Source organism: Streptomyces sp. NPDC087787 (assembly GCF_044743035.1).
In the GTDB taxonomy this organism is placed as follows: Bacteria; Actinomycetota; Actinomycetes; order Streptomycetales; family Streptomycetaceae; genus Streptomyces.
Genome location: NZ_JBIUVQ010000011.1, coordinates 1 through 56,101, shown reverse-complemented (window position 1 = coordinate 56,101; position 56,101 = coordinate 1). Strand labels below are relative to the sequence as shown.

The following is a 56,101-nucleotide window of genomic DNA, read 5'->3' as shown; positions in this document are numbered from 1 at the left end:
ATGGCCCGGGCGCCCGCGTCGTCGAGCCGCTCGTCCGGGTCCTTGTTGAGCAGGCCTTGGATGACGTCCCTGAGCGGGCCGGCGTTCCTCGGCTCCTCCAGCGGTTCGGTCATCACCGCGGTCAGGGTGGCGATCGCCGAGCCCTTGTCGTACGGCGGCGTGCCCTCCACTGACGCGTACAGCAGGCCGCCGAGCGACCACAGGTCGGCCGCCGGTCCGGGCTTGTGCCCGCGGGCCCGCTCCGGGGAGATGTAGGAGGGGGCGCCGACGAGCATGCCGGTGGAGGTGATGGAGGGGTCGCCCTCGACCTGTGCGATGCCGAAGTCGGTGAGGACGACCCGGCCGTCCTCGGCGATGAGCACGTTGGACGGCTTCACGTCCCGGTGCAGGATGCCCTGGCGGTGCGCGGAGCGCAGCACGTCGAGGACCGCGAGCCCGACCTCGGCCGCCCGCCTCGGCGTGAGCAGCCCGTCCTCGCGGATGGCTTCGGCGAGGGACTTGCCCTCGACGAGTTCCATGACGATCCACGGGCGGTCGTCCTCGTCGACCACGTCGAAGACGGTCACCGCGCTGGTGTCGCGGATGCGCGCGATCGCCTTGGCCTCGCGCAGCGTGCGCGTGATCAGGCGGCGCTTCTCGTCCTCGTCGATGTTCGACGGGAACCGCAGCTCCTTGACGGCGACGGTCCGGCCCAGGGTCTCGTCCTCGGCCCGCCACACCGTGCCCATGCCTCCGCGGCCGAGCACGTCCCCCAGGCGGTAGCGCCCGGCGAGAAGACGCTCGCTCCTGTCCTGCAGAGAGTCCTGACGAGTGTCCTGACGGGGTGTTCCCGCCCGCTCCGCGTCCGACATGCGTCCCCTCATGCAACCCGCCCTGACAGAGCCTCCATTGTCTCTCACCCGGCAAGCACGCGACGCCCAGGGGCCCCCTCGGAACACTCCGGGGGCGCGGCCGAACGGCCCGTCGTACGGCCGGGGATGACGGGCCGTGACAATGCGGAAGCCACGGGTGCCGACCCTTCGGACCATTCCGGCCATAATCTGCGCCGGACGTCCACGGCACGTGTCGTGCGTGTCCTGCGTCTCGTGCGGGACGGCGGTCCCGCCCGCAGTGGGTTCATAACGGCACGATCGGCGGATTCACGACGCCACCACCGGCAAGCTCGCCACCGCACGATCGGCGGGTGCGCGAGGGACGGTCGGCGCGATCACAACGGCACGATGTCCGGCGCTCCCAGCCGGGCCGCGTCGGCCGTCAGGTCGTCGGGCTGGCGCTGCGACTCCCGCTCGGCCTCCACCCGCTTCTCGTAGTGCTCGACCTCGCGTTCGATCTGGTCCTTGTCCCAGCCCAGCACCGGCGCCATCAGCTCGGCGGCCTCCCGGGCGCTGCGCGTGCCCCGGTCGAAGGTCTCGATGGATATGCGGGTACGCCTGGTCAGCACGTCGTCCAGGTGCCGGGCGCCCTCGTGGGAGGCGGCGTAGACGATCTCGGCGCGCAGATAGTCGTCGGCCGCCTTGAGGGGAGCGCCCAGCGTCGGGTCCTCGGCGACGAGGGCGAGCACCTCCCGCGTCGCCGACCCGAACCTCCCCAACAGATGCTCCACGCGCACCACATGGAGTCCGGCCTCGGCGGCGATGCGCGCCCGCGCGTTCCACAGGGCCGGGTAGCCCTCGGCGCCCAGCAGCGGGATCTCCTCGGTGACGCAGTCGGCGACACGCATGTCGAGCCCGCGCACCGCCTCGTCGACGGCGTCCTTGGCCATCACCCGGTAGGTCGTGTACTTGCCGCCCGCGACCACGACGAGGCCGGGCACCGGATGGGCCACGGTGTGCTCGCGCGACAGCTTGCTGGTGGCGTCGGACTCGCCGGCCAGCAGCGGCCGCAGGCCGGCGTACACCCCCTGCACGTCGTCGCGGCCGAGCGGCACCGCCAGCACCGAGTTGACGTGCTCCAGGAGGTAGTCGATGTCGGCGCTGGAGGCGGCCGGGTGGGCCTTGTCGAGGTCCCAGCCGGTGTCGGTGGTGCCGACGATCCAGTGCCGTCCCCAGGGGATCACGAAGAGCACGGACTTCTCGGTGCGCAGGATCAGCCCGGTGCTCGAGTTGATGCGGTCCTTGGGCACGACGAGGTGGATGCCCTTGGAGGCCCGGACGTGGAACTGACCGCGCTCCCCCACCATCGCCTGGGTGTCGTCGGTCCACACCCCGGTGGCGTTGACGATCTGCTTGGCGCGGATCTCGTACTCGCCGCCGCCCTCCACGTCCCGCACCCGCGCGCCGACGACCCGCTCGCCCTCGCGCAGGAATCCGGTGACCCGGGCACGGTTGGCGGCCTTCGCGCCGTACGACGCCGCCGTGCGCACCAGGGTGGCCACGAAGCGGGCGTCGTCCATCTGTGCGTCGTAGTACTGGAGGGCGCCGACCAGGGCGTCCTTGCGCAGGCAGGGAGCAACCCGCAGGGCGTGACGGCGGGTCAGGTGACGGTGCAGCGGCAGTCCCCGGCCGTGGCCGCGGGCCATCGACATGGCGTCGTACAGGGCGACGCCCGAGCCCGCGTACAGGCGCTCCCAGCCCTGGTGCTGGAGCGGGTACAGGAACGGCACCGGGCGGACCAGGTGAGGCGCGAGGCGTTCCAGCAGCAGGCCGCGCTCCTTCAGCGCCTCCCGGACCAGCGCGAAGTCGAGCATCTCCAGATAGCGCAGTCCGCCGTGTATCAGCTTGCTGGACCGGCTGGACGTGCCCGACGCCCAGTCACGCGCCTCCACGATGCCGGTGGACAGACCGCGGGTGACGGCGTCCAGGGCGGTGCCGGCGCCCACCACGCCTCCGCCCACGACCAGGATGTCCAGCTCCCGCTCGGCCATTCCCGCCAGTGCCTCGGCGCGCTGCGCCGGCCCCAGTGTCGCTGCCCTCACCGCTGCCTCCCGCTGTCGGTCGCGCCGGCCGCACCCGTCGGGCGAAGCCCGTTCCCCTCCCCCATGCCTCTAGCGTGTCCCCCCGCCTCCTCCCCATGCCCAAATTCTGACCGGGTTGCCCGACTTCAGCCACCAGTGGCCCCCGCCCTGTGGACAACTCCGGGGGCGAACCGAGAAACACGCTGGTCAATCCCGCATAACGGTCATATTTACTCCTAGTCTGACATTGCGCTCGCTCGTCCTGTCCACAGGGCTTGCGGACCTGCCACGCCTCGGTTATTGGGAAGGACGGCCCACGCCATGCCCGCAGATCTCGCCGTCATCGGACTCGGCCCGCTCGGCCTGCCCCTGGCCCAGGCCGCCGTGTCCGCCGGCATCCACACCGTCGGGTACCGCACCGGGAACGAGTCCGGCTCCCTCAGCCCCGCCGAACTGCGCCGGATGCTCTCGGAGGGCTTCCGGCCGGCCACCAACCCGGCCGAACTCGGCCGGGTGCGCACCGCGGTGATCTGCGCGCCGACCCCGCGGGGCGCGGACGGCGGGCTCGACCTGAGCCAGGTGGAGTCCGCCGCCCGCGCGCTCGCCGGGCACATGCGCCCGCACACCACCGTGATCCTGGAGTCGCCCGCGCATCCCGGCACGACGGAGGAGTTCCTGCTCCCGCTGCTGGAGAACGGCTCGGGGCTGCGGGCGGGCCGCGACTTCCACCTCGCCTACTCGCCCAGCCGCGTCGACCCCGGCAACCGCGAGATCACCCCGGCCAACATGCCCAAGGTGATCGGCGGACTCACCCCGGCCTGCACCGAGTCGGCCGCGGCCTTCTACGGGCGGCTGACCGACAAGGTGGTACGCGCGCGGGGACTGAGGGAGGCGGAGACGGTCCAGCTCCTGGAGACCAACTACCGGCACGTCAACATCGCCCTGGTCAACGAGATGGCCGTGCTCTGCCACGACCTGGGCGTCGATCTGTGGGACGTCGTGCGCTGCGCGGAGACCAAGCCGTACGGCTTCCAGGCCTTCCGCCCGGGCCCCGGCGTCGGCGGCCACGGCCTCCCGCAGGACCTGGCCGGCCACGCGGGCTGCGGGCTGCGCATGGTGGAACTCGCCGAGCAGGTCAACGGCCGCATGCCGCGCTACGTCGTCCAGCGCGCCGCCGCCCTGCTGAACGAGCACGGCAAGTCGGCCCGCGGCGCCCGGGTCCTGCTGCTCGGCGTCACCTACAAGGCGGACCTCGCCGACCTCCAGGGCACGCCCGCCGAGGAGATCGCCGTCCGCCTGACGGGCCTCGGCGCCTCGGTCAGCTACCACGACCCGTACGTGCCCGCGTGGAGCGTGCGCGACCGGCCCGTGCCCCGCGCGGACTGCCTGTACGAGGCGGTGGCCGACGCCGACCTGACGGTCCTGCTCCAGCAGCACCGCACCTACGACCTCCAGGGCCTCTCGGTGAAGGCCCAGCTGCTCCTGGACACCCGCGGGGCCGCGCCCACGGGGGCGGCGCACCGGCTGTGAGAGGCGAAGGGAAGGGGCCCGCCCGTCCGCCTGGGCGGACGGCCGGGCCCCTTCGTGGGCCGTGGGCGCGTGTGTCAGCGCTTGTGCTGGGAGTCCCCCACCGTCACCTCGACGCGCTGGAACTCCTTGAGCTCGCTGTAGCCGGTCGTGGCCATGGCGCGGCGCAGGGCGCCGAAGAAGTTCATGGAGCCGTCGGGGATGTGCGAGGGACCGGTGAGGACCTCCTCGATGGTGCCGACCGTGCCGAGGTCGACCTTCCGGCCGCGCGGCAGCTCCTCGTTGACGGCCTCCATGCCCCAGTGGTGGCCCTTGCCGGGCGCGTCGGTGGCACGGGCCAGCGGGGAGCCCATCATCACGGAGTCGGCGCCGCAGGCGATCGCCTTGGGCAGGTCGCCGGACCAGCCGACGCCGCCGTCCGCGATCACGTGCACGTACCGGCCGCCGGACTCGTCCATGTAGTCGCGGCGGGCGGCGGCCACGTCGGCGACCGCGGTGGCCATCGGGACCTGGATGCCGAGCACGTTGCGCGTGGTGTGCGCGGCGCCGCCGCCGAAGCCGACCAGGACACCGGCCGCGCCGGTGCGCATCAGGTGCAGGGCCGCGGTGTAGGTGGCACAGCCGCCGACGATCACCGGCACGTCGAGCTCGTAGATGAACTGCTTGAGGTTGAGCGGCTCGTGCGAGGACGACACGTGCTCCGCCGAGACCGTGGTGCCGCGGATGACGAAGATGTCCACGCCCGCGTCCACGACGGCCTTGGAGAACTGGGCGGTGCGCTGCGGGGAGAGCGCGGCGGCGGTGACCACGCCCGCGTCGCGCACCTGCTTGATCCGCGCGCCGATCAGCTCCTCCTTGATGGGAGCGGCGTAGATCTCCTGGAGGCGGCTGGTCGCGACCCCGGCGGGCAGCTCGGCGATCTCGTCGAGCAGCGGCTGCGGGTCCTCGTACCGCGTCCACAGGCCCTCGAGGTTGAGCACGCCCAGGCCGCCCAGCTCGCCGATACGGATGGCCGTGGCCGGGGAGACGACCGAGTCCATGGGGGCGGCCAGGAAGGGCAGCTCGAAGCGGTAGGCGTCGATCTGCCAGGCGATCGAGACCTCCTTCGGGTCCCGCGTACGGCGGCTGGGGACGACGGCGATGTCGTCGAAGGCGTACGCCCGGCGGCCGCGCTTGCCGCGCCCGATCTCGATCTCAGTCACGTCTGTGGCCTTTCCCTGATGCGTTGCAGCGTCTTCCAGTATCCCCGACACCCATGGCAAAGGCGGCCCCGGAGACTTCCGGGGCCGCCCTGCACGGCGTGCCGCCTACTTGCTGCTGTAGTTCGGCGCCTCGACCGTCATCTGGATGTCGTGCGGGTGGGACTCCTTCAGGCCCGCCGAGGTGATCCGGACGAAGCGGCCCTTGGACTCCATCTCCTCGATGGTGGCCGCGCCCACGTAGCCCATGGTCTGGCGCAGACCGCCGACGAGCTGGTGCAGGACGTTGGCCAGCGGGCCGCGGTAGGGCACCTGGCCCTCGATGCCCTCGGGCACGAGCTTGTCGTCGGAGGCGACCTCGGCCTGGAAGTAGCGGTCCTTCGAGTACGACTTCGCCTGGCCGCGGGACTGCATGGCGCCGAGCGAGCCCATGCCCCGGTACGACTTGAACTGCTTGCCGTTGATGAAGAGCAGCTCGCCGGGCGACTCCTCGCAGCCCGCGAGCAGGCTGCCCAGCATGACCGTGTCGGCGCCGGCGGCGAGCGCCTTGCCGATGTCGCCGGAGTACTGCAGGCCGCCGTCGCCGATCAGCGGGATGCCCGCAGGACGGGCGGCGAGGGACGCCTCGTAGATGGCGGTGACCTGGGGGACGCCGATACCGGCGACCACACGCGTGGTGCAGATCGAGCCGGGGCCCACACCCACCTTGATGCCGTCGACACCGGCGTCGATCAGGGCCTGCGCGCCGTCGCGCGTGGCGACGTTGCCGCCGATCACGTCGACGGACACACTCGACTTGATCTTCGACATCCAGCTCAGCGCGTTGCTGTTGTGGCCGTGCGAGGTGTCGACGACCAGGAAGTCCACCCCGGCCGCGGCGAGCGCCTGGGCGCGCTCCAGGGCCTCGGGGCTCGCGCCCACCGCGGCGCCGACGAGCAGCCTGCCCTCGGAGTCCTTGGCCGCGTTCGGGTACTGCTCGGCCTTGACGAAGTCCTTGACGGTGATCAGGCCCTTGAGGACGCCCGCGTCATCGACCAGCGGCAGCTTCTCGATCTTGTGCTTGCGCAGCAGCTCCATGGCGTCGACGCCGGAGATGCCGACCTTGCCGGTGACCAGCGGCATCGGCGTCATGACATCGCGCACCTGGCGGCTGCGGTCGGACTCGAAGGCCATGTCACGGTTGGTGACGATGCCCAGCAGCTTGCCCGCCGGGTCGGTGACGGGCACACCGCTGATGCGGAACTTGGCGCACAGCGCGTCCGCCTCGGCGAGCGTCGCCTCCGGGTGCACCGTGATGGGGTCGGTGACCATGCCGGACTCGGACCGCTTGACCAGGTCGACCTGGTTGACCTGGTCCTCGACCGAGAGGTTGCGGTGCAGCACGCCCACGCCGCCCAGCCGCGCCATCGAGATCGCCATGCGCGACTCGGTGACCTTGTCCATCGCCGCCGAGAGCAGCGGGATGTTGACCCGGACATTGCGGGAGATACGGGACGATGTGTCGACCGCGTTGGGGAGCACCTCGGATGCGCCCGGCAGGAGGAGCACGTCGTCGTAGGTCAGCCCGAGTGTCGCGAATTTCTCGGGCACTCCGTCGACGTTGGCAGTCATGACACCTTCCCCAAATGGCCTTGATCGGTGCGGATGTCCATGCTAACGGGAAGCGCGCCTCTCTCATTCCACGGTTCTGAGCGGCCCCCGGGTTCGTACATTCGTACGGAAATGACCTGGCGCACGTTCAACCGCGGCGGTGAGTGAGGGGCAAAACGGCCGCCTACTGTTCGGCCAGGGCGCGCAGCCGGCTGAGCGCGCGGTGCTGGGCCACCCGGACCGCGCCGGGTGACATTCCCAACATCTGTCCCGTTTCCTCCGCGGTCAACCCCACCGCGATGCGCAGCAGCAGCAGCTCGCGCTGGTTCTCCGGGAGGCTGGCCAGCAGCTTCTTGGCCCACTCGGCGTCGCTGCTGAGCAGCGCGCGCTCCTCCGGGCCGAGCGAGTCGTCCGGGCGCTCGGGCATCTCGTCCGAGGGCACGGCCGTCGAGCCCGGGTGCCGCATGGCGGCGCGCTGCAGGTCGGCGACCTTGTGGGCGGCGATGGCGAAGACGAAGGCCTCGAAGGGACGGCCGGTGTCCTTGTAGCGCGGCAGGGCCAGCAGGACCGCGACGCAGACCTCCTGGGCGAGGTCCTCGACGAAGTGCCGGGCGTCGCCCGGGAGCCGGGACAGCCGGGTGCGGCAGTAGCGCAGCGCCAGCGGGTGGACACGGGCGAGCAGATCGTGCGTGGCCTGCTCGTCGCCGTCGACGGCGCGGCGGACGAGCGCACCGATCGCCCCTTGGGCAAGTGCCGCCTGGTCGTCACGCATCGGTCCATGGTGCCTTGACGTCGTCCGGTCCGTGGCACCGCCTTCGTGGTTGTGCACCGAAGCGTTATGAGCAGGTGCGCCGAAGCTCATCCCCTGCGCCCTCCCCTTCCGCTCGACCAACTCGTCCGCGAGGAACTCCACACCCTCAAGGATGCGTCATTCGCGGCGAAACAAGCAGCGGGCCTCCGGCGGGGCGCTTTGCCACCGGCGTCCGCGGTGCGGTATTGCACCTCGCGCGTGTTCCGGCCCCACGTTCCCACGGGGCCGCGACGGCCGCCTGCCGTCTCCCGACCGCCCGGGACCGGGGAGCGGCACCCGTGCGGGTGACGTGCGAGCGGCACGGCCGCGCGCCCGTCCGGACGGACACCCCCCACGCTCGTCGCCGCGCGTGGGGGTGGCGTCACGTTCCGGTATGCCGGTCCGGGGCGGCCCGACCGGGATCCGCACGGGTCCTAGCGGACCAGGCCCCAGCGGAAGCCGAGGGCCACCGCGTGTGCGCGGTCCGACGCGCCGAGCTTCTTGAACAGCCGGCGGGCGTGGGTCTTCACGGTGTCCTCGGAGAGGAACAGCTCGCGGCCGATCTCCGCGTTGGAGCGGCCGTGACTCATGCCCTCCAGGACCTGGATCTCCCGCGCGGTGAGCGTGGGCGCGGCGCCCATCTCGGCCGAGCGCAGCCGGCGCGGGGCGAGCCGCCAGGTGGGGTCGGCGAGGGCCTGTGTCACGGTGGCCCGCAGCTCCGCGCGGGAGGCGTCCTTGTGCAGGTAGCCGCGGGCGCCGGCGGCCACGGCGAGCGCCACGCCGTCGAGGTCCTCGGCGACGGTGAGCATGATGATGCGCGCGCCGGGGTCCGCGGACAGCAGGCGCCGGACGGTCTCGACGCCGCCCAGACCGGGCATGCGCACGTCCATGAGAATGAGGTCGGAGCGGTCGGCGCCCCAGCGGCGGAGGACTTCCTCGCCGTTGGCCGCCGTCGTCACACGCTCGACGCCGGGCACGGTCGCGACCGCGCGGCGCAGCGCCTCTCGGGCAAGCGGGGAGTCGTCGCAGACGAGGACGGATGTCATGGCCGTCCTCCGCAGCTGATGCGCGTCACCTTGAGCCTCCAGGCTGGTACGGAATCGTCACCTGTGCGGTCGACCGTCTCGGACGCCCGCCCGAGCGCTTGTGTTCTCAACCGCCTCCGCACTCTCAACGACGGTCACTCGAAAGAGTTACGGGGCTGTACGCCGCCTTCGGCACTCTACGTGAGGGAACGGACACAGAGCAGGCATGAACGTCAGACCCTCAACTTTTCATCACAAGCTATGCCCCATTTAGCCCCTTTTGTTCCCGTTTCTAGGTGTCTAGGGCTAGATTCGCAATGAGTCATATTTTCATCTCCTTAGATCGGAGATGTACGGTCGGTGGCACCGTATCCGCCACGAACGGCTACAAGGGGTCACGTAATGGCAGATTTCTCCCGCCTTCCCGGACCGAACGCGGACCTGTGGGACTGGCAGTTGCTGGCTGCCTGCCGCGGGGTCGACAGCTCGCTCTTCTTCCATCCCGAGGGCGAGCGCGGGGCGGCTCGGAGCGCTCGAGAGAACTCGGCCAAGGAGGTCTGCATGAGGTGCCCGGTCCGTGCGGAGTGCGCGGCACACGCCCTGGCGGTGCGCGAGCCGTACGGAGTGTGGGGCGGCCTGACCGAGGACGAGCGCGAGGAGCTCATGGGGCGGGCACGGAACCGGCTGGTTTCGGCATCGTCGACCAGCGGGGACACCGCCTCCGATAGCTGAAGGAACGTTTTTTCTCATCCGTTCGCAGAGAGCCGCAACAGGGCACGCGTCACGCGTGCCCTCGCGATACCCCGATCCGGCGACCGCCCGCTCGCCGATCCCCTGATCCGCCGATCCCCCGCCGACCGCCCGCTCGCCGATCCCGATCACTGACCGCGGACCCCGGTCCCCCTTGTGCCGGCCCGTTTCAGTCAGCGGGCCCCGGCCCGCACCAGCTCCTCCAGCGTCGCCGCCACCGCCGGCACCTGTGCCAGGTCCGGCAGGGTGAGGGCGACGATCTCCCGCCGCACCGCCGGCTCCAGCTCCACGGTGCGCGCGCCCCGCGGCCGCACCGACTCGACCGCGAGCTGGGGCAGGACGGCGACCCCCAGTCCCGCGCCCACCAGGCCGACCACCGCCGGGTAGTCGTCGGTCGCGAAGTCGATGCGCGGCGTGAAGCCGGCGCCCTCGCACACCTGGACCAGCTGGCCGCGGCAGCGCGGGCAGCCCGCGATCCACGGATCGCCCGCCAGGTCGCCGATGGCCACGGACCCCGAGCGGGCCAGCCGGTGCCGCTCGGGCACCAGGGCCACGAGCCGGTCGGTCAGCAGCGGCCGTACGACCAGGTCCTCCCACTCCGCGGCGTCCGCGGCCCCCTCGTAGCGGAAGGCGAGGGCCACGTCACAGTCGCCCTGGCGCAGGAGTTCGACGGACCTGGGCGGCTCGGCCTCCTCCAGGGAGACCCGGGTGCCGGGGTGCGCGGCGCGCAGCGCGGCGAGCGCGGTGGGCACGAGCGTGGAACTTCCGCTGGGGAAGGAGACGAGCCGTACCCGCCCGGCCCGCAGCCCGGCGATGGCGGCGATCTCCTCCTCGGCGGCGGTGAGCCCGGCGAGGATGCCGGTGGCGTGCCGGACGAGCGCGTCGCCGGCCTGGGTCAGGCGCATCTCGCGGCCGGCCCGGACCAGCAGCGGGGTGCCGACGGCCGCCTCCAAGGCCTTCATCTGCTGGCTGACGGCGGGCTGGGTGCAGCCCAGCTCGCGCCCGGCCGCGGAGAAGGAGCCGGTGGTGGCCACGGCACGCAGCACACGGAGATGACGAGCCTCGATCACACCAACGAGCATAAGTGAGACTTGGGCGTGCGGCGGATTATCGCGTCGACACTTTGACCGGCGCTCGCCTACCGTGCCCGCATGAAGCTTCTGTCTGTGAACCTGGGCCGCGCCGAGGCCGTTCCGTACACCGACCAGCCGGACGGTGTGACCGGCATCGGCAAGCGGCCGGCGGACGGGCCGGTCAAGGTGTCGGCGCCCGGGCCGAAGGGGGTCGGCGCGAGCGGGCTGGCCGGGGACGCGGTGTGCGACACGCGGCACCACGGCGGCGACGACCAGGCGGTGTACGCGGTGGCGCGCGAGGACCTCGACGAATGGGAGCGCGAACTGGGCCGGACGCTGGCCAACGGCGTCTTCGGCGAGAACCTCACCACGCTCGGCCTCGACATCACCGGCGCGCGGATCGGCGAGCGCTGGCGCATCGGCTCGCCGCTCGGCCCCTCGGTGCTCCTGGAGGTCACCAGCGGACGGATCCCCTGCCGGACCTTCCAGGGCCATCTGGGTGAGAAGGGATGGGTGAAGCGGTTCACGCACCGGGCGGCGCCGGGCGCGTATCTGCGGGTGCTGGAGGCCGGTGAGATCCGGGCGGGCGACCCCGTAGAGATCGTGCACCGCCCGGACCACGACGTGACCGTGGGCCTGCAGTTCCGGGCCATGACGACCGAGCGCCCGCTGCTGCCCCGGCTGCTCGCGGCGGGTACGGCGCTGCACCCGGAGTCGCTGGCGGCGGCCCGGAAGTACGCGCGCGAATACGCGGGCTGACCGGCTGTCATCGTCCCGGCCGACACGTCGGCACCACCGATCGGGAGGGCCTGAGCAGAGATCGGGACAAGGCGCCGGGGGCCACTAACCTTTCGGCATGACAACGGCTCTGATTACGGGATCGACCGCGGGCATCGGCGCCGCCTTCGCGCGGCGGCTGGCGGCCGACGGGCACAACCTGGTGCTGGTGGCGCGCGACACCGCCCGCCTGACGGAGCAGGCCACCGAGCTGCACGACCGGCACGGCATCGAGGCGGAGGTGCTGACGGCCGACCTGGCGACGGACGCGGGCATCGAGACGGTCGCCGCCCGGCTGGGCGACCGCAAGGACCCCGTGGACCTGCTGGTCAACAACGCCGGCTTCGGCAACAAGGGCCGTTTCCTGGACGTGTCGATGGCCGACGAGCTCAGGATGATCAAGGTGCACGTCGAGGCGGTGCTGCGGCTGACGTCGGCGGCGACCTCGGCCATGCGCGAGCGCGGCCGGGGCGGGGTCGTGAACGTGGCCTCGGTGGCCGCCTTCGTGCCGCGCGGCACGTACGGCGCGTCGAAGGCGTGGGTCGTGCAGTTCACCCAGGGCGCGGCGCGCGACCTGGCCGGCAGCGGTGTACGGCTGATGGCGCTGTGCCCCGGCTTCGTGCGCACCGAGTTCCACGAGCGGGCCGGCATGGGCACGGACAACATCCCGAACTGGATGTGGCTGGACGCGGACAAGCTGGTCGCGGCGGCGCTGACGGACCTGGCCCACGGCAAGACCCTGTCCGTCCCGGATCCGCGGTACAAGGCGCTGATGGGCCTGGTGAAGGTGACGCCGCGCGGCCTGCTGGGCGGGATCACCTCGAAGACGGGCCGCAAGTACGGACCGCGGTGACGGTACGGAGGTGACCCAGGCGCCCCGGTGGGAGAATGGCACCGACGGAAAACCGGACCGGGCCAGGGGACCGGAGGCGCGTCATGACCTTCGTACAGCTCATCGACTGCAGGACGAGCCGGTTCGAGGAGATGAACCGGCTGCTGGACAGCTGGGTGGAGAAGACCGGGGGCAGGCGGACCGCGACGCACGCGGTCGTCGGCAAGGACCGCTCGGACGAGGCCCATGTCGTCGAACTGGTGGAGTTCCCGTCGTACGAGGAGGCGATGCGGACCTCGAACCTGCCGGAGACCGACGAGGTCTTCCGGGGCCTGGTCGCCCTCTGCGACGAACTGCCCACCTTCACCGACCTGGACGTCGTGCGGGACGAGCCGCTCCGCGCGACCCTCGTACGCCGCTTCTACGGCACCCTGACGACCGCCGGTGAACTGCCACCGCTCAACGACCTGATCGACGAGGACTGCCACAGCCACGACCCCGTCAACCCCCAGGTCACCATCGGCCTGGACGCCATCCGCCGCGACTTCCGCATGTGGCGCGACGCCTTCGACGCCTCCTTCACGGTCGAGGACCTGATGGCGCAGGGCGAAAGGGTCTGCGCCCGCTGGACCTGGACCGCCACGCACCGGGGCGAGTTCCTCGGCATCGCCCCCACCGGCAAGCGGGTCACCATGACCGGCATGACCGTCTTCCGCTTCGGCGACAACGGCAAGGTCACCGAACTGTGGTGGCAGCACGACCAGCTGGGACTGCTGCAACAGCTCGGCGCGCTGGACGAGTTGGAGCGGTAGTAAGGACAGGACTCACCGAGTGGCACGAAAGCGGACGGCGGCACCCGACAGGATTCTCGACCCCGCTGGTCCTTGAGCAGCGGGGTGTGGAAGCGACCCTGCTGCTTGGCCGGCGTCGTATCGGCGGTGTGCGCAGTGGTGTCGATCGCGGTGGCAATGGAGACGAGGGGCGTGTCCCTGGAGACGTAAAAAGGACGGCGGCTTTTTGCCACCCCTCGTTTGCGCGATCACAGTCTCTTCCACTGCCGCCCCCGTTCTTACGGCCCGTATATCGGAGGTGGTCGGTGCCCGCTGCTCCCAAGCCGGCAGCCCCCGCTCCGCGTGAGCGATGGTTCCAGCCGCGGCGGTCCCGGTTCCGATGGGAGCAGGAGGGGCTGGACCACCTGCGGAATCTGATGCCGAGGACCGAGCCGTACCGGGCGTGGGCGACGTTCCGGTTCACCGGCGCCTCCGGCCGGATCAACGAGTGCGACCTCCTGATCGCGGTCCCCGGCGGCCTCTATCTCCTGGAGCTGAAAGGGCATCCCGGCCAGGTGGTGAACCACGGTGACACCTGGCAGTTCCACGGTGACGACCGGGTCCGTACCCTGCGCAACCCGCTGCACCTGACGGACCTCAAGGCGAAGGAACTGAAGGGGCAGCTGGAGCGGGCCGCCCGCACCCTCGGGATGGACCCGCGACAGGTCCCCTTCATCAAGCCCGCGGTCTTCCTCCACGACCCGGGTCTGGTAAGCGGGCTGGACGACCTCCAGCGCACCGCCGTCTACGGGCGCAACGAGGGCACGAGCGGCCTGCCGAAGATCTGGGACGACCTGCTCGGCCGGCGACCGGAGCGGGAGAGCTGGCGCATCACCCCGGTCGTCGGCCAGCGCCTCGAATTGCTGATGCAGAAGATCGGCATCAGTCACTCCACCGCTCACCTGCGCTTCGGCGACGACTGGAAGCTCGAGCCGCGCGCCCTCGACGCCGGTCCTGGCTGGGAGGACCGGCTGGCCGTGCGGAACGACGGCCTCGTGCAGGAGGGCGGACGCGTCCGCATATACCTGGCCGGGCAGGCCGCCTCCGACGAGCAGCGGGCGAAGGTGGACCGCGCGGCCCGCCGTGAGTACCAGGTGCTCCAGGGGATCAACCACCGCGGCATCGTGCAGGCGGCGCAGATCCGCGAGCACCAGGGCGGCCCGGCGATCCTCTTCCGACACCGCGAATCCGACCTACGGCTCGACGCCTACCTCGACGCGTACGGAGGGCAGCTCACCCCGCTGCTGCGGCTGGACTTGGTGCGGCAGCTCGCCGAGGCGGTCCGCTACGCGCACAACCGCTCCCTCTACCACCGTGCGCCGGCCGCCCGTTCCGTCTACGTGTCGGCCCGCGAGGACGGCAGCGAGCCGGTGCTGCGCATCGCCGAAAGGCTTCCGCGAGAGCTCGGGACAGGGGGAGCGCGAGCTGCTATACATCCCCTACGGTCCGTAATCAGCAGGGGGTGGAGATCGGGTGGATCCGATTTCGGCAGCGCTTCTCGTGGCGCTCGTGAGCGGCGCCGGAGGTGCCGCGGGCACGGAGGCGTGGGCGGCGCTCGGCAGGCTGGTGCGTCAGCCGTTCCGACGTGGCGATCAGACGCGGCCAGAGGAACCGGCTCCGGGAATCAGGGAGTTGGAGGGCCTTGAGGGGCGCCCTCAGGACACGGGCCGGGCGCAGGCGCTTGCCGACGCGTTGCAGCGGAGGGCAGCTCACGACCCCGACTTCGCCAGCTCCCTCGCGACATGGCTGGACAAGGCGAGTCCGGCGCTCACAGGGACCGGAAACGTGCGCAACACCGTCAGCGGCGGCTCCCAGGGAAACCTCCTGCAGGCCCGGGATCTGCATGGTCCCGTCACGTTCGGTACTCCACCCGCGCCGGACACCACGGCCGGAGAGCGGACCGATTGAGCGGCCTTCGGCCCGGACAGCACACACCCGTTCAACTTAACCCTTGCGCAAACCGAGATTGTCATCCAGAAGGCGGCGAGGATGAAACTCACCAAACCGCACAAGGACCAGGACTCGGGCGGAAACGGCTGCCCCACGGTCTACCTGGGCGAGAACGGCGATCTGGTCGTGCAGGGGCACGTCGTGGACAGCGCGACCTTCGCGGAACTGGAGAACGTCCTCCCGTGGGAGGACGTAGGGAGGCAGAGTTCGCGGCCCTGGAGGAGCAGGCCGAGAGCGCGGAGCGTGCGCGTGCGCTCGCCCGCGTGCCGGCGCTGCGGACCATGTACGACGGCGCCTTCCGCGCGGACCTCACGGCCTGGCGAGGCGCCGCGGAGGACGCTGCGACGCGAACCGGTGCGGGAGACGTCCACAACCGGATCACGGGCGGCACGCAGAGCACCGTCGTCATGGGTCGGGACTTCCACAGCCCCGTCACCTTCAACCAGCCATGACACAAGGCGACGCCGGCCCGGCTGGGCTACGGCATCCTGAGAGGGAACCAGCAGCCCGCCTCCCTGTGCCGTCCTGCCCGGGCGGGTCTGCCAAGGCCGGGTGTTGGGGCAGGACCTGAACGCAACGCGAATGTGATGGGGGTGTACGGGGTGGAGCCTTCCTCAAGGCCGCAGAGAAAGACCGGCTGAGCGGCCATGTCGGAGCAGTCACGGGGCGACGTGCACAACGTGTTCTCCGGCGGCAGTGCGACGTATGTGATCCAGGGCCGGGATTTCGGTGCCGTACACCTGCATCTGCCGCCGCCGCAGACGGCGCAGGACCGCGCCGCCGCCGAGTTGGCACGCGTGGTGCTCGCCCAGTGGCGGGACGAGGCGGGGGCCCTGGGCCTGGCCGGAAGCGCCAGGCTCGCGGTGGGCTGGCTGGCCGACTGGACGGTCTCCGACCATCGCGAGCACATCGGCGCCGACGTCACCGGCAGCACTGCGGGCCTCACCGAACTCGCCGCCGCCTTCCAGGCTCTGCCCGCCCGGCGCCTGGTGATCATCGGTGCTCCCGGCGCGGGCAAGACGTCCCTGGCGATCCTGCTCACGCTGCAGTTGCTGAGCCTGCAGGACGCGACGCGGCCCGTCCCCGTACCGCTGCTGGTGTCGTCCTGGGACGCCGGCAAGGAACACTTCGACGTCTGGCTCGCGCGCCGCATCCACGAGGAATACGTGGGCCTGTCCAGGGACCTCGACCGGACCCGGATCCGCGAGCTGGTACGCGACCGGCGGGTACTGCCGGTCCTCGACGGCCTGGACGAACTGCCTCGCCCGCTCCGGTCCGCGGCGCTTGCCGGGCTCAACAGGGCGGGCGCCGACGGCGCACCGCTGATCCTCACCTCCCGCACGGCGGAGTACACCGAACTCGTCGAAGAGGAGGCCGTGTTGCAGGCTGCGGCCGTGATCAGGGCACAGCCCGTGGACGGGGCCGCGGCGGCGGAGTACCTGCGCGGCTCCTCGCATCCGCAGCGCACCCGGCAGTGGCAGGTGCTCCTCGGCCACCTCACGCACCACCCCGATGCCACGGCGGCCAGAGCCCTCTCGTCCCCGCTCATGCTGTGGCTGGCCCGCACGGTGTACGCCCACCCGGACGCCGACCCCGGCGAGCTCGCGGACGAGTCCCGCTTCCCCGACGCGGCGGCCGTCGAGCGGCACCTGCTCGACTCCATTGTTCCCGCGGCGTTCCCCTCCGGACCGGCCTCGCCCCACCAGCCCCACCCGGTACGCGAGTGGAGGCACGCGCAGGCGCAGCGTGCCCTCGGCTTCCTCGCGGCCCATCTCACCGCGATGAAGACAAGGGACTTCGCCTGGTGGGAGCTGCACCGCGCGAAGCCGCCGACGGTCCTCAAGGCGCCGGCACTGCTGGCCGGCTACGTCCTGCTGATGACAGGCTCCTCGTGGTTCCAGGACTGGCTCACGGGAGGCGATCCGTTTCTGGGCTTGCAGGTAGCCGCGGGAGCCACGGTCGCCACGTTATTGGGGATCATGAGCGGCATACTCCTGCTGCTCTCGCAGCTGTGGAAGGGGCCTCTGCCCCGCCGGCTCGCCGCGTTCGGCAGGCACCGCTCCCGTATCCCGGGCCTGTTCTGGCTCGTCGTGTTCCTGGCGCCCGTCGCCCTTCTCCTGACCAGGGACGAACCGCTTCTGGCGCTGGGCTTCATCGTTCCGGCGCTGCTCATGATGGTCGTCGGCGCGCCTGCCGACACCGCGCAGGCCGTCGGACCGCGGGCATTGCTGAGCGGCGAGCGGGCCAGCACGGTGCTGATGCTGCTGGCTGTCGCGCCGGTGATCGGGGCCATCGGCACCCTGTACATCGTCCGGGTCCCCGACCGCACCGTGCTGCTCGGCAGCTGGCTCTCCGGAACCGCGGGTGCGGCTGCGGTGATGGTGGCCCTCAGCCCCTGGACGCAGTGGCTGCTCGCGAAGGTGACGCTCGCCAGCCTGGGGAGGCTGCCGTGGTCGACCATGGCGTTCCTCGAGGATGCGCGCCGGGTGGGCCTGCTGCGGCAGGTCGGCGGCGTCTACCAGTTCCGCCACGCCCAACTCCAGGCACGCCTCGCGGCCGGCCGGCGCGGCAGCGGCACCCCGGCGCCCCGTCGGCGACGCGCCACCACCCGCGCGCCCTGGCCGGTCCGCCCGCTTCCTGCGGCGAGCAGCACCCCGCAGTCCGCACGCATCCCCGGCTACGTCGGGCTCCGGCACCCCAGGGGGTGGCCGGCCATGTACGTGGCGATGTGGACGCTGGCCCTGCTGTGGACCGGCGCCGCCGCCGTCCAGGACGCCTGGCACGACCCCAACGCCTGGCTGACCGTGGGTTTCTTCGTGGCACTTCCACCCGTCCTGGACCTGCTGATCCCGCCGCTCACCTGGCGCAGGGCCGAGTTGCGCCTGGACCATGGCGGCATCGAGTACGCGATGGGCAAGCGAACGATACGTTTCGAGTGGTGGGACGTCACGGAGGTCTCGGCACGGCTGTACGAACCGCCGCTCGGCAAGGACGACGGTACCGTCATGCTCCACCTGCGGCTGAGACCCGAGATCACTCCGGGGCCGCGGATCCGTGTCAACAGCACGGGCTTGATCGCCCTGTGGCCGCTCGACAGCCCCACCGGAGATCCGGACGAGGCGACGACCCCGCCCGAACTGCACGACGCGCTCGTACGCTTCGCAGGCGAACGATGGCGGCCCCCGGCGGGGAGATGACGGATGGCTTGCTGAGGCGCGGGCCGGCCACGCACCGGCGCATCCTGGCGGCTCCGCGTCCGTCGGCCGTCGACGACCGGACCCGATGGCGATGGCCCACTCGCCCTCCCTTGGGGTGTCCTCACCGAAGACGCCAAGCCGGGTCGGGGGTCGGGGGGACCTGGCAGGATGGGACGGCGGGCCCTGGGGGGTCGCTGGGGAATCGGCGCGTCCGCGGCGTTCGCGGGGCCGGCGGGCAGGATGAGAGGTGCGGCTGATCGAGCCCGAGCACGTTCCGTACCTCGCCGCCCTCCGCTACAAGGACTCCGGTCTGCGCAAGCGGGCCCAGTGGGAGCAGGTCTGGGAGCAGCAGCGCGAGGAGGACCGGACCGGGCAACGGCTCGACATCAAGGTGCCGCCGAAGTACACCAGCGCCGACTTCCTCAAGCACTCCTACTGGTCCCACCGCGGCAAGCTCGACGTGCCCAAGGAGCGCTTCATCTCCTACCCCGGTGCCTCCCCCGAAGCCGACGGCTCCCTGCTGCTCGGCTGGGCCGGCTGGAACCACCGCGACCAGGCCGACGCCCTCGTCGGAATGATCCGCGACCGCGTCGAGAACGGTGGCTGGGCCAAGGAGGACCCCCGCTTCGTGCCTCTCCTCGCCGGACTGCGCGAGGTGCTGCCCTGGGTCCACCAGTGGTACGGCGAGTACGACGAGGAGTGGGAGGGCAACCCCGCCGAGGAGTTCCAGGCCGCCCTCGAAACAGGCCGTACGGAACGCCAGCTCTCCGAGTCCGACCTCGTCAACTGGCGTCCCGAGAAGAAGACTCGCGGTCGCCCGAAGAAGAGCGAGTGACCGGCCCACGGACATGAGTGAGGGGTGGTAGGGAGCACCACGGCTCCCTACCACCCCTCGGTCACATCAACCGCGTACGGCCATCCGCACAAACGCCGGCCGTAAGGGGCGCGGGGAACTGCGCGAGCAACCACCGTCGGGCCGCACCCGGCATCGGAACCCCGGGGGGCAGGAGCCCAAACGCCGGTGCCCGGCGCCCCCGAAGGGGCGCCGGGCACCGGCGGTTCGGCTCAGTTCAGCGGAGCGCTCAGTGGGCGTGGCCGTGGCCGTGGCCCGCCGCGGCCGGCTCTTCCTCTTCCTTCTTCTCGACGACCAGGGTCTCGGTCGTGAGCAGGAGGGAGGCGATGGAGGCGGCGTTCTCCAGGGCGGAGCGGGTGACCTTGACCGGGTCGATGACGCCGGCCTTGACCAGGTCGCCGTACTCGCCGGTGGCGGCGTTGTAGCCGCTGCCCTTCTCCAGCTCCGCCACCTTGGAGACGATGACGTAGCCCTCGAGGCCGGCGTTCTCGGCGATCCAGCGCAGCGGCTCGACGGCGGCCTTGCGGACGACCGCGACACCCGTGGCCTCGTCGCCGGTCTTGTCGAGGTTGCCCTCCAGGACCTTCACGGCGTGGACGAGCGCGGAGCCACCACCGGAGACAATGCCCTCCTCGACCGCGGCGCGGGTCGCGGAGATGGCGTCCTCCAGACGGTGCTTCTTCTCCTTCAGCTCCACCTCGGTGGCGGCGCCGACCTTGATCACGCACACGCCGCCGGCCAGCTTCGCGAGGCGCTCCTGGAGCTTCTCGCGGTCCCAGTCGGAGTCGGTGTTCTCGATCTCGGCCTTGATCTGGGAGACGCGGCCCACCACGTCGTCCTTGTTGCCGGCGCCGTCGACGATCGTGGTGTCGTCCTTGGTGACGGTGACGCGGCGGGCGGAGCCGAGGACGTCAAGACCGGCCTGGTCGACCTTGAGACCGACCTCCTCGGAGATGACCGTGGCACCGGTGAGGACCGCCATGTCCTGGAGCATCGCCTTGCGGCGGTCGCCGAAGCCGGGGGCCTTGACGGCCACGGCGTTGAACGTGCCGCGGATCTTGTTGACGACCAGGGTCGACAGGGCCTCGCCCTCGACGTCCTCGGCGATGATCAGCAGCGGCTTCGAGGCGTTCGCCTGGATGATCTTCTCGAGGAGCGGGAGCAGGTCCGCGATGGCGGAGATCTTGCCCTGGTGGATCAGGATGTACGGGTCGTCGAGGACGGCCTCCATGCGCTCCTGGTCCGTGACGAAGTACGGCGACAGGTAGCCCTTGTCGAAGGCCATGCCCTCGGTGAAGTCCAGCTCCAGACCGAAGGTGTTGGACTCCTCGACGGTGATGACGCCGTCCTTGCCGACCTTGTCCATCGCCTCGGCGATGAGCTCGCCGACCTGCTGGTCCTGGGCGGACAGCGCGGCGACCGCGGCGATGTCGGACTTCTCGTCGATCGGGCGGGCCGAGGCGTGCAGCTCGTCGGAGACGGCCTTGACCGCGGCGTCGATGCCCTTCTTCAGAGCGGCCGGGGAGGCACCCGCGGCAACGTTCTTCAGGCCCTCGCGCACGAGCGCCTGGGCGAGCACGGTGGCGGTGGTGGTGCCGTCACCCGCGATGTCGTTGGTCTTGGTCGCCACCTCCTTCACCAGCTGGGCGCCGAGGTTCTCGTACGGGTCGTCGATCTCGACCTCGCGGGCGATGGTGACGCCGTCGTTGGTGATGGTGGGCGCGCCGAACTTCTTGTCGATGACGACGTTGCGGCCCTTGGGGCCGATCGTCACCTTGACCGTGTCGGCAAGCTTGTTGACGCCGCGCTCGAGGGCGCGACGGGCGTCCTCGTCGAACTTCAGGATCTTCGCCATGGCAGCGGGAGCCCTCTCGAAATCTGGTGGAAAGACACTGCGCCCCGGGCGCCCGGCTTCTTATCGGTCGCGGGGGGCCAGGGGCGCAGCTCAAGCAGAATTGCTTCGGCTTCGTGAAGAAGCGGGTGAACTACTTCTCGATGATCGCGAGAACGTCGCGAGCCGAGAGGACGAGGTACTCCTCGTTGTTGTACTTCACCTCGGTGCCGCCGTACTTGCTGTAGAGCACGACGTCACCGACCTTCACGTCGAGCGGAAGACGGTTGCCGTCCTCGAAGCGGCCCGGGCCCACGGCCAGGACGACGCCCTCCTGGGGCTTCTCCTTGGCGGTGTCCGGGATGACCAGGCCAGAGGCCGTGGTCTGCTCGGCGTCGAGCGGCTGGACCACGATGCGGTCCTCGAGCGGCTTGATGGCAACCTTGGTGCTGGCGGTCGTCACGATCCGACCTCCCCCTTCGGAGATCTCACGGGGTTAACTGTCTGAGGTGGCGACCAGGTCGATCCGTCGTCGCGGGTGCCGGACCTGCCCGTCGCTGTGTTGGCACTCTCCAGGGGGGAGTGCCAGACCTGAGACTATGACCGCGATTAGCACTCGGTCAAGCGGAGTGCCAATTGCCTCGTGGCGCGTCGGCGGGTGGGGTGCGTTCGGGGAACGTGTGTTCCCGGTGCTGTGGGTGTGTGCGGGCGTCCCTGGGGCTTCGCCCCCGGACCCCCGGATCGGCCTGAACGGCCCTCGTCCTCAAGCGCCGGACGGGCTATTGATGCCGGACTCGGCCTGGAAGCTCAGCCCGCCTGAGACCGGACCTCAGAGGTAGTCCTGCAGGCGGCCCACCGTCAGGCCCTTTTCCTGGATGGTGCGGAGCAGGCGGGTCGTGCGGTCGCGGAGGGGCGGGCCGTCGAGGTCGTCGTCGTCCGAGGCGACGAGGAGGATGTCGCCGGGGCGCAGTTCGCGGGGGCCGTGACTGAAGCGCAGGCCGGTGTCGGTCGTGGCGGCGCGCCACAGGACGACGGCCGAGACCCCGCAGCCGGCGGCGGCGCGCAGGGTCGTCGTGTCGTATCTGCCGTAGGGCGGACGGAAGAGGCGGGGGGTGACGCCGAAGCGGGAGCGGATCTTGTCCCGCTGGCCGCAGATCTCGGCGCGCTGGCCCGCGTAGGGCAGCCCGCGCAGCGAGGGGTGGTCCAGGGTGTGGTTCTGGAGGTCCGCGCCGACCGACATCAGGTGCGCGAAGTGCCCGTACCCCGGTCCGACGACACTGTCCGTGAGGAACATGCTGACCGGCAGCCGCAGTTCACGGACCATGTCGACGAACCGCGGATCCTTCTCCGCGCCGTCGTCGTAGGTCAGGAAGACGACCGGGTCGGAGGTGGCGATCCGGTCCACGACCTCGGGCAGGCCGGCGGACGGGCCGGCGCCGGCGCGGCGCGCCGGGCGGGCCGGCGGCTTCGGCGGTGCGGGCAGCGGCGCCCTGAGGCCCCAGCGCCGGTAGGCCTGGTCGGCCGCCGCCGGGCTCGGCGACCGTACGCCCTGCGCCGCCTTGCGGCCGAGCCGTTCGAGGGGGTCGACGGACGTGGCGCAGCCGGTCAGCAGGGAGGCGGCGAGCAGGGCCACCGCCACGTGCCGGGACCTGAGGGGCCGCAGCCTCACAGGTAGTCCTCCAGCCGGGCCACCGCGTACCCGTCGGCCGTGACCTTCTTCAGGAACCGGCGCATGTCGTCGGCCATGGTGCCGTTCCACTCGCCCCGGCCGCGGAAGTGGGTGAGCACGATGTCGCCGGGACGCAGCCGCTGGTCGTCCTCGCGGAACTCCCAGTGGTCGACGTAGACCTCCTCGTTCCAGATCGGCGCGTACTCGATGCCGCAGGACTTGGCGGCGCGCAGGGTGTCCTGGTTGTAGTTGCCGTAGGGCGGGCGCATCATCCTCGGGCGCTTGCCGAACTGCTTCTCCATGATGTCCTGCGTGTCGCAGATCTCCCGGCGCTGCTCCTCGTAGGACAGGCCCGGCAGGTAGGGGTGGTGCAGCGTGTGGTTGTTGAGGGTGACCCCCGAGGCCTGCATCTTCCGGAAGTAGTCGTAGTCGTCCTTGATCAGGTAGTCGCTGAGGAAGGCGGTGTACGGGATCTTCAGGTCCCGCATCATCCGCAGGAACTCCGGGTCCTTCTCCGCGCCGTCGTCGATGGTGAGGAAGACGACCTTGTCCTTGGTGGGGACCGTGGTGAAGACCGGGGGCAGGTTCCAGTCCTCCTGGTGGTTCACCTCGAAACCGGCGCGGGCGGTGGCCCTGAGCTTCTTCGTGGGCGGCTTCGGGGGGATCAGCGGGACCTGCTCCAGGCCCCAGCGCCTGGCGGTGGCCGCCCGCTGCGCGTAGGAGGTGTGCAGGCGGTCGGCGTAGGAGCCGAGGGCGGGGGCGGCGGGCGCATGGTGGCGCGGCTGGCCGGGGGCCGGGCGCACCTGTGCCGCCGGCTCCGAGCAGCCGGAGGCGAGCGTGGCGACGGCGAGCACCGCGAGTCCGCCGCGGATCCGGTTCCGGCACGTCGGGGACCTTTCAGGACTCTTTTTATCGTTTTGTCCTACAAGCCTCATGGCGCCGGATCCTCGCAGGCCCACCGCACGGAAGCAGGGGCGACACCGCGGCCGGAGGCACACCATCCACCGACTGGCCCACAATGAGCCGGTGAACGACCACCTCCACGCCTTCGCCTCGCTGCTCACCCCCGAGGGCCGCGCCCTCCTCGACGAGGTGCGCGGCACCGAACCCGCCGACGAACTCGCCGTCGCCACCCGGCTGCGCCGTGAGCACCCCGCCGAACTGGTGTCGGCGGCGCTCGGCCAGGCCCGGCTGCGGCAACGGGCGGCCGCGAAGTTCGGGGCCGAGGACGCGGGGCGGATGTTCTTCACGCCGAACGGGGTGGAGCAGTCGACGCGGTCGAGCGTGGCGGCCTACCGGGCGGCCCGGCTGCGGGAGTCGGGGGTGACCTCGGTCGCGGACCTGTGCTGCGGGATCGGCGGCGACGCGATCGCCCTCGCCCGCGCCGGGATCCGGGTCCTCGCCGTGGACCGGGACCCGCTGACCGCCGCCGCGGCCCGCGCGAACGCCGAGGCGCTCGGGGTGGCGGACCTGATCGAGGTGCGGGAGGCGGACGTCACGGAGGTCGACACGGCGTCGTACGACGCGGTGTTCGTGGATCCGGCCCGCAGAGCGGGAGGAGGAAGGGGCGCTCGCGTCTTCGACCCGGAGGCGTACTCGCCGCCGCTGTCCTGGGCCGTCGGCGCCGCGCTCCGGGCGCCCCGCGCGGCCCTGAAGATCGCCCCCGGCATCCCGCACGAGCTGGTCCCGCCGCAGGCCGAGGCCGAGTGGATCTCCGACGGCGGGGACGTGAAGGAGGCGGTGCTGTGGTTCGGCACCGAGCCGGGCCTGATCAGGGCCACCCTGCTGCCCGGCCCGCGCACCCTGCGCGGCCGCGGCCTGCCCGACCCCGCGGTCCGCACCCCGGGCCGCTACCTGTACGAGCCCGACGGCGCCGTCATCCGCGCCCACCTGGTCGCCGAGGCCGCCCAGGAGCTCGACGGCGGCCTGATCGACGCGACCATCGCGTACGTGACCGCCGACCGGCTCCGCCCCACCCCCTACGCCACCGCCTATGAGATCACCGACCGGCTGCCCTTCAACGTCAAGAAGCTCAAGGCTCTGCTGCGGGAGCGCGAGGTGGGCGCGCTGACCGTGAAGAAGCGGGGCTCGGCGGTGGAGCCCGAGGAACTGCGCAGGAAGGTCCTTCCGAAGCCGCACGGCAGGAACGCGGCGACGGTGTTCCTCACCCGGGTCGCCGGGGCGCCGACCATGCTGATCGGCCACCCGGCGGGCTGACGCCCGCGAAAGGCGGCGACCACCCCGCCGGGGCGCCCTCAGCCGTTCTCGGCGGCCCGCCTCAGCAGCAGTTCCCGCTCCCGCTCGTTGCGGGCCAGGGACGCCGCCCGTTCGAACTCGGCGCGCGCCTCCGCCGTGCGTCCGAGACGGGCCAGCAGGTCCGCGCGGACGCTGGGCAGCAGGTGGTAGGCGCGCAGGGCGGGTTCGGCAGCCAGGGCGTCGACGATCTCCAGGGCCGGGGCCGGTCCCTCCGCCATCGAGACGGCGACCGCGCGGTTCAGCTCCACGACGGGGGAAGGGGACCGGGCGGCCAGGAGGGCGTACAGGGTGACGATGGCGGGCCAGTCGGTCTCCTCGTAGGTGTACGCGCGCGCGTGGCAGGCGGCGATGGCGGCCTGCAGGGCGTACGGACCGGGGGCCCCGGTGGTGTCGGCGCGGGCCAGCGCGGCGACACCACGGGCGATGAGCATGCGGTTCCAGCGGCGGCGGTCCTGGTCCTTGAGCAGCACCGGTTCGCCGTGCGGACCGGTGCGGGCGGCGGCGCGGGAGGCCTGGAACTCCAGGAGGGCCACCAGGGCGTGCGCCTCGGGTTCCTTCGGCATCAGGCCGGCCAGCAGCCGGGCCAGGCGCAGCGCGTCCTCGCACAGCCCGGGGCGCAGCCAGTCGTCGCCGGCCGTCGCGGCGTACCCCTCGTTGAAGATCAGGTAGATGACGCCGAGGACCGAGCCGAGCCGGGCTTCGCGCTCGGGGCCGTACGGCACCTCGAAGGCGACGTTCCGCTGGGCCAGAAGGCGTTTGGCGCGCACGATCCGCTGGGCGACCGTCGACTCGGGCACGAGGAAGGCGCGGGCGATCTCGGCCGTCGTCAGGCCGCCGAGCAGTCGCAGGGTGAGGGCAGTGCGCGCCTCGGCGGACAGCACGGGGTGGCAGGTGGTGAAGACCAGGCGTAGCAGGTCGTCGTCGATGTCGTCCGGGGCCGCGGGCTCTTCGGGCGGCGGGACCTCCTCCAGGTTCCGGCCGATCTCCTGGAGCTTGCGCGTGTACCGCTCCCGGCGGCGCACCAGGTCGACGGCCCGGCGCCGGGCGGTGGTCATCAGCCAGGCTCCGGGGTTTCCCGGCAACCCGTCCCGGGGCCACTGTTCCAGCGCGGCGACCAGGGCGTCCTGCGTCAGCTCCTCGGCGATGCCGACGTCCCGCACGATCCGGGCGACGGCCGCGACGACCCGCGGCGACTCCAGCCGGAAGACGGTCTCGAGGTCTTCCTCCAGAGCGCCGGGGGGTTCGGTGGGCCGGGCGTGCTGCTGTTCCACAACCCACCATCGAACACCCCCGGCGGCCCTGGGCCAAGGAGCACTCAGCCCTCGGCGATCTCGCGCACCTCGCACGTCACCGTCCAGAACTCCTCGTGCACCTTGAGGAACCGCTTGGCCCACTCGACGGCCTCCGCCATGTCCTTGCACTGCATGAACGCGTAGCCGCCGACGACCTCCTTCGACTCCGTGAAGGGCCCGTCGGTGACGGAGATCCGCCCGCCCTCCCAGTGCACCCTGGTGCCCTGCGCGGACGGCATGAGCCCGGCGGTGTCCAGCATCACTCCCGCCTTGGTGACCTCCTCGATCAGTTCCCCCATCCGCTGCATCAGCTCGGGGCTGGGCCCCTCGGCGGGCACGGTGCTCTCGTCGATCTTCACAAGCGACAGGTAACGCGGCATCGGTGACTCCTCGGCCGGCCGGCGGGGCCTCTCCCCGCCTCTCACCCCGTACGTCGAACAGGGGACGGCGGAATCGACACACTCCCCGGAATTTCTTCGGAGATTTTTCCCGCAGGACGTTTCAGCAGGTCAGAGGGGTCCGTGGACAAAGGTCACCGCAGCAACGTCCACAGGGCCTCCGCGTCCGGTTCCTGCGCCACCACCCGGTTGGGGTTCCACGGGGCCGTCACCACCGGCATGGTCACCGTCTTCACGTTCTGCGCCGACAGGCCCCGCAGGCTCTCGCCGAGGGTCGTCAGCTCGCCCAGCGAGTCGAGGCCGGTGTCGGTGGTCAGGCTGCCGGTCACCGCGTCGGCGACCCGGTAGAGCCCGGCGGGGTCGTTCAGCAGACCGGAGTCGGACATCTGCTCCAGCAGCGCCTTGACCAGTGTCTGCTGGAGACCTATGCGGCCCAGGTCGCTGCCGTCGCCCACGCCGTACCGGGTGCGGGCCAGGGCGAGGGCGTCGGTGCCGTCCAGATGGTGGGTGCCGGCCTTCAGGCGCAGATGGCTCTTGTCGTCGTCGATGTCCAGCTCGGTGGTGACGGTGACCCCGCCCATCGCGTCCACCAGCTTCGCGAAGCCGGAGAAGTCGATCTCGACGTAGTGGTCCATGCGGATGCCGGTGAGCGTCTCGGCCGTCTTGACCGCGCACACCGGACCGCCCACCGAGTACGCGCTGTTGAACATGGCGTAGTGGGCCACCGCCGTGGAACCGCCGGACTCCACCGGGCAGGACGGGCGGGTCACCAGCGTGTCGCGCGGGATGCTCACCACGGTGGCCGAGGTCCGGCCCGCGTCGATGTGCACGATCATCGCGGTGTCGGAGCGGGCGCCTTCGCTGTCGCCGCCGCCGAGTTCCTTGTTCTGCGCGCCGCTGCGCGAGTCCGAGCCGAGGACCAGGATGTTGAGGGCCCCGCTGGGCAGATCGGCCGTGTCCGCCGACGGCGCGCTGAGCGGTCTGGGCGGGCGGTCGTCCCCGAGCGCGCTGTTGATGTCGACGCCCTTGATGTTCTGGTTCAGGTGCCAGTACGCGACGCCGACCGCCGCGACGCCCAGCACCAGGACGCCCGTCAGACCGAGCCCCACGGCCTTCAGGGCCCGTGACCGCCGGCCGGCTCCTCCGCCCGCGTCCCCGCTGTCGCTGCCGCCGTCGCCCGGGCCGCTGTCATGTCCCCTGTTGTGTCCCCTCACGGGGAGGAACATACGTCCGACTCACGCGGAACCCGACAGAGGGAGGCGCCCATGACCGATTTCTTCGGAAAATCTCATCTTCCCCGAACCTATGGGCACTTGGGCTTCACATCGCGGGCGCCGCCGTGCTGCTGCGCACCACCAGACTCGTGGCCAGCTCCACCCGGGTCGCCGCCGGCGCGTCCTCCTCGCGCCCGAGGTCGAGGACCAGCTTCGCCGCCGCCTCGGCCATCTCCGTCAGCGGCTGGCGCACGGTCGTCAGTGGCGGCCCGACCCAGCGCGCCACCGGCAGGTCGTCGAAGCCGACCACGCTCAGGTCCTCCGGGACGCGCAGGCCCAGTTCGCGCGCCGCCTCGTACACGCCGAGCGCCTGGAGGTCGTTGCCCGCGAAGACGGCGGTCGGCCGGTCCTCGCGGCGCAGCAGCTTCAGACCGAGCCGGTAGCCGGCCTCGTGGTGGAAGTCGCCGGTCACGATCAGCGACGGGTCCACCGGCAGTCCGGCCGTCTCCAGCGCGGCCCGGTAGCCGTCGACGCGGGCGCGGCTGCACATCATCCGGGAGGGCCCGCTGATGGCGCCGATGCGAGTGTGTCCGAGCTCCACCAGGTGCCGGGTGGCGGCCAGGCCGCCCTGCCAGTTGGTGGCGCCGATCGAGGGCACGTCGGCGCCCGGGTCGCCGGCCGGGTCCATCACCACGAACGGGATGGAGCGGCTGGTCAGCAGCGCCCGCTGGGACTCGTCGAGCCCGGACAGCACCAGGACCACGCCGTGCGGCCGGCGGGCGGCGACCTGGTCGGCCCAGGTCCGCCCGGGAGTGAGCCGGCCCGCGCTCTCGGAGAGCACGACGCTCAGCCCCGCGTCCCGCGCCACGTTCTCCACGCCCCGGATGACCTCCATCGCCCAGGCGCTCTCCAGCTCGTGGAAGACCACGTCGATCAGCGGCGAGCGGGTCGCCTCCGCCCGCCTGCGCCGGTAGCCGTGTGCCCGCAGCAGCTCCTCGACCCGGGAACGGGTGGCCGGGGCGACATCGGCACGACCGTTGAGAACCTTCGAAACAGTCGGAGCCGACACACCGGCCTCGCGGGCAATCTCGGCGAGCGTCGCGGTCTGCGTTCCTGCGGTCTTCGTCGGCTTCATGCTCGCGATCGTATCTCTGCGCGACCCCTTGACGAACCCCCTCGACCGCTTTAGGTTCCCGGAACATTCGAAGTGCCATACGAAACATTCGGCAACTCGAAGAGTTCGGCCAGACGAACATTCGGAACACGACATTCGTGAGAGGTGCCGTCACATGGAGTCCTACAGCAGGCGCTGGTTTCTCGGCGCCGGCGCCACCACCCTCATCACCGCGGGCCTTACCGCCTGCGGCACCGGCAGCGGCTCCGGCAGCTCGGGCGACACGCTCACGGCGATGGTGTACGGCGACGACGCGGTGAAGGTGCAGTCCGCGGCCGTCAAGCGGTTCAACGCCTCCGCCGCGGCCAAGAAGGCGAACGGCAGGATCCAGCTGGAGAAGGTGCCGGGCTCGGACTACCCGGCCAAGCTGCGCACCGCGATGGGCTCGCCGCACGCCCCGGACGTGTTCTTCAACTGGGGCGGCGGCTCCATCAAGGCGTACAAGGACGCGGGCCAGCTGATCGACCTCACCGACACCATCGGGTCCGACCCGGTCCTCAAGAGCGGCTTCCTGCCCTCCGTGCTCGCGGCCGGGGCGCTCGGCGGCCGCAACTACGGCGTCCCGATGCGCGGCATGCAGCCGGTGATGCTCTTCTACAACAAGGCCATGTTCGCCGAGCACAAGCTCCAGCCGCCCACCACCTGGGACCAGCTGCTCGACAACAACGCCAAGCTGAAGAAGGCGGGCATCGCCCCGTTCGCGCTCGGCGGCGCCGACGTCTGGCCGGAACTGATGTGGCTGGAGTACCTGGTGGACCGCATCGGCGGGCCCCAGGTCTTCGAGAAGATCAAGAACGGCGACGCCTCCGGCTGGGGGGACCCGGCCGTCCTCAAGGCCGCCCAGACGGTCAAGCAGCTCATCGACGACGGCGCCTTCGGCCAGGGCTTCAGCTCGGTGGCGTACACCAACAAGGGCGCGCCGGCGGTCTTCGCCAAGGGCAAGGCGGCCATGCACCTGATGGGCTCGTGGGAGTACTCCACGCAGCTCGGCGAGTTCCCGGACTTCGCCAAGAAGAACCTGGGCTGGTGCCCGTTCCCGAAGTTCGACGGCGGCGCCGGCGACATCCGCAACGTCGTCGGCAACCCGACCAACTACTGGTCGGTGAACAACCGTACGCCCAACAAGGACGCGGCGATCGCGTTCCTGAAGGAGTGCGCCTCCGAGCAGTACGCCAAGGACCTGATCGCCAACGGCGACATCCCGACCACGTCCAACGCGGCCAAGCTGCTGGACGCCGCTCCCAACCCCGAGTTCGCCAGGTTCCAGTACGAGATGGTGCAGCAGGCCCCCGCCTTCACCCTGAGCTGGGACCAGGCGGTCGACCCGAACATCTCCACGCCGATGCTCACCGAGATCAACAAGCTGTTCGTGGGCAAGTCGAGCCCGAGCCAGTTCGTATCCGCGCTCCAGGGGCTGAAGTGAGTTCGACGGTCTCCACCGGGACGAAGGGCAGGCCTGGGCAGGGCGTGCGGGCCGGTCGCCCGCACGCCGCCTGGGCCCTGCCCGGCGTTCTGTTCTTCGCCTTCTTCGCCATCGCACCGATGGCCCTGGCCTTCTACCTGTCCTTCACCTCGTGGAACGGCCTGGGCGACCCCGAACCGGCGGGACTGGCCAACTGGCGGAAGCTGTTCAACGACCCGCGCCTGACCCAGTCGATCACGGTGACCGTGCTGCTCACCGTGGTCAGCTGGACCTTCCAGACGGTGATCTCGCTGCTGCTGGGCGTCTGGGCGGCCGGCCGCCAGCGCAACCGGGCGGTGCTCTCCGCGATCTTCTTCACGCCGTTCCTGCTGTCCTCGACGGCGATCGCGCTGCTCTTCTACTCCCTGCTCGACCCGAACTTCGGCATCATCCGCGGGGACACGTTCGGCTCGACGTCCGGCGCCTTCCTGGCGATCGTCTTCGTCGGCGGCTGGCAGTTCATCCCCTTCCACACCCTGATCTACCAGGGCGGGGCGCGGCAGATCCCGGAGGTCCTGTACCAGGCGGCGGCCATCGACGGTGCCGGCCGCTACCGCCAGTTCTTCTCGATCACCCTGCCCCAGCTGCGCAACACGGCGACCACGTCCAGCGTGCTGATGATCGTCGGCTCACTCACCTACTTCGAGACCGTCCTGATCCTGACCCAGGGCGGCCCCGGGACGGACACCGCGATCCTGCCGTACCTGATGTACGAGGCGGGCTTCAAGAGCTACGACTTCGGTTACGCGAGCGCCATCGCGTCCTTCCTCGTCGTGGCCGCCACCGCGCTGTCGCTGCTGCTGGTCCGGCTGACCGGCTTCGGTGCCATGCGCAGCACCAGGGAAGGAATGTGACGAGGTGTCACACGATACGCTGCCGCGCCGTCCGCTGGGCGCCCCCGAGGCGGGGGTGACCGCGGCCACCGCGCACCGCCGCCGCCACTGGACCAGGCGCCGGAACCCGCTGGCCGGCCTCGGCTCGGTGATCTGGCTGGTCGTCGTGATCATCCCGATCTACGCGATGATCTCGACCTCGCTGACCCGGCAGGACGAGTCGCTGGGCAACGCCCTGGACCCGCCGAAGCACCCGACCCTGGAGAACTACAACACCGTCCTGCACAGCGGGTTCGGCCATCTCCTCGCCAACACGATCACCGTGGCGGCGGCGGTGGTGGCCATCGTCCTCGTACTGTGCGTCCCGCTCGCCTACGTCGCCGTCCGCACCCGCAGCTTCTGGTCGGGGGCGGCCTTCCGCATGTTCCTGCTCGGAGTCGCGATCCCGGCCCAGGCGGTCGTCGTCCCGCTCTACCTGATGATCGCCAAGCTGAACCTCTACGACAGCCTGCTCGCGGTCATCCTGCCGACGGCGGCGTTCGCGATGCCGGTCTCGACACTCATCCTCACCGGCACCCTGCGGGACATCTCCGAGGAGCTCTACGAGGCGATGGCACTGGACGGCGCCTCCCCCACCAGGATGCTGTTCCAGCTCGTCATCCCGATGTCCAAGGGCGGCATCAGCACGGTCGTCGTCTACTCGGCCCTCCAGGCCTGGAACGGCTTCCTCTTCCCGCTGATCTTCACCCAGTCCGACGGCCCGCGCGTGCTGACCCTCGGACTGTTCAACTACGTCAGCGAGTTCGGAGTGAACATCCCCGCGCTGCTCGCCTCCGTCGTCCTCTCCGGCATCCCGATCTTCGCCGTCTACCTGGTGGCCCGGCGGGCCCTCGTGGGCGGCCTGATGGGCGTGGGCGGCAAGTGACCCGGCCCGTCCGGCGGCAGCCGAATCCCCCCTCAGCGACAGACCCGACAGGAGTTTCATGACCACCGCCCCCTGGCGCGACCCCGCCCTGTCCGCCGCCGCCCGTGTCGACGACCTGCTGTCCCGGATGACTCTCCCGGAGAAGGTCGCCCAGCTCTACGGCGTGTGGGTGGGCGCCGCGACGGACGGCGACGGCGTCGCCCCGCACCAGGAGCAGATGAACACGGACTACGACTGGGACGAGCTGATCACCCTCGGGCTCGGCCAGCTCACCCGCTCCTTCGGCACCGCCCCCGTGAACCCGGCGCTGGGCGCGCAGGCACTGGCCCGCGCCCAGCGCCGGATCGCCGAGGCCGGCCGCTTCGGCATCCCGGCGGTCGCGCACGAGGAGTGCCTGGCCGGCTTCACCGCCTGGGGCGCGACCGCCTATCCGGTCCCGCTGGCGTGGGGCGCCACGTTCGACCCGGAGCTCGTGGAGGAGATGGCCGGCCGCATCGGGCGGGACATGCGCTCGGTGGGCGTGCACCAGGGGCTCGCGCCCGTCCTGGACGTGGTCCGCGACTTGCGCTGGGGCCGGGTCGAGGAGACCGCCGGCGAGGACCCGTACCTGGTCGGCACGATCGGCAGCGCGTACGTGCGGGGCCTGGAGTCGGCGGGGATCGTGTCCACGCTGAAGCACTTCGCCGGGTACGCCTCCTCGGCGGGCGCCCGCAACCTGGCCCCCGTGCGGGCCGGCACCCGGGAGTTCGCCGACGTCACGCTCCCGCCGTTCGAGATGGCGCTGCGCGAGGGCGGCGCGCGCTCGGTGATGGCCGCGTACACGGAGACGGACGGCGTCCCGGCCTCCGCGGACCCGCAGCTGCTCACCGAACTCCTGCGCGACCAGTGGGGTTTCACCGGCACGGTGGTCGCCGACTACTTCGCCATCGACTTCCTGCGGACCCTGCACCGGGTCGCCGGCACCCCGGCCGAGTCGGCGCACCTGGCCCTGGCCGCCGGGATCGACGTCGAACTGCCGACGCTGAAGTGCTACGGCAAGGAACTGGTCGCGGCGGTCCAGGACGGCACCGTCGCGGAGTCCCTGGTGGAGCGCGCGGCCCGCCGTGTCCTGCTCCAGAAGTGCGAACTGGGCCTGCTGGACGAGGACTGGGCCGCGGACACCCCCACCGAGTCGATCGACCTGGACTCCGCGGAGAACCGGGCCGTGGCCCGCCGGGTGGCCGAGGAGTCGGTGGTGCTGCTGGCCAACCCGGACGGGGTGCTGCCCCTCTCCCCCGACACCCGGATCGCGGTCGTCGGCCCCCGGGCGGCGGACGCCCTGGCCATGCTGGGCTGCTACTCCTTCCCCTCGCACGTGGGCACCCAGCACCCCGAGGTGCCCATGGGCATCGAGATCCCCACCCTGCTGGACGCCCTGCGCGGCGAACTGCCCGACGCGAAGGTGACGTTCACGGAGGGCTGCGACGTCTCCGAGCCCGACGTCTCGGGCTTCGAGGAGGCGGTCGCCCGGGCGCGGGAGGCCGACGTGTGCGTGGCCGTCCTCGGCGACCGCTCGGGCCTGTTCGGCCGGGGCACGTCGGGCGAGGGCTGCGACGTGGCGGACCTGGCGCTGCCCGGCGTGCAGGGCGCGCTGCTGGACGCGCTGGTGGAGACGGGCGTCCCCGTGGTCCTCGTCCTGCTCACCGGCCGCCCCTACGCGCTCGGCCGCTGGGACGGCCGGCTCGGCGCGGCCGTCCAGGCGTTCTTCCCGGGCGAGGAGGGCGGCCCGGCGGTCGCGGGCGTCCTGTCGGGCCGTGTGAACCCCTCGGGCCGGCTGCCGGTGAGCGTGCCGCGCGGGCCCGGCGGCCAGCCGTGGACGTACCTCCAGCCGCCGCTGGGCCTCGCGGGCGAGGTGAGCAACCTGGACCCGACCCCGCTGTACCCGTTCGGGCACGGAGTGTCCTACACGGCGTTCGAGTGGTCGGACTTCCAGGGCAACGATGTCATCGGGAACGGCACGGAGATCGGCACGGACGGCTCGTACGACGTCTCCGTGGCCGTGCGCAACGCCGGTGACCGGGCCGGCGCGGAGGTCGTGCAGCTGTACCTGCACGACCCGGTGGCGTCGGTGACCCGCCCGGACGTCCGCCTGATCGGCTACCGGCGGCTGGAGCTGGAGCCCGGCGAGTCCCGCCGGGTGACCTTCCGCTTCCACGCGGACCTGTCCGCGTTCACCGACCGCACGGGCCGGCGCGTGGTCGAACCGGGCGCCCTGGAACTCCGCCTGGCCGCATCGGCGTCGGACGTCCGCCACACGGCCCACCTGACCCTGACGGGCCCGGTACGGGAGGTCGGCGCGGAGCGCCGTCTGCGCTGCGAGACGGAAACCGCACCGACGGCTTGACCTGCCCCCAGGGGGCTGCCGCCCCCAGACCCCCGCTTTCGGCCTGAACGGCCTCGTCCTCAATCGCCGGAGGGGCTGAAAAAACAGCCCACCCGGCGATTGGGACGGCACGGGGGTCCGGGGCGCGGCCGAAAGCGGGGATGCAGGGGAAAAGCTCCCGCCGGGGTTCGGTGCGGAGCCCCGCGGACGGGATCCCTCAACTCACCGAGACGGGCGGGAGGGTGGGCGGAAGCCGTAAAAAACCCCGCCCCCGGTTGCACCGGGGGCGGGGTTCCATCGAGCGCCGGGCAGGCCTTGCACCTGCATTTCCCCGCAGGAAGCGGGGCGTCTTTCCTTGGACCACCAACGCACTGCTTGCGAACCTCAGTTGGCCGCTTGCGTGTGATGATCATAGACCACTGGAGGGGCCGGAGGCCAATCAGCCGTCCTGGTCGTCCCCCACCGGCTCGAACCGCCACCGATGCACGGCCCGCGTGACCAAGTCCCCCGAAGGCTCGGGGAGTTCCGGAAGCTCGGCGGTGAACTCCGCGTCCCACCAGGTGATGACGAGCACCCGGTCCTGCGGGGCGCGGAAGGTCTCCCGCCGCAGGGGCCGCCGGCCGAGTTCCTGCCGCCGCGCCCAGGCGAGCAGTTCCTCCCCCCGGCCCGCGACCGCCCGCGCCTCCCACATCAGCGCCACCGTCACGGGTACAGGTTCTCCTTGCTGACCTCGTGCACATGGTCGTGGGTGTGCCCGGTGCCCGGCACATGCGGGTCCGTCACCGGCAGGGACGAGTCCGCCGACAGATCCCAGCCGGAGGCCGCGCGGCCCCGCGAGACCATCTCGGCGCCGAGTGCCGCGACCATCGCGCCGTTGTCCGTGCACAGCTTGGGCCGGGGCACGCGCAGCCGGATCCCGGCCGCCTCGCACCGCTCCTGCGCCAGGGCCCGCAGCCGCGAGTTCGCGGCCACGCCGCCGCCGATCATCAGATGGTCGACGCCCTGGTCCTTGCAGGCCCGTACGGCCTTGCGGGTCAGCACGTCCACCACCGCCTCCTGGAAGGACGCGGCCACGTCACGCACCGGCACGTCCTCCCCGGCCGCCCGCTTGGCCTCGATCCAGCGGGCCACCGCCGTCTTCAGACCGGAGAAGGAGAAGTCGTAGGCGGGGTCGCGCGGACCCGTCAGCCCGCGCGGGAAGGCGATCGCCGCCGGGTCGCCCTCCCTGGCGTACCGGTCGATGACCGGCCCGCCCGGGAAGCCCAGGTTCAGCACGCGCGCGATCTTGTCGAAGGCCTCGCCCGCCGCGTCGTCGATCGTCGCGCCCATGGGCCGTACGTCCGAGGTGATGTCCGTGGACAGCAGCAGAGAGGAGTGCCCGCCGGACACCAGCAGCGCCATCGTGGGCTCCGGCAGCGGGCCGTGCTCCAGCTGGTCCACGCAGATGTGCGAGGCGAGGTGGTTGACGCCGTACAGCGGCTTGCCCAGGGCGTAGGCGTACGCCTTGGCCGCCGAGACGCCGACGAGCAGGGCGCCGGCCAGACCGGGCCCTGCGGTGACCGCGATGCCGTCCAGGTCCCGGGCGCCCACCCCCGCCTCCTTCAGCGCGCGCTCGATGGTCGGCACCATCGCCTCCAGGTGGGCCCGGGAGGCCACCTCCGGGACGACCCCGCCGAACCGGGCGTGCTCGTCGACGCTGGAGGCGACCGCGTCGGCCAGCAGGGTGGTGCCGCGGACGATGCCGACGCCGGTCTCGTCGCAGGAGGTCTCGATGCCGAGGACGAGCGGCTCGTCCCTCAAGTCAGTCATGGATCTCGGTTCCTTGTACACCGTTGACGGAGGTTGCCGGGTCGGACAGGCGCATCACCACGGCGTCCACGTTCCCCGGCTGGTAGTAGCCGCGCCGGAAGCCGATGGGCTCGAAGCCGAAGCGCTCGTAGAGCTTCTGCGCGCGGACGTTGTCCACGCGGCACTCGAGCATCACCTCCGTGCAGTCGAAGGCGGACGCGGCCCGCAGCAGCTCGGTCAGCAGCCGGGAGCCGAGTCCGGTGCCCCAGTGGTCGCGGGCGACGGCGATGGTCTGCACGTCGCCCTGCCCGCCGGCGGCGACCAGCCCGGCGTACCCCACGAGCCGGCCGTCCTCCTCGGCCACCAGGTAGCGCCGGGTCGCCTCCGGGCCCCTGGAGTGCGCCAGCTCGGACCAGAACATGCCCCGGGACCAGGCGTCCTCGGGGAACAGGTCCTTCTCCAGTTCCAGCACCGGGTCGATGTCCCACCAGCGCATCTCGCGCAGCACGCACCGGGCGGACCCGGTCGTCGTCTGTCCCGTCACTTCGGGGTGACCACCTTGTAGTTCTTGGGCACCTGCGCGTCCGGCCGGCGCAGGTACAGCGGCCGGGGCGCGGGCAGTTCCTCCCCGGCGGCCAGCCGCTCGGCGGCCAGCGAGGCGAGGGCGGCGGCCGAGACGTGTTCGGGCTCGTGCGCCTGCGGGAAGGTCTCGGGGTAGAGCAGCGCGCCGGCGCCGACCGCGGGCAGGCCCCTGACCTGGTCGGCGATGTCGGCGGGCCGGTCCACGGCCGGGTCGGTGACCCGGGTGCGCGAGTCGGCGTAGCGGGCCCAGTAGACCTCCTTGCGGCGGGCGTCGGTCGCCACGACGAAGGGGCCGGGGACGTCGGCCGCGTAGGCGAGGCCGTCGAGCGTGCACAGGCCGTGCACGGGCACGCCGAGGGCGAGTCCGAGGGTGTCGGCGGTCATCAGGCCGACGCGCAGGCCGGTGTACGGGCCGGGTCCGATGCCGGCGACGACGCCCGTGACGGCGTCCAGCTTGAGCCCGGCCTCGGCGAGCACCCGGTCGACGGCCGGCAGCAGGAGCTCTCCGTGCCGGCGCGCGTCCACCTGGCTGGAGGAGGCGATGACGGCCGTACCGTCGTGCAGGGCGACGGTGACGGCGGGGGTGGCGGTATCCAGAGCGAGCAAGAGCACGCAAACAGCCTACGGCTCCCGCGCCTCCGGCACGGCCGCCCGGGTCGGACGGATCACGGCTGCTACGGTCGCCGCGGGACGGCTGGTACGACCGATGCGGAGGTGGACGACCGTGGCACGGAGCAGTGCGGGGTTCGTGGCCGGGCTCACCGCCGCGGCCGTTCTCACGGTCGGCTTCCTCGCCTACCAGGCGCAGGCGACCGTGCCGCGGAATCCGACCGGCCGGCCCGGCCCGAAGGCGACGCACGCGGCGAGCGCCTCCAAGGCGCCCCGCGACAATCGGCGCCCTGCCGCCCTGCCCCGCGGCTCCGGAACCGGCGAGCGGGTCGTGTACTCACTGGACGACGACCGGGTGTGGCTGGTCGGCGCGGACGGGACGGTCCAGAACACCTTCAGGGTCAGCCCCGGCAACGTCGACCCGGCGCCGGGGACCTACGCGGTGGTGTCCCGTTCGAAGGCGATCACCGGGACCGACGGCGTCCCCGTCGAGCACGTGGTGCGGTTCACCAGCACGGACGGGGCGGTCATCGGTTTCAGCGCGGCGGTGGACGGCTCCTGGCCCACGCCCGACCCGGCGATCAAAACCGGCGGCATCCGCGAGTCCCGCGCGGACGGCGAGACGATGTGGATGTTCGCGACCATCGGGCAGAAGGTCGTCGTCATCCGCTAGTGCCGGTCGCGGCACCAGGCGGCCGGCCACCGGAGCAGACCTTCCGTGAGAGCCCGCCGGCCGCCGGCCGCCGGGCACGCCGCCACCGAAGTCAGTCGTCCGCGAGTCAGCCGATCGGGTTACGCCGCTTCGCGGGGCTCCTCCACCGTGCGGGGGTCCGCGGGCTCCGGGACGCGCGGCGGCCGGGAGACGGCGTCGGCGGCGGCGCAGGAGGCCAGCAGGTCACGCATGGACACACCGCCCACCGCGTACGGCCGGGGCCTCGACTGGTACCGCTGCTGGTGTTCGCTGCTCTCCATGGCCGACATGGACGCCTCCTGAGGGCCGGGGGCGGGCGTGGTTAGGCGCGCCTAACCACGGGCTGAACACCATGTGACCACGCCCGGAGCACCCTGCGCAAGAACTTGCCGACGTCCTGTCGGAAACTCCGGGCGGCGCTCAGGCGGTCAGAACGCCCAGGTCGACGGCGGACCACCGGTCCCCGACACCGGTCACCGTCACGTGCCGCACCTCGTCCGTGGTGTCACCGACGGCCCGGTGGATCAGGACCTGGAGCCGGTCGTCGGTCAGCTCCTCGACCTTGCCCTCGCCCCATTCCACGACGACCACCGAGTCCGGCAGCGACACGTCGAGGTCGAGGTCCTCCATCTCGTCGAGCCCGCCGGACAGGCGGTAGGCGTCGGCGTGCACGAGGGGCGGGCCGTCGCCCAGGGAGGGGTGCACCCGGGCGATCACGAAGGTCGGGGAGGTGACGGCGCCGCGCACGTCGAGCCCCTCGCCGAGGCCGCGGGTCAGCGTGGTCTTGCCCGCGCCGAGCTCCCCGCTGAGCATCACGAGGTCGCCCGCGCGCAGCAGCTTGGCCAGCCGGCGGCCCAGCTCGCGCATCTGCTCGGGGGCGGTGACGGTGATCTCGACGGACCCGGGGTCAGGGGTGTGCCGTGCTGCTGGTGCTTCCATAACCGTCAACGGTAGTGCCTGCCGGGACCGCGCCCGCGCGGGCGAGCAGGTCGGCGAGGCGGTCCGTGACGACCTCCGGGTGCTCCAGGATCACCAGGTGACCGGCGTCCGGGACCAGCACCAGCTCCGCTTCGGGGAGCAGGCCGGCGATGGCCTCGCTGTGCTCGCTGGGCGTGACCAGGTCCTGCACCCCGGCCAGGACCAGCACCGGTATGTCCGCGAAGAGGGCGAGCGCCTCGGTCTTGTCGTGGTCGGTGAAGGCCGGGTAGAACTCGGCGACCACGTCGATCGGTGTGCTCTCGATCATCCGCTCGGCGAACCGGGCGACCGCCGGGTCGATGTCCCGGCCGGCGAACGAGTACCGCTTGATGACGCCGGCGAACAGGTCCGCGGTGGCCCGCCGTCCCCTCTCCACCAGCTCGGCGCGCTGCCCGAGCGCCTTGAGCACCCCGGGGAGCACCCGGCGCACCGCGTTGACGCCGGCCACCGGCAGTCCGAAGTTGACCTCGCCGAGCCGTCCGGAGGAGGTGCCGACGAAGGCGGTGGCGACGACCCGCTCCCGGATCAGCTCGGGGTACTGGGAGGCCAGCGCCATCATCGTCATGCCGCCCATGGAGTGCCCGACGAGCACGAGGGGCCCCTCGGGCGCGGCGGCGTCGATGACGGCCTTCAGATCGCGGCCGAGCTGGTCGATGGTCAGTTCCACGCCGTCACGGCTCTGGGCGAGGCCCCGGGCGGACCGGCCGTGGCTGCGCTGGTCCCAGTGGACGGTGCGGACGACTCCGCGCAGGGCGGCGCGCTGGAAGTGCCAGGAGTCCTGGCTGAGGCAGTAGCCGTGGCTGAAGACGACGGTGACGGGGGCGGGAGCCTTGCGTCCGAAGAGCCGCCGGCGGCGCGGGGCGAGGTTCGCGGTGGCGTCGGGGTCGATGTCGTCGACCTCGTAGTGGAGCTCGGTGCCGTCGTCGGCCAGGGCCTTGCCCGGCGTGCCGCGCAGGGCGCCGTAGGGGCCCACGGAGTCCAGGGCGAGCCGGGCCTTGCGGCGTATACCGCGGCCGACGGTCATCCGTTCGATGGCGACCCCGGCGGCGGCGCCCGCCGCCACCACGCCTATCGCCGCGCCGGCGATGCCGGTCGCCCGCCGCCAGCCGCCCGCCGCCTCCGCGGCAGAGGCGACGGCCGCCGTGGCGGCCTTCGCGACGGCCCCCGCACTGCTCTCGCTCACGTACCGCTCCTCTTTTCGCCGTACTGCTGTTCGCCTCAGTGGCCGGCACCGGCCCCGGTGGGTGCGGAGGGTGCCGCGTCCCGCGCGGGGTGCCCTGCCGCGGACGGGTGCCCGCGCGGGTCACCCGTCCTGCTCGGCCCGCTCCCCGCCCTCTGCCCCGTCCGGCTCCTCGTCGACATAGACGCGCGGGACGCGCGATCCGATGCGCGTGACGATCTCGTACGCGATGGTGCCGGCGGCCTGCGCCCAGTCCTCGGCGGTGGGCTCGCCGCGGTCGCCGGGGCCGAAGAGCACGGCCTCGGAGCCGATCTCGGGCTCGTCGCCGCCGAGGTCGACCACGAACTGGTCCATGGCGACCCGTCCGGCGACCGTACGCCACTTGCCGCCGACCAGGACCGGCCCGGTGCCCGACGCGTGCCGCGGGATGCCGTCCGCGTAGCCGACGGGCACCAGGCCGAGGGTGGTCTCGCCGGGGGTGACGTAGTGGTGCCCGTAGCTGATGCCGTGGCCGCCCGGCACGTGCTTCACCAGGGCGAGCGAGGCGGACAGGGTCATGGCGGGGCGCAGCCCGAAGTCGGCCGGGGTGCCGAGTTCCGCACTGGGCGAGACGCCGTAGACGGCGATTCCGGCGCGGACGAGGTCGAAGTGGGTCTCGGGGAGGCTGAGCGCGGCGGGCGAGTTGGCGATGTGCCGCACCTCGGGGCGCAGACCGCGCTGTTCGGCGTGGGCGGTCATCTCGCGGAAGAGCGCGAGCTGCGCGGCGATGGAGGGGTGGCCCGGCTCGTCGGCGCAGGCGAAGTGGGACCACAGCCCGGTGACCCGGATCAGACCGTCGGCCTCGGCGCGCACGGCCTCGGTGACGAGCCCGGGCCAGTCGGCGGGCTGGCAGCCGTTGCGGCCGAGTCCGGTGTCGGCCTTGAGCTGCACACGTGCGGGACGGCCGGCCTGCCGGGCGGCCTCGCGGACCTCCGCCAGCGCCCACAGGTCGCTCACGGACATGTCGAGGTCGGCCTCGATCGCCTCCCGCCAGGGCCCGCCCGGTGTCCACAGCCAGCACATGATCCGCACCCGCTCGGGCGGCAGACCGGCCGCGCGCAGGGCGAACGCCTCCTCGGGCGTGGCGGTGCCCAGCCAGGTCGCCCCCGCCGCGACGGCCGCGCGGGCGCACGGGACCGCGCCGTGGCCGTAGGCGTCGGACTTGACCACGGCCATGACGGCGGCGCCGGACACGCGGTCGCGCAGGGCCCGCACATTGGCCCGTACGGCGGCCAGATCGATTTCGGCACGGGCGCGCAGCGGCGCCGTTCGTGGGTGTGCTGTGTCGTTCATCGCGCCCCCAGTGTCTCAGAGGCATCGGACGGCCCTTCGAGAAGCGGGTCGGCGGCGGGCCCGGTCACGCCGCCGGGCCCCCTTGGCGGCTCAGTCCCGCACGTCCCGCCAGGCCCGCGGGATGGTCTCCGCGATGTCGTGGGCGCCGATCGGCGCGCCGTGCGCGGCGATCCGGCCGGCCAGTCCGTGCAGATAGGCCGCCGCGCTGCCCGCGTCCAGGGCGGAGAGACCGGCGGCCAGCAGCGAACCGGCGAGACCTGACAGCACGTCACCGCTGCCGGCGGTGGCGAGCCAGGACGTACCGGTCGGGTTGACCCGTACGGGGCCGCCGTCCGGGTCGGCGACGAGGGTGGTGGAGCCCTTGAGGAGGACCGTCGCCCGGTAGGCGGCGGCGAGTTCGCGTACGGAGGCCAGCCGCGCGCCCTCGACCTGCTCGCGGGCCACCCCGAGCAGGGCCGCGGCCTCCCCGGCGTGCGGGGTCATCAGGGTCGGGGCGGTACGGGCGCGTACGGCGTCGCGGTCGGCGAGACGCAGCCCGTCCGCGTCGATCAGTACGGGTACGTCGGTCTCCAGCACCTCGGCGACGGTGGCCGCGTCGTCCCCGGCGCCCGGCCCCACCACCCACGCCTGCACGCGGCCGGCCTTGTGCGGCCCCTGGTCGGACACGAGCGTCTCCGGGAAGCGGGCGATGACGGCCTGCCCGGCCGGGCCGACGTACCGCACCGCGCCCGCCCCGCCGCGCAGCGCGCCCGACACGGCGAGCACGGCCGCGCCCGGATAGCGGGCCGAGCCCGCCGCGATGCCGACGACCCCGCGCCGGTACTTGTCGCTCTCGGTGGCCGGTCGCGGCAGCAGCGCGGCCAGGTCGGCGTGCTGGAGCGCCTCCAGTTCGGGTGCGGCGGGCAGCTCGGGGCCCAGGCCGATGTCGACGAGGCGGACCGTGCCGGCGTACTCGCGGGCCGGGTCGACGAGCAGCCCCGGCTTGTGCGTGCCGAAGGTGACGGTCAGGTCGGCGCGCACGGCGTCGCCCAGCACCTGCCCGGAGTCGGCGTCCACTCCGCTCGGCAGGTCCACGGCGACGACGGCCGCCCCGGAGCGTGCCGCGCGCTCGGCCAGTGGCGCGGCGTCGGCGCGCAGGCCGCCCTTGCCGCCGATGCCGACGATGCCGTCGACGACGAGGTCGGCCCGGTCGATCGCCTCCCCGGCGGCGCCGTCCGGGGCCACGCTCCCGCCCGCCCGGCGCAGCGCGGCGAGGCCGCCGGGGTGGGCGCGGCCGGGCGCGAGCAGCACGGCGGTCACCCCGGCACCGCGCCGGGCCAGCCGGGCCCCGGCGTACAGCGCGTCGCCGCCGTTGTCGCCGCTGCCGACCAGCAGCACCACCCGGCGTCCGTACACCCGCCCGAGCAAGTCCGCGCTCGCGGCGGCGAGTCCGGCGGCGGCCCGCTGCATGAGGGCGCCGTCGGGGAGCCTCGCCATGAGCGCGCGCTCGGCTGTCCTGACCGTCTCAACGCTGTACGCGGTACGCATGCGGTCGAGTCTGCCCCGGATGCGTCCGGTCCCGCACGCGGACCGGTGACGGGAGCGGTGACGCGGGCGCGTCAGCCCTCCGCGATCACCACGGCCGAGGCCACGCCCGCGTCGTGGCTCAGGGACAGGTGCCAGGAGCGGACGCCCAGTTCCGCGGCCTTGACGGCGACCGTGCCGCTCACCCGCAGCCGCGGCCGACCGGAGTCCTCGACGTACACCTCCGCGTCGGTCCACAGCAGTCCGGCCGGCGCGCCGAGCGCCTTGGCGAGGGCCTCCTTGGCGGCGAACCGGGCGGCCAGCGACGCCATGCCCCGGCGCCCGCCGCCGGGCAGCAGCAACTCGCTCTGCACGAACAGCCGCGCCGCCAGTCCGGGCGTCCGCTCCAGCGACGCCGCGAACCGGTCGATCTCGGCCACGTCGATACCGACCCCGATGATGCTCATGCGGAGCACCCTACGGCGCGCGGTCCCGGGTCAGGCGGTGGCCAGTTCGCACCAGACGATCTTGCCGCGGTTGCCCTCCCTGGCCAGGGGCTGCCAGCCCCACAGGTCGGAGCAGGCCCGCACGAGCGCCAGCCCGCGTCCCTCCTCTCCCTCGCCCACGCGCTCCAGGGGCACGGGCGGCTCGGGCGGTGCGGGATCGGCGTCCCACGCCCCGATCCGCAGCACCCCCGCGGCCCACCGCAACCGCAGCGCGGCGGGCCCCTTCGTGTGCCGCACGGCTTTTGGACACCAGCTCGGTCGCGAGCAATTCGGCCACGTCGACGAGCCGGATCAGCCCAGGCTCCGCGATGGCGCCGGCCTCACATCGCGGGAGGCGGCCGCGCTACTTGGCGTGAGCCCCGCGCAGATCAGCCAGATCGAGGCCGGCCTCGCCGGCGTGAGCGAGAAGCGTCTGCGCCGGCTGGCGACCCACTACGCCTGTGCGGACGACGAGTTCATCAACGCCCTCGTGCCCCTGGCCACCGACCGGACGCGCGGCTGGTGGGAGAAGTACCGAGGCCTGCTTCCCACGATGTATTTGGACCTCGCCGAACTCGAACATCACGCCACGTACCGGGCTGACGTCGAGTTCCTCTGCATCCCTGGCCTCCTTCAGACGGAGGACTACGCCCGCGCCGCTTTCTCCTACCAGGTACCAGCGCTGCCCGAGGACGAAGTGGCCTTGCGGGTCCGGCACCGCATGGACCGCAAGGTCGTCATCGACGGGCCGACTCCCGTCCCGTACAAAGCAGTGATCCATGAGGCGGCGTTGCGTATCAGGGTCGGCGACCGCGCTGCTGCACGGGCGCAACTCGTCCGTGTGCTGGAACTGTCCGAGGCGGACCAGGTCAGCGTGCGGGTCGTCCCCTTCGACCTGGACGGTTTCGCGGGGGCCTGGAGCAACATGATGCTGGCGGGCGGCACGGTACCCAAACTGGACACAGCCGTTCGCGACGCACCCCACGGCACGGCTCTCATCGACTCCGAGGCACAACTCGGCGTCTTTCGAACGCTCTTCCGTAAAGCAGAAGAGGTGTCACTCGATCCCTCCCGATCGCGTGACTTCATCCACAGGCTGGCCAAGGAATTGTGAGGCTCATCGTGACCACCGCGGTCAACTGGCGAAAGTCGTCCTACTCCGGCGGCGGCGAGGGCAACAACTGCGTCGAGATCGCCAATTTGCCGACGCACATAGCCATCCGTGACTCGAAGACCCCCACCAGGGCCACCCTCACCTTCCCGACCGGAGCCTTCACCGCCTTCGTCAGGGCTCTGAAGACCACCGGCACCCCGGACAACTGAGGCGGCATCCCATGCCCACCCCCGACAACTGGCGGAAGTCTTCCTACTCCGGCCCCGGCGACGGCAACGACTGCGTCGAGATCGCCAACTCCCCCACGCACACAGCCATCCGAGACTCGAAAACCCCGGCCGGAGGCACCGTCACGCTTCCGGCCGAGGTCTTCAGCAGGTTCGTGGAGGCGCTGAAGCGTCACTCCACCGTGACGGACTTCGCCAGGTTCCGCGGCTGATCCACCTCGTTGCCCCGCGCGGTGGCGAGTTCGCAGGCGAAGACCTGCAACGGGACCGTGGCGACCAGCGGCTGGAGCAGGGTCGGGGTGGCCGGGATGCGGATCAGGTGGTCGGCGTACGGGGCGACCGCCTCGTCGCCCTCCTCCGCGATCACGATCGTGCGGGCACCCCTCGCCCGGATCTCCTGGATGTTGGAGACGATCTTGTCGTGGAGGAGGGACCGGCCCCGCGGGGACGGCACCACCACGACCACCGGCAGGTCCTCGTCGATCAGCGCGATCGGCCCGTGCTTCAGCTCGCCCGCCGCGAAGCCCTCGGCGTGCATGTACGCCAGCTCCTTGAGCTTCAGGGCGCCTTCGAGGGCGACCGGATAGCCCACGTGCCGGCCGAGGAACAGCACCGTGTTCTTGTCCGCGAGCGAGCGCGCCAGCGCCCGTACCGGCTCCATCGTCTCCAGGACCCGCTCGACCGCGCCGCCGATCTGCGACAGGTCGCGGATCACCACCTGGATCTCGTCGCCCCACTTGGTGCCGCGGACCTGGCCCAGGTACAGCGCCACCAGGTAGCAGGCCACGAGCTGGGTCAGGAACGCCTTCGTCGAGGCGACCGCGACCTCCGGGCCCGCGTGGGTGTAGAGGACCGCGTCCGACTCGCGCGGGATGGTGGAGCCGTTGGTGTTGCAGATGGCCAGCACCTTGGCGCCCTGCTCCCGGGCGTGCCGCAGGGCCATCAGCGTGTCCATGGTCTCGCCGGACTGGGAGATGGCGATGACGAGGGTCTGGGCGTCCAGGATCGGGTCCCGGTAGCGGAACTCGCTGGCGAGTTCCACCTCGCAGGGGATCCGCGTCCAGTGCTCGATGGCGTACTTGGCGATCATGCCCGCGTGGAAGGCCGTACCGCAGGCGATGATGACGACCTTGTCCATCTCGCGCAGCTCGGCGGCGGAGATGCGGACCTCGTCCAGCGTCAGGGAGCCGCCCGCGTCGATGCGGCCGAGCAGCGTGTCGGCGACCGCCTTGGGCTGCTCGGCGATCTCCTTGAGCATGAAGTAGTCGTAGCCGCCCTTCTCCGCGGCCGCCGCGTCCCAGTCGACGTCGTAGGAGCGGACGTCGGCGGGCCGGCCGTCGAACCCGGTGACCGTCACCCCGTCCCGGCGCAGCTCCACCACCTGGTCCTGACCCAGCTCGATCGCGGAGCGGGTGTGGGCGATAAACGCGGCGACGTCGGAGGCGAGGAAGGCCTCGCCCTCCCCAACGCCCACGACCAGTGGGGAGTTGCGGCGGGCGCCCACGACCACGTCCGGCTCGTCGGCGTGCACGGCGACCAGCGTGAACGCGCCCTCGAGGCGGCGGCACACCAGCCGCATGGCCTCCGCGAGATCGGCGCTCACCGAGAACTCCTCGGCGAGCAGGTGCGCCACGACCTCGGTGTCGGTCTCGGAGTTCAGCTCGTGTCCGCGCTCGGTCAACTCGGCCCGCAGCGCGGCGAAGTTCTCGATGATGCCGTTGTGGACGACGGCGACCCGCCCCGAATTGTCCAGGTGCGGGTGGGCGTTGCCGTCGGTGGGCCCGCCGTGGGTGGCCCATCGGGTGTGCCCGAGGCCCGTGGAACCGGTCGGCAGTGGCCGGTCCGCCAGTTCCTTCTCCAGGTTGACCAGCTTCCCGGCCCGCTTGGCCGCCGCCAGCCCGCCGTCCGCGAGCACGGCGACACCGGCCGAGTCGTAACCCCGGTATTCCAGCCGTTTCAGACCGGCCATCACGACTTCGAGTGCCGACTGCGACCCCACGTATCCCACGATTCCGCACATGGGCGGCAGCCTACGGGCCCGCACCCATCGAAAGCGGGGACTTCGTGCCCGAAATCGGAAATTCCCACCGGGGCAGGAGGGGCCCCGGTGGGTCACGCCATCACTTCAGCTTGGCGAGCTGCGCGTCGACGAGCGCCGTGGGGAAGTCGAAGTCCTTGCCCGAGACGGCCGCCGCGAGGTTGATGGCGGGGAGGTAGGCCACGGTGGCGCCCTTGCGGACGACGACGGCCTTCACCGGCGCCTTGACGTCGTCGGCGTTCATGGTCTGCGTCACCGCGAAGGCCTCGTCGGCGCCCTCGGGCGCCTGGGCCACGGCCACCTCGGCGATCCCGGTCCTGGTGCCGTCCGCCGTGTAGGAGTACCCGCCGGCGCACTTGTCGGCGGCCGTCCGAAGGTCCTTCAGCGCCTGCTCGGCGCCGCCGTCGTCGTAGGAGGCGAGCGTCACGATGACCTTCTCCCGGTCGAGTCCGGCCAGCAGGGCGACCTTGGGGTCGGCGCCCGCCGCGGGCTTCTTCCCGTCGGCCAGCCACGACCGCTTCACGGTGGCGGCGGGCGTGCCCACCCAGCTGCCGGCCTGGAGGAGCGCCAGCGGCGTGCAGGCGGCGTCGCCGGTCTTCACCTTGTCCTGGGCGACGTCGTCCTTCGCCGGCAGCTCGGTGACCTTGCCGCTCTTGACGTCCGCCTGGGTCAGCGCGGCCTTCACCAGTTCGGCGGCGCCGAGCGCCTTGGCCGGGGCGGCGGAGGCGGAGGCGGTCTTGTCGGCCTGCGCGGTGCTGCCGCCGCCGGCCTTCGCGTCCTTGCTGTCGGAGGAACCGCCGCAGGCGGTGGCGAGCAGGACCAGAGCGGCGGTGGACGCGGCGAGCGCGGTACGGCGGACCACGAGGGAACTCACGGAAGGTCACTCTTTCTCTTCGGACCGGCGGACGGTCTCCCCGGCCAGTCACCGCACTCTATGTGCCGCGGCCCCGGGATGATCTTGAATAAACGGCCCGGTATCCGAACGTGACGCCGACGTGATCCCCGCTCCCCGCCGACGTGACACAGCCCACCCTGCGCGCTGTTCGAACTCCGTTAACAATGGAATGTGATCTCTCCGGTCTCCTCGATGCCCCGGAGCGCCCACCGGTCCCGGCCGGAGGCGACTCCCTACGTCGACCTCACCCGCGCCGAATGGAGCGCGTTGCGTGACAAGACGCCGTTGCCGCTCTCCGCCGCGGAGGTCGAGCGACTGCGCGGTCTCGGCGACGTGATCGACCTCGACGAGGTGCGGGACATCTACCTGCCGCTGTCCCGGCTGCTCAACCTCTACGTCGGCGCCACGGACGGGCTGCGCGGCGCGCTGAACACGTTCCTCGGCGAGCAGGGTTCCCAGTCCGGCACGCCCTTCGTGATCGGGGTGGCCGGCTCGGTCGCCGTCGGCAAGTCGACCGTCGCCCGGCTGCTCCAGGCACTGCTGTCCCGCTGGCCCGAGCATCCGCGGGTCGAGCTGGTCACCACCGACGGGTTCCTGCTGCCCACACGGGAGTTGGAGGCGCGGGGGCTGATGTCGCGCAAGGGCTTCCCGGAGTCGTACGACCGGCGGGCCCTGACCCGGTTCGTCGCCGACATCAAGGCCGGCAAGGACGAGGTGACCGCGCCCGTCTACTCCCACCTCATCTACGACATCGTCCCCGACGAGAAGCTGACCGTGCGGCGCCCCGACATCCTCATCGTCGAGGGCCTGAACGTCCTCCAGCCCGCCCTGCCCGGCACGGACGGCCGCACCAGGGTCGGACTCGCCGACTACTTCGACTTCAGCGTGTACGTCGACGCGCGCACCGAGGACATCGAGCGGTGGTACCTGGACCGGTTCGGCAAGCTGCGCACGACGGCCTTCCAGGACCCGTCCTCGTACTTCCGCAAGTACACCCAGGTGTCCGAGTCGGAGGCCCTCGACTACGCCCGCAGGATGTGGCGGACCATCAACAAGCCGAACCTGGTGGAGAACATCGCACCCACCCGGGGCCGTGCCACGCTCGTGCTGCGCAAGGGCCCCGACCACAAGGTGCAGCGGCTGAGCCTGCGCAAACTGTGACGTCTACGCTGCCGCCATGCTGCATCTGCGCCTGATCACACCGGCCGAACGGACCGACGCCGTGGTGCGTCTGATCGAGACGACGGTCGGCACCGCGCACCTGGTCGTACTGCCCTCCGCCGCCCGCGACCCGGCCGGTGACGTGGTCCTGTGCGATGTCGCGCGCGAGGCCGCCGACGAACTCCTCGACGGACTGCGGGAGCTGGGCATCGAACGCAGCGGCTCCGTCTCCGTCGAGACCCCCGACCTGACGCTCTCCGCCCGGGCCGAGCGGGCGGAGAAGGCGGCACCGGGCGAGAGCGCGGACGCGGTGCTGTGGCAGGAGCTGACGGAGGCCACGCACGAGGAGTCGACGCTGTCGGTCACCTACCTCGCGTTCCTCACGCTGGCCACCATGATCGCCGCCTGTGGTGTGGTGCTCGACAACGCCGTCCTGATCGTCGGCGCGATGGCCGTGGGACCGGAGTTCGGGCCGCTGGCGGGCATCGGCACGGCCCTGGTGCAGCGGGCACCGCGGCTGGCCCTGCGCTCGCTGATCGCCCTGCTGGCCGGCTTCGCGCTGGCGATGGCGGTCACCGCCGGCTTCACGCTGTTCATGGACGCCGTCGGACTGTTCAGCAAGGCGAAGCTGGAGGGCGCCCGGCCCAACACCGCCTTCGTCTACGCCCCCGACGCGTTCTCCTTCGTCGTGGCGGTCCTCGCCGGAGCCGCCGGCACGCTCTCGCTGACGTCCGCCAAGTCCGGCGCCCTGATCGGTGTGGCCATCTCCGTGACCACCGTCCCGGCCGCCGCGAACGCGGCCGTCGCGCTCGCCTACGGCGACACCGCCCAGACCGCGGGCTCGACGGTCCAGCTTCTGCTGAACATGCTCGGCATCGTCCTGGCCGGCACGCTCACCCTGCTCGCCCAGAAGTGGTTCTGGGCGAGGCAGCGCGAGCGCACGTCCAAGGCCGGCCAGGGCCTGCCGTAGGACCGGTCAGCCGAGCGCCGACTTCACCGAATCGGCCAGGCGGCCCGCCACCGAGCGGGCCTGCTCGATGTCCGCGGCCTCGACCATCACGCGGACCAGCGGCTCGGTGCCCGACGGGCGCAGCAGCACGCGGCCCGTCTCGCCCAGCTCCCGCTCCGCCTCGGCGACCGCGGCGGCGAGGTCGGCGGAGGTCTTCACCCGGGTCTTGTCCACGTCGGGCACGTTGACGAGGACCTGCGGCAGGCGCTCCATCACGGAGGCCAGGTCCCGCAGCGTACGGCCGGTCCCGGCGATCCGGGCGGCCAGCATCAGGCCGGTGAGCGTGCCGTCGCCGGTGGTGGCGTGGTCCAGGATGATGACGTGGCCGGACTGCTCGCCGCCGAGGGCGTAGCCCTTGTCCTTCATCTCCTCCAGGACGTAGCGGTCGCCGACGGCGGTCCGCACGAGCTGGATGCCCTCGCGCTCCATGGCCAGCTTGAAGCCCAGGTTCGACATCACGGTCGCGACGACGGTGTCGGAGGGCAGTGCGGAACGCTCCCGCATCGCCAGCGCCAGCACGGCCAGGATCTGGTCGCCGTCGACCTCCTCGCCGGTGTGGTCCACGGCCAGGCAGCGGTCGGCGTCGCCGTCGTGCGCGATGCCCAGGTCGGCGCCGTGCTCGGTGACGGCGGCCTTGAGCGGGCCGAGGTGGGTCGAGCCGCAGCCGTCGTTGATGTTCAGGCCGTCCGGGTCTGCGCCGATGGTGACGACCTCGGCCCCGGCGCGCCTGAAGGCCTCCGGGGAGACGCCGGCCGCGGCGCCGTGCGCCTCGTCGAGCACGATCTTCAGGCCGTCGAGCCGGTTCGGCAGGGCGCCGACGAGGTGGGCGACGTACCGGTCGAAGCCCTCGTCGTACTCGCGGACCCGGCCCACGCCGGCGCCCGTCGGGCGGTTCCAGGGCGCGCCGGTGCGGTGCTCCTCGTAGACGGACTCGATCCGGTCCTCCAGCTCGTCGGCGAGCTTGTGACCGCCCCGGGCGAAGAACTTGACACCGTTGTCCGGCATGGCGTTGTGGCTGGCCGACAGCATCACGCCGAGGTCGGCGCCGAGCGCCCCGGTCAGGTACGCCACCGCCGGTGTCGGCAGCACGCCGACCCGCAGGACGTCCACGCCCGCGCTCGCCAGGCCCGCGACCACGGCCGCCTCCAGGAACTCCCCGGACGCGCGCGGATCCCGCCCGACCACCGCCGTCGGTCGGTGGCCCTCGAAGGTTCCCGCCTCGGCCAGTACGTGCGCCGCGGCGACCGAGAGACCGAGCGCGAGCTCGGCGGTCAGGTCCGCGTTGGCGACACCACGGACGCCGTCCGTGCCGAAGAGTCGTCCCACTTGTCCTCCTGAGGAAGCGTCAGTTCGAGAAGAGGGCCGGTCCGTGGGCCGGTCCATGGCATTCGACGCTCCGGGCATCCGATCACACCAGCCGTTGAGCACCTTGTGCCGTTATACGCCCAAGCTTTGCGATAAACGAACGCCCCGGAGGCACATAGGCGTGCCGCCGGGGCGTTCGGAGTACGTGCAGGGGCGCCGTCGAGATTAGCGCTTGCTGTACTGCGGGGCCTTGCGGGCCTTCTTCAGACCGGCCTTCTTGCGCTCGACCGCACGGTCGTCACGACGCAGGAAGCCCGCCTTCTTCAGCGCGCCGCGGTTGTTGTCGACGTCGGCCTCGTTCAGGGCACGGGCGACACCGAGACGGAGGGCACCGGCCTGACCGGAGACGCCGCCGCCGGCGATGCGGGCGATGACGTCGTAACGGCCCTCGAGCTCGAGCACCTTGAAGGGCTCGTTGACTTCCTGCTGGTGCACCTTGTTCGGGAAGTAGTCCTCGAGGGTGCGACCGTTGATCTTCCACTTGCCGGTGCCCGGGACGATCCGGACGCGGGCAATGGCGTTCTTGCGACGGCCCAGGCCGGCGGCCGGCTGGGGCTCACCGAAGCGGGACGCCATCGACTCCGAGGTGTACTCGCCCTCGACGGGGACCTCGGACTCGGTGGTGTAGCTGTCGATGTCAAGCTCTTCGAGCGGCTGCTCGGCAGTGGTCTCGGCCACGATTCTCCTCAGATTCTCTTCAGTCTTAGGGGGTGGCCGGACTTACTGCGCGACCTGGGTGATCTCGAACGGCACCGGCTGCTGGGCGCCGTGCGGGTGCTGGTCACCCTTGTAGACCTTCAGCTTCGAGAGCATCTGACGGCCCAGGGAGTTCTTGGGGAGCATGCCCTTGACGGCCTTCTCGATGGCCTTCTCCGGGTTCTTGTCCAGCAGCTCGTCGTAACGGACGGAGCGCAGACCACCCGGGTAGCCGGAGTGGCGGTACGCCATCTTCTGGGTCCGCTTGTTGCCGGAGAGGTGCACCTTGTCCGCGTTGATGATGATGACGAAGTCACCAGCGTCGACGTGCGGCGCGTAGATCGGCTTGTGCTTGCCCCGCAGAAGGGTGGCGGCGGTGGACGCCAGGCGGCCCAGGACGACGTCCTGGGCGTCAATGACGTGCCACTGGCGCGTGATGTCGCCGGGCTTGGGGCTGTACGTACGCACGGTTCGTAGCCTTCGCTTCTTCAGTGAGTGGTCCTGACAAGGTCACCAAAGACGATCACGACAGCCCTGACCGCACAGCGGTGACGCAAACCGCGTGCTGGTCGCTGGTCATCGGCCCGGTGGACCGGTGTAAGGGCCCGTCCCGTGAGAATGAGCAAGCCAATACACAACGAAGATGCAGGATACCCGGGGCGGCCTGGCCGGGTCAAAACGGGTGTACGACCGCGGGTCCCGGCGGTTCCCGCCCCTCCGTCCAGGCCCGCGATCCCGGCCGCTCCACGGCTGGTATCGGCTGTCGGCGCGCCGCTTTGTACCGGCGTGCACCGAAGGCCCCGGGAGAGCGGCCGCGGGCGGCGCGAAGGGCCCTCGGAGCCCGTCTAAGATGCGCCCCATGAGTTATGGGCAGGGGGGCTCGCAGTCCCAGTGGGATCCCTGGAAACCGAATTCTGAGCAGTCGCCGAACAGCGGGGGCAGCGGTCAGAACCCTGACTGGGCCGCGCTCGCCGACGCCTCGGAGGCACGGAGCAGACGGCGCCGGCTGCTGTTCATCGGCGGCGGCGTGCTGGCCACCGTCGGGATCGGCGCCGCCGTCGCGATGGCCGTGGTGTCGGCGAACGGCGACACCAACGCGTCGGGCGGGCCGGCCACACGACTGCCCGGCTCCGTCCTGCCGAGCGACTCCGCCACGGCGCCGTCCTTCGCCCCGACCACCGCCCCGCCTCCGCTGGACCCGAAGGACTTCATATCCAGCGCGAAGAAGGACACGGCCCCGCTCAGCGTGGACACCCTCTTCCCGGGCGCCCAGCTGACCATGGGCGAGACCGTGTACAAGAAGGGCCCCACGGACGACAGCAAGAACTGCGCCGCGGTCGCCCAGGGCACGCTCGCCAAGGCCCTCACGGACAACGACTGCACCCGCCTGCTGCGGGTGACCTACAGCCAGGGCGGCGTCGCGCTGACGGTCGGCATCGCCGTCTTCGACACCGAGGCGCAGGCGCTCAAGGCGAAGGGCGCGACGGACAACAAGAGCATCATCAAGCCGCTGTCCGGCGGCGGCGTGAAGGCCTTCTGCAACGGCGCCGTCTGCCGCTCCACGACCAACTCCTACGGCCGCTACGCCTACTTCACCCTCACCGGCTTCGCCAACGGCACGAGCGTGACGAACAAGGACACCGCGGCCTTCAAGGCCGGCGACGACCTCGCCGAGTTCTCCTTCCAGCAGATCCGCCGGCGCGGCGAGACCCAGGCGTCGGCGGCGGCCGGCCAGTAACAGCCGGCCGCCCGCCGCACGGGGGAACCGGCGGCGGCCGCTCAGCAGCAGCCGGCCGCCGGCAGGGACCGCTTGTTGCGTGCCTCCCGGCTGCGCGCGGCCAGCATCTCGTCGGCCGGGTACCCGACCTCCTCCAGGGTCAGCCCGTGCGGCCGCACGACGTGCACGGCGGAGTCCCGCACCCCCGCGGCCAGCACCTTCCCCGGCCAGTCCGGCGGACGGTGGCCGTCGCCGACGAACAGCAGCGCCCCGATGAGCGAGCGCACCATGTTGTGGCAGAACGCGTCGGCCCGGACGGTGGCCGTGACGACGCCGTCCCCGCCGCGTTCCAGGCTCAGCTCCTGGAGGGTGCGGATGGTGGTCGCGCCCTCGCGCCTCTTGCAGTAGGCGGCGAAGTCGTGCTCGCCGAGCAGCCGCCGCGCGGCCTCGTTCATGGCGTCGACGTCGAGCGGCCAGTCGTGCCACAGGACGTGGCCCCGCAGCAGCGGGTCGACACCGCCGGGGTTGTCGGTGACACGGTAGGCGTAGCGGCGCCAGACGGCCGAGAACCGGGCGTTGAAGCCGCTGGGCGCGGGCCGCAGCGCCCACACCCGCACATCCCTGGGCAGCCGCCCGGCGAGCCGCTTGAGCAGCTTCTCGTGGTGCTCGCGCCAGACGCGCTCGGGCAGGTCCACGTGCGCCACCTGGCCCCGCGCGTGCACCCCGGCGTCGGTCCGTCCGGCCACGGTCAGCTCGTACGTCTCCCCGGACCGCGTGACCGTGCGCAGCGCGTCCTCGATCTCCCCCTGCACGGTCCTCCTGCCGCCGGCCTGCTTGGCCCAGCCGTGGAAGGCGGTGCCGTCGTAGGACAGGTCGAGACGGACGCGGACATGACCGGGCTGTACTTCGTCACTCACGTGCAGATCCTCTCAGGGCGGATCCCTCGGGAAGAAACGCGGAAGCGGGCCCGCCCCCGAAGGGCGGACCCGCTTCCGGCGTCAGGCAGTGCCTCAGGCGTCCTTGGACTCCTCGGCGGCGGCCTCCTCGGCCGGGGCCTCGGTGGTCTCCTGAGCCTTGGCCTCCTCGGCCTCCTTGACCGCGCGCTTGGTGGCGGCCTCGGCCTCACCCACGGCGTTCTGCTGCACCGTCAGCGCCTCGACCAGCTCGATCACGGCCATGGGCGCGTTGTCGCCACGGCGGTTGCCGATCTTGGTGATACGGGTGTAGCCACCCGGACGGTTCTCGTAACGCGGGCCGATCTCGGTGAAGAGCGTGTGCACGATGCTCTTGTCCGTGATGACCTGGAGCACCTGACGGCGGTTGTGAAGGTCGCCCTTCTTCGCCTTGGTGACCAGACGCTCGGCGTACGGGCGCAGGCGGCGGGCCTTCGCCTCGGTGGTGGTGATGCGGCCGTGCTCGAACAGCGCCTTCGCGAGGTTCGCGAGGAGCAGCTTCTCGTGCGCGGCGCTGCCGCCCAGACGGGCACCCTTGGCGGGCTTCGGCATGGTTCTTCTCCTAGGTGTCTGCCCCGGCCGTATCAGGTACCGGAGTCAGTATCCGAGCGAGCGGTTGCCCGTCGGAGATCCGGACAGGGCCCCGAAGGGGTCCGTCCGGAAGGGGCGCGGGGCTGCGGGCGCTATGCGGCTCCGCCGCGTGGGCGCGACCAGCCACAACCGGCCCGCAGACACAGTACGGCCTCCCCGCGGAGCGCTCAGTACTGCTCGGTCTCGACGAACCCGGCATCCGCGTCGTCGTCGGCGCCGAAGGCGTCCGCGGCGGCGGTCGGGTCGAATCCGGGCGGGCTGTCCTTCAGGGCCAGGCCCATGCCGGCCAGCTTCGCCTTGACCTCGTCGATGGACTTCGCACCGAAGTTGCGGATGTCCAGCAGGTCCGCCTCGGAACGCGCGACCAGCTCACCCACGGAGTGGATGCCCTCGCGCTTGAGGCAGTTGTAGGAGCGGACCGTGAGCTCCAGCTCCTCGATCGGCAGCGCCAGGTCGGCGGCCAGCGCGGCGTCCGTCGGGGACGG

53 protein-coding genes and 2 pseudogenes (1 of these 55 cut by a window edge) are annotated in these 56,101 nt (G+C 71.7%); 21 read left to right on the top strand and 34 right to left on the bottom strand.

All coding sequences use genetic code 11. The features are described from left to right. Together ACIOWN_RS18800 and ACIOWN_RS18795 are read right to left on the bottom strand one after the other, a co-directional pair. On the bottom strand, positions 1-851 hold the start of the coding sequence (locus ACIOWN_RS18800) for a serine/threonine-protein kinase (RefSeq protein WP_401982811.1). It extends 1,273 nt beyond the left edge of the window; the window shows 851 of its 2,124 coding nt (coding positions 1-851); its start codon is at positions 849-851; its stop codon lies off the left edge, out of view. 356 nt (positions 852-1,207) lie between these two features. Further along, a complete protein-coding gene (locus ACIOWN_RS18795; protein WP_362346568.1) occupies positions 1,208-2,914 on the bottom strand; it encodes a glycerol-3-phosphate dehydrogenase/oxidase in 1,707 nt (568 codons plus the stop codon). Positions 2,915-3,214: 300 nt separating this feature from the next. On the opposite strand from ACIOWN_RS18795, the gene ACIOWN_RS18790 reads away from it, so the two are divergent. After that, complete coding sequence (locus tag ACIOWN_RS18790; RefSeq protein WP_362346569.1) at positions 3,215-4,423, top strand: nucleotide sugar dehydrogenase; 1,209 nt, start codon at positions 3,215-3,217, stop codon at positions 4,421-4,423. Positions 4,424-4,497: 74 nt separating this feature from the next. On the opposite strand, the gene ACIOWN_RS18785 is transcribed toward ACIOWN_RS18790, so the two are convergent. The 4 genes from ACIOWN_RS18785 to ACIOWN_RS18770 form a co-directional block, all read right to left on the bottom strand. Further along, positions 4,498-5,622 carry a GuaB3 family IMP dehydrogenase-related protein gene (locus ACIOWN_RS18785; RefSeq protein ID WP_362346571.1) on the bottom strand — a complete coding sequence of 375 codons (1,125 nt, stop codon included), beginning with the start codon at positions 5,620-5,622 and terminating at the stop codon, positions 4,498-4,500. A gap of 105 nt (positions 5,623-5,727) precedes the next feature. Beyond that, a complete protein-coding gene (guaB, locus tag ACIOWN_RS18780; protein ID WP_362346572.1) occupies positions 5,728-7,230 on the bottom strand; it encodes an IMP dehydrogenase in 1,503 nt (500 codons plus the stop codon). A gap of 163 nt (positions 7,231-7,393) precedes the next feature. Further along, the gene (locus tag ACIOWN_RS18775) at positions 7,394-7,981 is read right to left on the bottom strand and encodes a sigma-70 family RNA polymerase sigma factor (protein WP_401982808.1); all 588 of its coding nucleotides are present in this window, start codon (positions 7,979-7,981) and stop codon (positions 7,394-7,396) included. Positions 7,982-8,433: 452 nt separating this feature from the next. After that, positions 8,434-9,045, bottom strand: coding sequence for a response regulator transcription factor (locus ACIOWN_RS18770; RefSeq protein ID WP_003948568.1), 612 nt, complete (start codon positions 9,043-9,045; stop codon positions 8,434-8,436). A gap of 381 nt (positions 9,046-9,426) precedes the next feature. On the opposite strand from ACIOWN_RS18770, the gene ACIOWN_RS18765 reads away from it, so the two are divergent. Beyond that, complete coding sequence (locus ACIOWN_RS18765) at positions 9,427-9,756, top strand: WhiB family transcriptional regulator (RefSeq protein ID WP_073948357.1); 330 nt, start codon at positions 9,427-9,429, stop codon at positions 9,754-9,756. Between the two features lie 191 nt (positions 9,757-9,947). On the opposite strand, the gene ACIOWN_RS18760 is transcribed toward ACIOWN_RS18765, so the two are convergent. Further along, on the bottom strand, positions 9,948-10,844 hold the full coding sequence (locus ACIOWN_RS18760) for a LysR family transcriptional regulator (protein ID WP_362346574.1): 897 nt from the start codon (positions 10,842-10,844) through the stop codon (positions 9,948-9,950). 81 nt (positions 10,845-10,925) lie between these two features. Here ACIOWN_RS18760 and ACIOWN_RS18755 point away from each other — a divergent pair, with 81 nt between their 5' ends. The 7 genes from ACIOWN_RS18755 (at position 10,926) to ACIOWN_RS18725 (ending at position 19,268) form a co-directional block, all read left to right on the top strand. Then, entirely contained in the window at positions 10,926-11,606 is a 681-nt protein-coding gene (locus ACIOWN_RS18755) for an MOSC domain-containing protein (RefSeq protein ID WP_362346576.1), read from the top strand. Positions 11,607-11,703: 97 nt separating this feature from the next. Continuing rightward, a complete protein-coding gene (locus ACIOWN_RS18750) occupies positions 11,704-12,477 on the top strand; it encodes an SDR family NAD(P)-dependent oxidoreductase (RefSeq protein WP_401982806.1) in 774 nt (257 codons plus the stop codon). 83 nt (positions 12,478-12,560) lie between these two features. After that, on the top strand, positions 12,561-13,268 hold the full coding sequence (locus ACIOWN_RS18745; RefSeq protein ID WP_401982805.1) for an ester cyclase: 708 nt from the start codon (positions 12,561-12,563) through the stop codon (positions 13,266-13,268). After that, positions 13,202-14,932, top strand: a complete 1,731-nt coding sequence (locus tag ACIOWN_RS18740; RefSeq protein ID WP_401982803.1) for an NERD domain-containing protein — start codon at positions 13,202-13,204, stop codon at positions 14,930-14,932. Before ACIOWN_RS18745 ends, ACIOWN_RS18740 begins: the two co-directional genes overlap by 67 nt. Positions 14,933-15,418: 486 nt before the next feature. Further along, a complete protein-coding gene (locus ACIOWN_RS18735; RefSeq protein ID WP_362346583.1) occupies positions 15,419-15,688 on the top strand; it encodes a hypothetical protein in 270 nt (89 codons plus the stop codon). Positions 15,689-15,883: 195 nt separating this feature from the next. Next, positions 15,884-18,433, top strand: a complete 2,550-nt coding sequence (locus tag ACIOWN_RS18730; protein ID WP_401982801.1) for an NACHT domain-containing protein — start codon at positions 15,884-15,886, stop codon at positions 18,431-18,433. 247 nt (positions 18,434-18,680) lie between these two features. Beyond that, entirely contained in the window at positions 18,681-19,268 is a 588-nt protein-coding gene (locus ACIOWN_RS18725) for a DUF7008 domain-containing protein (protein ID WP_401982800.1), read from the top strand. Between the two features lie 247 nt (positions 19,269-19,515). Here ACIOWN_RS18725 and groL read toward each other — a convergent pair whose 3' ends face one another. The 4 genes from groL to ACIOWN_RS18705 all read right to left on the bottom strand — a co-directional run bounded on the left by groL (position 19,516) and on the right by ACIOWN_RS18705 (position 23,721). Then, positions 19,516-21,141, bottom strand: coding sequence for a chaperonin GroEL (gene groL, locus ACIOWN_RS18720; protein ID WP_362346589.1), 1,626 nt, complete (start codon positions 21,139-21,141; stop codon positions 19,516-19,518). A 130-nt stretch (positions 21,142-21,271) separates the two neighbouring features. Next, the gene (gene groES, locus ACIOWN_RS18715; RefSeq protein WP_100569792.1) at positions 21,272-21,580 is read right to left on the bottom strand and encodes a co-chaperone GroES; all 309 of its coding nucleotides are present in this window, start codon (positions 21,578-21,580) and stop codon (positions 21,272-21,274) included. A gap of 366 nt (positions 21,581-21,946) precedes the next feature. Continuing rightward, positions 21,947-22,786: a polysaccharide deacetylase family protein gene (locus tag ACIOWN_RS18710; protein WP_362346591.1), complete on the bottom strand. Its 840-nt coding sequence runs from the start codon at positions 22,784-22,786 to the stop codon at positions 21,947-21,949. Continuing rightward, on the bottom strand, positions 22,783-23,721 hold the full coding sequence (locus ACIOWN_RS18705; RefSeq protein ID WP_401982798.1) for a polysaccharide deacetylase family protein: 939 nt from the start codon (positions 23,719-23,721) through the stop codon (positions 22,783-22,785). The genes ACIOWN_RS18710 and ACIOWN_RS18705 overlap by 4 nt, the downstream gene beginning before the upstream one ends. A gap of 73 nt (positions 23,722-23,794) precedes the next feature. Between ACIOWN_RS18705 and ACIOWN_RS18700 the strand changes: the two genes are divergently transcribed. Further along, positions 23,795-25,003 carry a methyltransferase domain-containing protein gene (locus tag ACIOWN_RS18700; RefSeq protein WP_401982933.1) on the top strand — a complete coding sequence of 403 codons (1,209 nt, stop codon included), beginning with the start codon at positions 23,795-23,797 and terminating at the stop codon, positions 25,001-25,003. Between the two features lie 38 nt (positions 25,004-25,041). Here ACIOWN_RS18700 and ACIOWN_RS18695 read toward each other — a convergent pair whose 3' ends face one another. The 4 genes from ACIOWN_RS18695 to ACIOWN_RS18680 form a co-directional block, all read right to left on the bottom strand. After that, positions 25,042-26,313: an RNA polymerase sigma factor gene (locus tag ACIOWN_RS18695; RefSeq protein WP_401982797.1), complete on the bottom strand. Its 1,272-nt coding sequence runs from the start codon at positions 26,311-26,313 to the stop codon at positions 25,042-25,044. 44 nt (positions 26,314-26,357) lie between these two features. Then, entirely contained in the window at positions 26,358-26,714 is a 357-nt protein-coding gene (locus ACIOWN_RS18690) for a YciI family protein (RefSeq protein WP_100569789.1), read from the bottom strand. A 152-nt stretch (positions 26,715-26,866) separates the two neighbouring features. Continuing rightward, the gene (locus ACIOWN_RS18685) at positions 26,867-27,958 is read right to left on the bottom strand and encodes an LCP family protein (RefSeq protein ID WP_401982795.1); all 1,092 of its coding nucleotides are present in this window, start codon (positions 27,956-27,958) and stop codon (positions 26,867-26,869) included. Between the two features lie 94 nt (positions 27,959-28,052). Further along, positions 28,053-29,081: a LacI family DNA-binding transcriptional regulator gene (locus ACIOWN_RS18680; protein ID WP_401982793.1), complete on the bottom strand. Its 1,029-nt coding sequence runs from the start codon at positions 29,079-29,081 to the stop codon at positions 28,053-28,055. Positions 29,082-29,235: 154 nt separating this feature from the next. On the opposite strand from ACIOWN_RS18680, the gene ACIOWN_RS18675 reads away from it, so the two are divergent. The 4 genes from ACIOWN_RS18675 to ACIOWN_RS18660 are packed head-to-tail and all read left to right on the top strand — an operon-like array spanning position 29,236 to position 34,723. Then, complete coding sequence (locus ACIOWN_RS18675) at positions 29,236-30,543, top strand: ABC transporter substrate-binding protein (protein ID WP_401982791.1); 1,308 nt, start codon at positions 29,236-29,238, stop codon at positions 30,541-30,543. After that, positions 30,540-31,436: a carbohydrate ABC transporter permease gene (locus ACIOWN_RS18670; protein ID WP_100569785.1), complete on the top strand. Its 897-nt coding sequence runs from the start codon at positions 30,540-30,542 to the stop codon at positions 31,434-31,436. The genes ACIOWN_RS18675 and ACIOWN_RS18670 overlap by 4 nt, the downstream gene beginning before the upstream one ends. A gap of 4 nt (positions 31,437-31,440) precedes the next feature. Continuing rightward, a complete protein-coding gene (locus tag ACIOWN_RS18665; protein WP_401982789.1) occupies positions 31,441-32,340 on the top strand; it encodes a carbohydrate ABC transporter permease in 900 nt (299 codons plus the stop codon). 58 nt (positions 32,341-32,398) lie between these two features. Continuing rightward, positions 32,399-34,723: a glycoside hydrolase family 3 N-terminal domain-containing protein gene (locus ACIOWN_RS18660; protein WP_401982787.1), complete on the top strand. Its 2,325-nt coding sequence runs from the start codon at positions 32,399-32,401 to the stop codon at positions 34,721-34,723. Between the two features lie 418 nt (positions 34,724-35,141). Here the strand turns inward: ACIOWN_RS18660 and ACIOWN_RS18655 are convergent, their stop codons facing one another. From ACIOWN_RS18655 to tsaB, 4 genes are read right to left on the bottom strand one after another with little or no spacing between them, the layout of a single operon-like run. Beyond that, entirely contained in the window at positions 35,142-35,408 is a 267-nt protein-coding gene (locus tag ACIOWN_RS18655) for a hypothetical protein (RefSeq protein WP_401982786.1), read from the bottom strand. Continuing rightward, positions 35,405-36,511: a tRNA (adenosine(37)-N6)-threonylcarbamoyltransferase complex transferase subunit TsaD gene (gene tsaD / locus ACIOWN_RS18650; RefSeq protein WP_362346613.1), complete on the bottom strand. Its 1,107-nt coding sequence runs from the start codon at positions 36,509-36,511 to the stop codon at positions 35,405-35,407. Before tsaD ends, ACIOWN_RS18655 begins: the two co-directional genes overlap by 4 nt. Continuing rightward, complete coding sequence (gene rimI / locus ACIOWN_RS18645) at positions 36,504-37,034, bottom strand: ribosomal protein S18-alanine N-acetyltransferase (RefSeq protein ID WP_383733274.1); 531 nt, start codon at positions 37,032-37,034, stop codon at positions 36,504-36,506. Before rimI ends, tsaD begins: the two co-directional genes overlap by 8 nt. After that, positions 37,031-37,684 carry a tRNA (adenosine(37)-N6)-threonylcarbamoyltransferase complex dimerization subunit type 1 TsaB gene (gene tsaB, locus ACIOWN_RS18640; RefSeq protein ID WP_362346616.1) on the bottom strand — a complete coding sequence of 218 codons (654 nt, stop codon included), beginning with the start codon at positions 37,682-37,684 and terminating at the stop codon, positions 37,031-37,033. Before tsaB ends, rimI begins: the two co-directional genes overlap by 4 nt. 94 nt (positions 37,685-37,778) lie before the next feature. On the opposite strand from tsaB, the gene ACIOWN_RS18635 reads away from it, so the two are divergent. Further along, on the top strand, positions 37,779-38,354 hold the full coding sequence (locus tag ACIOWN_RS18635) for a hypothetical protein (RefSeq protein ID WP_362346617.1): 576 nt from the start codon (positions 37,779-37,781) through the stop codon (positions 38,352-38,354). 119 nt (positions 38,355-38,473) lie between these two features. On the opposite strand, the gene ACIOWN_RS18630 is transcribed toward ACIOWN_RS18635, so the two are convergent. From ACIOWN_RS18630 to ACIOWN_RS18600, 7 genes and pseudogenes are all read right to left on the bottom strand, one after another. Continuing rightward, positions 38,474-38,662: a hypothetical protein gene (locus ACIOWN_RS18630; protein ID WP_401982784.1), complete on the bottom strand. Its 189-nt coding sequence runs from the start codon at positions 38,660-38,662 to the stop codon at positions 38,474-38,476. Between the two features lie 130 nt (positions 38,663-38,792). Beyond that, entirely contained in the window at positions 38,793-39,311 is a 519-nt protein-coding gene (gene tsaE / locus ACIOWN_RS18625; protein WP_362346619.1) for a tRNA (adenosine(37)-N6)-threonylcarbamoyltransferase complex ATPase subunit type 1 TsaE, read from the bottom strand. Further along, positions 39,280-40,533, bottom strand: coding sequence for an alpha/beta hydrolase (locus tag ACIOWN_RS18620; RefSeq protein ID WP_362346621.1), 1,254 nt, complete (start codon positions 40,531-40,533; stop codon positions 39,280-39,282). The genes tsaE and ACIOWN_RS18620 overlap by 32 nt, the downstream gene beginning before the upstream one ends. Positions 40,534-40,653: 120 nt before the next feature. Beyond that, positions 40,654-41,862 carry an alanine racemase gene (alr, locus tag ACIOWN_RS18615; protein ID WP_401982783.1) on the bottom strand — a complete coding sequence of 403 codons (1,209 nt, stop codon included), beginning with the start codon at positions 41,860-41,862 and terminating at the stop codon, positions 40,654-40,656. 90 nt (positions 41,863-41,952) lie between these two features. Then, positions 41,953-43,389 (bottom strand): NAD(P)H-hydrate dehydratase, encoded by a 1,437-nt coding sequence (locus tag ACIOWN_RS18610; RefSeq protein ID WP_401982782.1) that lies wholly within the window; start codon positions 43,387-43,389, stop codon positions 41,953-41,955. A 71-nt stretch (positions 43,390-43,460) separates the two neighbouring features. Next, on the bottom strand, positions 43,461-43,832 hold the full coding sequence (locus tag ACIOWN_RS18605; protein WP_401982781.1) for a holo-ACP synthase: 372 nt from the start codon (positions 43,830-43,832) through the stop codon (positions 43,461-43,463). A gap of 30 nt (positions 43,833-43,862) precedes the next feature. Then, a pseudogene (locus tag ACIOWN_RS18600) lies at positions 43,863-44,169 on the bottom strand (ATP-binding protein); the annotation flags it as partial. Here ACIOWN_RS18600 and ACIOWN_RS18595 point away from each other — a divergent pair. The 3 genes and pseudogenes from ACIOWN_RS18595 to ACIOWN_RS18585 all read left to right on the top strand — a co-directional run. Continuing rightward, positions 44,170-44,964: pseudogene (locus ACIOWN_RS18595) on the top strand (helix-turn-helix domain-containing protein); the annotation flags it as partial. Positions 44,965-44,972: 8 nt separating this feature from the next. Then, the gene (locus tag ACIOWN_RS18590; RefSeq protein ID WP_401982931.1) at positions 44,973-45,173 is read left to right on the top strand and encodes a DUF397 domain-containing protein; all 201 of its coding nucleotides are present in this window, start codon (positions 44,973-44,975) and stop codon (positions 45,171-45,173) included. 11 nt (positions 45,174-45,184) lie between these two features. Further along, on the top strand, positions 45,185-45,403 hold the full coding sequence (locus ACIOWN_RS18585) for a DUF397 domain-containing protein (protein WP_362346628.1): 219 nt from the start codon (positions 45,185-45,187) through the stop codon (positions 45,401-45,403). Here ACIOWN_RS18585 and glmS read toward each other — a convergent pair. Further along, positions 45,364-47,211 carry a glutamine--fructose-6-phosphate transaminase (isomerizing) gene (gene glmS, locus ACIOWN_RS18580; protein ID WP_362346630.1) on the bottom strand — a complete coding sequence of 616 codons (1,848 nt, stop codon included), beginning with the start codon at positions 47,209-47,211 and terminating at the stop codon, positions 45,364-45,366. The genes ACIOWN_RS18585 and glmS overlap by 40 nt on opposite strands. A 100-nt stretch (positions 47,212-47,311) precedes the next feature. Continuing rightward, positions 47,312-48,103, bottom strand: a complete 792-nt coding sequence (locus ACIOWN_RS18575; RefSeq protein WP_401982780.1) for a hypothetical protein — start codon at positions 48,101-48,103, stop codon at positions 47,312-47,314. Positions 48,104-48,316: 213 nt separating this feature from the next. Between ACIOWN_RS18575 and coaA the strand changes: the two genes are divergently transcribed. Further along, positions 48,317-49,285, top strand: a complete 969-nt coding sequence (coaA, locus tag ACIOWN_RS18570; RefSeq protein ID WP_401982929.1) for a type I pantothenate kinase — start codon at positions 48,317-48,319, stop codon at positions 49,283-49,285. A 16-nt stretch (positions 49,286-49,301) separates the two neighbouring features. After that, on the top strand, positions 49,302-50,255 hold the full coding sequence (locus ACIOWN_RS18565) for a DUF389 domain-containing protein (protein WP_362346636.1): 954 nt from the start codon (positions 49,302-49,304) through the stop codon (positions 50,253-50,255). A 6-nt stretch (positions 50,256-50,261) separates the two neighbouring features. On the opposite strand, the gene glmM is transcribed toward ACIOWN_RS18565, so the two are convergent. The 3 genes from glmM to rplM form a co-directional block, all read right to left on the bottom strand. Then, positions 50,262-51,620, bottom strand: coding sequence for a phosphoglucosamine mutase (gene glmM / locus ACIOWN_RS18560; RefSeq protein ID WP_362346638.1), 1,359 nt, complete (start codon positions 51,618-51,620; stop codon positions 50,262-50,264). Between the two features lie 204 nt (positions 51,621-51,824). Continuing rightward, positions 51,825-52,337, bottom strand: coding sequence for a 30S ribosomal protein S9 (gene rpsI, locus ACIOWN_RS18555; protein WP_010036632.1), 513 nt, complete (start codon positions 52,335-52,337; stop codon positions 51,825-51,827). 42 nt (positions 52,338-52,379) lie between these two features. Continuing rightward, positions 52,380-52,823, bottom strand: a complete 444-nt coding sequence (gene rplM / locus ACIOWN_RS18550; protein ID WP_030173943.1) for a 50S ribosomal protein L13 — start codon at positions 52,821-52,823, stop codon at positions 52,380-52,382. 391 nt (positions 52,824-53,214) lie between these two features. On the opposite strand from rplM, the gene ACIOWN_RS18545 reads away from it, so the two are divergent. Continuing rightward, positions 53,215-54,093 carry a hypothetical protein gene (locus ACIOWN_RS18545; RefSeq protein WP_362346641.1) on the top strand — a complete coding sequence of 293 codons (879 nt, stop codon included), beginning with the start codon at positions 53,215-53,217 and terminating at the stop codon, positions 54,091-54,093. Positions 54,094-54,134: 41 nt separating this feature from the next. Here the strand turns inward: ACIOWN_RS18545 and truA are convergent, their stop codons facing one another. From truA to ACIOWN_RS18530, 3 genes are all read right to left on the bottom strand, one after another. After that, the gene (gene truA / locus ACIOWN_RS18540) at positions 54,135-54,989 is read right to left on the bottom strand and encodes a tRNA pseudouridine(38-40) synthase TruA (RefSeq protein ID WP_362346643.1); all 855 of its coding nucleotides are present in this window, start codon (positions 54,987-54,989) and stop codon (positions 54,135-54,137) included. A 93-nt stretch (positions 54,990-55,082) separates the two neighbouring features. Continuing rightward, a complete protein-coding gene (rplQ, locus tag ACIOWN_RS18535) occupies positions 55,083-55,577 on the bottom strand; it encodes a 50S ribosomal protein L17 (RefSeq protein WP_100569758.1) in 495 nt (164 codons plus the stop codon). Positions 55,578-55,783: 206 nt separating this feature from the next. Further along, positions 55,784-56,101 (bottom strand): DNA-directed RNA polymerase subunit alpha C-terminal domain-containing protein (locus ACIOWN_RS18530; RefSeq protein ID WP_030173928.1); only part of this gene is annotated, 318 nt, incomplete at its 5' end.

What these genes read in the sequence shown, in the direction of transcription:
- ACIOWN_RS18790 (WP_362346569.1), top strand. Translation starts at nt 3,215, where the DNA reads ATGCCCGCAGATCTCGCCGTCATCGGACTCGGCCCGCTCGGCCTGCCC.
- guaB (WP_362346572.1), bottom strand. Translation starts at nt 7,230, where the DNA reads ATGACTGCCAACGTCGACGGAGTGCCCGAGAAATTCGCGACACTCGGG.
- ACIOWN_RS18775 (WP_401982808.1), bottom strand. Translation starts at nt 7,981, where the DNA reads ATGCGTGACGACCAGGCGGCACTTGCCCAAGGGGCGATCGGTGCGCTC.
- ACIOWN_RS18770 (WP_003948568.1), bottom strand. Translation starts at nt 9,045, where the DNA reads ATGACATCCGTCCTCGTCTGCGACGACTCCCCGCTTGCCCGAGAGGCG.
- ACIOWN_RS18765 (WP_073948357.1), top strand. Translation starts at nt 9,427, where the DNA reads ATGGCAGATTTCTCCCGCCTTCCCGGACCGAACGCGGACCTGTGGGAC.
- ACIOWN_RS18755 (WP_362346576.1), top strand. Translation starts at nt 10,926, where the DNA reads ATGAAGCTTCTGTCTGTGAACCTGGGCCGCGCCGAGGCCGTTCCGTAC.
- ACIOWN_RS18750 (WP_401982806.1), top strand. Translation starts at nt 11,704, where the DNA reads ATGACAACGGCTCTGATTACGGGATCGACCGCGGGCATCGGCGCCGCC.
- ACIOWN_RS18745 (WP_401982805.1), top strand. Translation starts at nt 12,561, where the DNA reads ATGACCTTCGTACAGCTCATCGACTGCAGGACGAGCCGGTTCGAGGAG.
- ACIOWN_RS18730 (WP_401982801.1), top strand. Translation starts at nt 15,884, where the DNA reads ATGTCGGAGCAGTCACGGGGCGACGTGCACAACGTGTTCTCCGGCGGC.
- groL (WP_362346589.1), bottom strand. Translation starts at nt 21,141, where the DNA reads ATGGCGAAGATCCTGAAGTTCGACGAGGACGCCCGTCGCGCCCTCGAG.
- ACIOWN_RS18705 (WP_401982798.1), bottom strand. Translation starts at nt 23,721, where the DNA reads ATGAGGCTTGTAGGACAAAACGATAAAAAGAGTCCTGAAAGGTCCCCG.
- ACIOWN_RS18690 (WP_100569789.1), bottom strand. Translation starts at nt 26,714, where the DNA reads ATGCCGCGTTACCTGTCGCTTGTGAAGATCGACGAGAGCACCGTGCCC.
- ACIOWN_RS18685 (WP_401982795.1), bottom strand. Translation starts at nt 27,958, where the DNA reads ATGTTCCTCCCCGTGAGGGGACACAACAGGGGACATGACAGCGGCCCG.
- ACIOWN_RS18680 (WP_401982793.1), bottom strand. Translation starts at nt 29,081, where the DNA reads ATGAAGCCGACGAAGACCGCAGGAACGCAGACCGCGACGCTCGCCGAG.
- ACIOWN_RS18675 (WP_401982791.1), top strand. Translation starts at nt 29,236, where the DNA reads ATGGAGTCCTACAGCAGGCGCTGGTTTCTCGGCGCCGGCGCCACCACC.
- ACIOWN_RS18660 (WP_401982787.1), top strand. Translation starts at nt 32,399, where the DNA reads ATGACCACCGCCCCCTGGCGCGACCCCGCCCTGTCCGCCGCCGCCCGT.
- tsaD (WP_362346613.1), bottom strand. Translation starts at nt 36,511, where the DNA reads ATGACTGACTTGAGGGACGAGCCGCTCGTCCTCGGCATCGAGACCTCC.
- ACIOWN_RS18635 (WP_362346617.1), top strand. Translation starts at nt 37,779, where the DNA reads ATGCGGAGGTGGACGACCGTGGCACGGAGCAGTGCGGGGTTCGTGGCC.
- ACIOWN_RS18630 (WP_401982784.1), bottom strand. Translation starts at nt 38,662, where the DNA reads ATGTCGGCCATGGAGAGCAGCGAACACCAGCAGCGGTACCAGTCGAGG.
- tsaE (WP_362346619.1), bottom strand. Translation starts at nt 39,311, where the DNA reads ATGGAAGCACCAGCAGCACGGCACACCCCTGACCCCGGGTCCGTCGAG.
- alr (WP_401982783.1), bottom strand. Translation starts at nt 41,862, where the DNA reads ATGAACGACACAGCACACCCACGAACGGCGCCGCTGCGCGCCCGTGCC.
- ACIOWN_RS18610 (WP_401982782.1), bottom strand. Translation starts at nt 43,389, where the DNA reads ATGCGTACCGCGTACAGCGTTGAGACGGTCAGGACAGCCGAGCGCGCG.
- ACIOWN_RS18605 (WP_401982781.1), bottom strand. Translation starts at nt 43,832, where the DNA reads ATGAGCATCATCGGGGTCGGTATCGACGTGGCCGAGATCGACCGGTTC.
- ACIOWN_RS18585 (WP_362346628.1), top strand. Translation starts at nt 45,185, where the DNA reads ATGCCCACCCCCGACAACTGGCGGAAGTCTTCCTACTCCGGCCCCGGC.
- glmS (WP_362346630.1), bottom strand. Translation starts at nt 47,211, where the DNA reads ATGTGCGGAATCGTGGGATACGTGGGGTCGCAGTCGGCACTCGAAGTC.
- coaA (WP_401982929.1), top strand. Translation starts at nt 48,317, where the DNA reads ATGCCCCGGAGCGCCCACCGGTCCCGGCCGGAGGCGACTCCCTACGTC.
- ACIOWN_RS18565 (WP_362346636.1), top strand. Translation starts at nt 49,302, where the DNA reads ATGCTGCATCTGCGCCTGATCACACCGGCCGAACGGACCGACGCCGTG.
- ACIOWN_RS18545 (WP_362346641.1), top strand. Translation starts at nt 53,215, where the DNA reads ATGAGTTATGGGCAGGGGGGCTCGCAGTCCCAGTGGGATCCCTGGAAA.
- rplQ (WP_100569758.1), bottom strand. Translation starts at nt 55,577, where the DNA reads ATGCCGAAGCCCGCCAAGGGTGCCCGTCTGGGCGGCAGCGCCGCGCAC.